Raw genomic sequence first — 57,671 nt, 5'->3', positions numbered from 1 at the left:
AAGTGGCGATTTACTTGCTCGGATTGTCGGTGATGTAGAGACATTACAAAACTTCTTTTTACGCGTTTTTTACCCACCAATTGTTTTACTATTGATCTTTTTTAGTACAATCTTTTTTACGTCATTCTTTTCATTTGAAGTTGCGCTCATTTTATTTGTTGGTTTCCTATTAACAACAGTGCTTGTCCCGTCATACTTTGCCTTAAGACAAAGTAAGTTTGACCGGAAAGTAAGAGAAAGCCGTGCAGCGTTGTCAACTGAGGTTACCGAATTTCTTTATGGTTTTCGAGACTTGAAAATTTATCAGCAACTAGAAGGAAAAGAAAAGCAGCTAAGTAAATCAACAGTAGCCTATTTGCAGGAGCAGGAACAGGAAAGCGTCCATAATTTATTCAGTCAAGCAATGAACACATTTTTATCGTTATTGGTTACCGTCTGTGTGCTGGCTGTTGGGTCCTATTTAGTTGTAAATGGGGAACTAGATGGTATTTATTTGGCCATGTTAGTGATGGTCTCCCTTACCGTCTTTGAAAATACAACATCAATGGCAATTTTCCCAAGTCACTGGCAGGATAGTAAACAGGCAGCATCACGACTTCACTCTGTTGTTCGTAACGAATCAATCGGAAAAACACAAATGAAGCAGGAAAATTTCCAAACGGATATTGCACCAAAAATAGAAGTAAGGAACATTCGATTTACGTATCCCAATGATTCACGACAAACACTAGATAGTGTTTCCTTGAATCTTGAAGCAGGTTCGAAAACAGCGATTGTTGGTCCAAGTGGTTCAGGGAAATCAACGCTATTACAGCTGTTACTTCATCTTTATTCTGTTGATGAAGGAGAGATTTTATTAAATGATATTCCTATTAACACTTTGACAGAGGAAAGCATTTGGGAAAATGCGAACGTAGTACTGCAAGCAAATCATTTCTTTTATGGAACCATACGTGATAATTTGCAGCTTGCAAAGGATGGACTCGGTGATGATGAAATGCAGGGAGCTTTGTCAAAAGTTGATTTAGACCATTTCACATTAGATGATTCTGTACTTGAAAAAGGTGAAAATTTATCTGGTGGGGAGAAGCAGCGTCTCGCAATTGCAAGAGCGATGCTGAAAAACGAATCTTTATGGCTGTTAGATGAACCAACTTCGTCAATAGATGCATTAACAGAAGCGAAAATTTATCAGCATATCTTTAGTGAAGCAAAGGCTGATACGGTTGTGCTCGTAAGTCATCGCCTAACTGGGCTAGAGAAGATGGATCAGATTATCGTAATGGATCATGGGAAAATTATGGAGAGTGGCACATTTGAATCATTAATGGAACGTAAAGGTTATTTCTATGAGATGAAAAAGATTGAACAGAGCGTATTTCTTGGGGGTTAAACGAATATTTGATAAAAACTGGAAAGCGTTGAATAGCGCTTTCCAGTTTTTTTTGTAGAACAAAACGAAGCGCACGCATTTACTTTTAATGCGTGCGCTCCTCTCACCGAAATAATTAATTTTCATCATCTGTAATCGTGTTATCATTCTTTACTACCCAAAATGAAACAATGATAGCAGCGACAATTACGATAAAGGGTGCAGCAAATATTAAAAAATCATTTAACAAACAGCTCACTCCTTTTTCTTCTTATTACCTTCGACATAATCCTTGTCGAAAAGAAATAGTTTTAACAATAAATAAATGGAAGGAACTAGCAAGATAAAACCTAGAATGAACACGACAACGAGCGAAATAGCCATCGCTTCATTCGTGAATCCGTCCTGTATCGTTAAGTGTGGATACAGAAGATATGGATAATGTGAAATTCCGTATGCATAAAAGGCTAGAGCAAATTGTCCAATTAATAGCCAAACAGAGACACCATAATTTTTTTGTTTCCATAATAACCAGACAGTGGCTAACCAAAGAATAGCTGAAAGTGCGAACATCCAGCCTAAATCTAGAATACGTTCAAAATGTTCTGGATTGTGATAGCTTAATTCGAATATGATCCCACCTGCAGCAATAATCAATGGAACAGCCCATGATAGGGCATATTTTCGCATTAATTTTGTTGCATCAACATCACCAGCTTTGTTTGCATACCAGGTGAGGAAAACGGCAGAGATATATAATACCGCTGCAAGCGCTAATACAACAATAGACCAGGATAAGGGACTTGTGAATAGTGCCCAATAATCGAGAACAGGGTTACCATCAACAATCGATACAAATCCACCTTCCGTAATTGCAAGTACCACCGATAAAGAGGCAGGGACGAGAAGTCCTGATATTCCATACATAAACGCATATCCTTTATGCCCCTTTGTTCCATATGTTTCAAAGGCATAATAGGAACCACGAATTGCCATCAAGATAATTGCTAGGCTTGCAGGTACAAGTAGAATCGTCCCAAAGTAAAAGGCAGTTTTTGGAAAGAACCCTACAATTCCAACAAAGAAGAATACGAAAAATACATTCGTTACTTCCCAAACAGGTGACAAATAGCGTTGAATAATTTTCGACAAAATATGCTGTTTGCCCGAGATAATACCGTAAGCATTGAAGAAACCAGCTCCAAAATCAATCGATCCAAGTATGACGTAACCGAATAGAAACGTCCAAAGTACGGAAATACCTAATATTTCTAGACTCATTTCTCTTCACCACCCTGTTTTGCTTCATAGCGCTTGAGCTCTAAATCTACAGGATTATTTTTAAATATCCTACGTAGTACAACAATCGTTCCTATTCCTAATACAAGGTACAGGGCTGCAAACAAGATAAACATCAATCCTACATAATCACTTGAGGTGGCAGCTTGATCAACCGTCATTATTCCGCGAAGAATCCATGGTTGTCTTCCAACCTCAGCCATCCACCAGCCAGCCTCAATTGCCAGGAAGGAAAGTGGTCCACCAAGAACAATAAGCCAGCGGAACCAATTTGCTTTTACAAATGACCATGAAAGCCTTGTCCCTAGCCAATAAACGAGAGCTAATACAATCATAAATACACCAATTGTAACCATTAAATCAAAGAAATAGTGGGTAACGAGTGGCGCGGTTTCTTCTTCTGGGAATTGATCCAAACCAATTACTTCAGAAGTAGGATTTCCATGTGCCAAAATACTTAATGCAAAAGGAATTTTAATGGCGTATTTCACTTCTTGATTTTCATCTAATATTCCATACATCAAGAGTGGTGCGGCTTCCTCTGTTTCAAAATGCCATTCAGCAACAGCTAATTTTTCTGGTTGATATTCTGCTAAATATTTACCAGAGAAGTCACCAATTAATGCTGTAGCAATAGAGAAAACAAGCCCAATCTTCATTGTCATATGAAGTGCTTTCTTATGGTACGCATGATTCGATCCTTTAATTAGTTTATATGCTGCAATCGCTGCAAGCATAAAGGCTGCTGTCATATATGCTGTTGCTAAAACGTGTGAGACCTTTGTCGGCATAGCTGCTGTGAACATTGCAAGTAATGGATTCGCATTCACAAGTTGTCCATCGACAAGGTCAAAGCCTTGTGGAGCATTCATAAACGAATTAACGATCGTAATAAATAGTGCTGAACATCCTGCGCCGATGGCCACTGGAATTAACAGCAAGAAATGTTTTCGTTGATCAAATCGGTCCCATGTATATGAATAAATACCTAAGAAGATTGCTTCAAAGAAGAATGCAAAAACTTCCATAAAAAGAGGTAATGCAATAATATTACCTGCAAGCTCCATAAAGTTTGGCCATAATAATGAGAGCTGTAACCCGATGATGGTACCAGTTACTACCCCGACTGCAACCGTAACAAGATATCCCCGTGCCCATCGTTTGGCCATCATAATGTAGTGGTAGTCATTTTTCTTAATTCCTAGCCAATGCGCAATCATAATAAAGAGTGGGACACCCACACCAATTGTTGCGTAAATAATGTGGAAGGATAGGGTCAGTAATGTTAATAATCTACTTGCAAACACTGGATCATCAAATAACAAGTATCTTCTACCTCCTTATTTTGCGATTTATTCAAGTTTATTACCTGATATACCCATTTTGTGAAAAAATAAACAATCATTATTATATTTTAACTCAAAATACAATAAAAAAACGATATTACATATGACAATATAGCAAACGTCTGATGAATGAATTGTGAACAAAAATACAAATGTTATTTTCAAAGAGATAAGCTTTCTTTTATTCTTCCTTTATTCTGTACTATTATTTAACGTTTTTATTTAGAAGGAAATAAAACTTTCAATAATTAGTGGAATTCCCAGAAATATAATTCATTACAGAAAATTAACACCCGATTAATATCGGCTTAATAATGAATGCGTACAATCGACACTGAACGACACTATAAAGAAAGAGGGGAATCGTTTTGCAGAAGAAAATCGTTTATGTTTTAGGTATAATCATGCTAGTTTTTTTACTAGCCGCATGTAGTGAAGAATCTAATGTAGATGCTGAAAATGAAGACACAGAAAGTACAGAAGAAAATACAGGAGAAAATAATGAATCCGAGGAAACTGCGGAAGCTGAAGAAAATAGACAAATTGATGAGCTATCGATCGGGTTTGTACCATCTAGAGAACCAGAAGAAATTATTACAGCTACAGAACCGTTAAAAGAATTATTAACAGAAGAATTAGCAAACTTAGGCTATGATGTAGGGAATGTGGACATTACCGTTGGAACGAATTATGAAGCAGTTGGGGAAGCTTTGTCAGCAGGTACAACTGATATTGGTTTGATTCCTGGTGGTACGTATGTATTATACGATGATGGTGCTGAGGTTATCTTAACTGCAACTCGAGCTGGTTTATCAAATGATTCCGATGATCCTGCAGATTGGAATGCAAATGAACCAACAGAGGATTCTGATATACAAGCAACTTCTTATCGCGCAATCCTTATTGCTGGTCCATCTGAAAAAGGACAGGAATTGGCAGAAAAAGTAAACAATGGGGAAGAATTAACATTTGAAGATGTAAACAGTGCAACTTGGAGCGTGATGTCCTCCTCTTCTCCTGCAGGATATATTTATCCTGCGCTGTGGTTACAAGAACGTTTCGATAAAACCATTACAGATTTAGACAATGTTGTCCAAGTTGATTCTTATGGTAATGCATTTGCTCGATTAGCCCAAGAACAAACCGACATCATGGTAACGTATGCCGATGGACGTCGTGACAATGAGGATGTATGGACTTCTGATCTGGAGCGATCTGCAACCATTTGGGAGGAAACAGATCTAATTGGGGTAACACCAGGCATTTACAATGATACAGTAAGTGTTAGTAAAAATTCTGATATCATGGACGAAGAATTAAAAGCAGCATTACAAGAAGCATTCATCAATATCGGTGAATCGGAAGCTGGAAAAGAAGTCATCTCCATTTACAATCATGAAGGCTATCAAGTAGCAGAAGACGCTGATTATGATAATGAACGTGCTGCTCAAGAGATTGTACAACAAATAGGTCAATAAAACTGGAAATCTTACGTAAAAAAGAGGACATTTCTAAATGCTCTTCTTTTTTACCCTATACATAATTTGGAAGAATATTAGAATGGAGTTTTAGCATGATAGAGTTTATCGAAGTGGATAAGAAATATCCCAATGGAACAATGGCACTTGAGAATATTAATCTAACCATTGAGGACGGAGAATTTGTCGCTGTTATTGGTTTATCTGGCGCAGGGAAATCCACATTGATTCGTTGTGTCAATCGTATGCATGAAATTAGCAATGGAAAACTGGTAGTCGATGGTGTTGAGGTAGCTGCTTTAAAAGGGAAAGAAGTTCGTAAGTTCCGCAGAAAAATTGGTATGATTTTTCAGTCGTTTAATTTAGTTACTAGAACAACGGTGATCAAAAATGTCCTTGTATCGTTTGTTCCTGAAATGCCGTTTTGGCGCAAGCTTCTAGGAGTATATACGCAGGAACAGAAAAGAGAAGCATTAATGGCGTTGGACCAAGTTGGAATTTTAGATAAAGCTTACGCACGAGTCGACCAGTTATCGGGTGGTCAGCAGCAACGTGTTGCTCTTGCTCGCACACTAGCACAAAACCCCGCGATTCTGTTAGCGGATGAACCAGTAGCTTCTTTAGACCCGGTAACCGCAAAACAAGTAATGGATGACTTTAAACACATCAATCAGGAAATGAAAATGACCGTGATTATGAATATTCACCATGTAGAATTAGCGTTGGAATACGCAAATCGAATTATCGGTATCAGTAAAGGCCAAGTAGTATATGACGGTGCAGCATCCGAAGTGAATCAGGATATATTGGATATGATTTATGGCAACAACCAGAAGGAACTAGAGGTGAGTAGAAAGGAAGAAGTAAGCTATGTATGATCGCATTTTTCTTCCTAAAAAAATCACATTAGAAAATGGAAAAACGGTATATGAAAAACGATCACGCCTGCCATTCATTGTGGCACTTCTTCTTCTAGCAGTGATTATTTCAATTAGAATAACTGGGTTTGAACTGGAATTACTTTTAGAGCGGTGGATGCAGTTTTTTGTTATTATCGGGCAAATGATTCCTCCAAATTGGGAGCATTTTTCTAATATTTGGGTGCCATTGTTGGATACGATAAAAATGTCGCTCCTAGGTTCGCTGTTAGGTGCTTTGGTTGCCTTGCCGATTGCAGTTCTAGCTTCGTCTAATATTGTAAAGAGCAAGGTCGTTGTTGCTTTGTTTACGTTTTTCCTAAGTATTCTTCGCACCTTGCCTACACTTATTTCCGCCTTGATTGCAACTTTTGTTTTTGGGCTTGGAACGGTTGCGGGAACAGTAGCTATTTTCTTATTTACACTTGCTTATGTTGGAAAGCTATTATATGAACAGATTGAAAATGTTGATATGGGTGCATTTGAAGCAATGGAGTCGATTGGATTAACAAAAGTTCAAGCATTTCGCTATGCCGTTTTTCCACAGATTCTTCCAAACTATCTTTCTACATCATTGTTCTGTTTTGAGGGGAATGTTCGATATGCAGCTATCCTAGGCTATGTTGGTGCAGGCGGAATTGGTTTACTGCTGAACGAAGGACTAGGCTGGAGAAATTATGCTAATGTAGGAATCATTCTACTGCTGCTTGTGATTACAGTATTTATCATTGAAAATGCCAGTGAATATTTTCGGAAGAAGTTAATGTAAGGGGGAGAATACGTGAATACAATTGAAAATCAACTTAAATGGGAACCGAAAAATAAAACCTACATGATCACAGTTTCTCTCATTTTGCTACTTCTTTTTGGGTGGTCTTTATCTGCGATTGATTTAAGTGAAATGGAAACGCAGGGATTTCAGGTTGCCATAAATATTATTACTGGCATCTTACAGCCAGATTTAGAGTTATTGTTGACCTTTAACCAGCAGGGAGTACTCTATTTATTAATAGAAACCGTGGCCATTGCTTTTCTAGGAACAATAATTGGTGCTATTTTAGCCATTCCATTTGCTTTTCTTTCTGCATCCAATGTTGTACCTGCACCAGTTGCCTATGTAACTCGTATTGTTTTAATTTTTGTTCGTACCGTTCCTGCAATCGTATATGGCTTAATGTTTATTCGGGTGACTGGACCTGGTGCATTTGCAGGGGTTTTGACGATGTCTTTAACATCGATTGGGATGTTGTCTAAACTATACGTGGATGCAATTGAAGATTTGGATACAAAGGTACTTGAATCAATGACATCGATTGGCTGCAACATATTTGAAAAAATTCGCTTCGGTATTATTCCACAGCTATTTGCTATGTTTTTATCGATTGTTATATACCGATTTGATATGAATTTGCGAGATGCTGCTGTTCTCGGTTTAGTAGGTGCTGGAGGGATTGGTGCTCCACTGATTTTTGCAATGAATGCGTATCGCTGGAATGAGGTAGGTTCGTTATTAATTGGTCTCGTGATATTGATTTTACTAGTAGAATGGCTATCAAATCGCTTGCGGGCCAAATTAGTTCGAGGGTAAGCCGGGATAGAAGTCTATTAATGAGTTCTCTTGCCTATCGCAAACATCAAAGATTTAAGTTAAAATGACCATCAATATAAATTTGGTGGTCATTTTTTGTTGAAATAAAAGGGTTTATAATCAATTCTACTTTTATAAATTTATGCTCGAAAGTCTCATTTTCTGTATTGATTTAAAGTTTAGATTATTTACTGCATCTAAATATTCGAAAGCCTAGTATATCCTTATATACGTTTGCTAGGTTTTCATGTTCTTTCAAAATAGTAAAGTATTCATAATCTATATCTTCTGAAAGAGAGAAATCAGCAGCATCGTCAGCATTATTTTCATTAAACTGTATTTCATGTTTTTCTATATTTATGTGGTTATACCCTCCTTTCTGAAAGGCGATTATCCATTCAAATTCGGTTAATAATTGCGGTACACCATAAAAACTTTTAATCTCTTCTAAGTGTTTCTTAGAATGGTGAACGTCGAGTGTCATTTCAATAGCCAAAAGTATACCATTTGGTTTTAATACCCGATGAGCTTCCTGAATGGTCTTGGAGACATCTGTAAATGAAAGAACAGATTCTGATAAAACGATATCGAATACATTTTCTTGATAGGGGATATTTTCCGCGTTTGCCTGCTGTAACTCTATAGGTAATTGTAGTGAAAAGAATCTTTCCTTTGCTTTTTCCAACATAGTCCGATTATTATCTATTGCACTAACTTGGCAATTATACTGCGTGGCAATGTGAGCAGCAGTTTGACCTGTTCCGCATCCAATATCAAGAACCGATGTTGTTTTATCTATCGTTTCTTTGGATAAGATGTCTTTCGTAAGGCCAAGCCCGCCAGGATGTGCCCCGCCAACTCCGAGTAATGCAAGACAATCAAGATATGTGTAATCCAAGTTAATTCACTCCCTTATCTTTTAATGAATTTAGAAACTAGAGGACTCACTTGGCTGTACACATCCATTATTTGTTTTCCAGTAATACTTATTTTTTCTATATCTATTTTTCCATCGGATGTCCGAAATGAAGATAATAAATTTGGTCTAGTGGATATTCTTGGATTTTGAGATAATCTGTGCCGTGGTCTCATTGCGTATGGCGGAATAGGGCGTCTAGGTTTTTGGTGAAACATATAGGAAACACCTCCATTTTTATGTTCTATTTTATATTATTGCTGAAGAGGGTTTATGGGAGGGTATGCGTACTAATGAAATAGCATTTATTTTTTATTAGGATGTTTCGCAATATTTACCAATTAAATTCATATTATATTAAAAATTGCTTTGTGTAGGGGTGTAGAAAATGAGTGTAATTCGGACGGATAAATGGTTGCTGAAGTTATATGATTACCCAATTGATATATGCGAAAAATTAAAAGTATATTTTGCTGATGCTTCGGCCTCGGAAGTCTATGAATATTTAAGTTTACACGGAATGTATCAACCAACTAAAAGAGGAACAGATCTCGTAAAAACTTTAAGAAATAATAACACGTGGGAAGTAATAGAAAAGGAGCATCAAATTCTAAAAGAAATGTGGGATGGGCCTGATATTCCAATTTTTATTTTCCCACTAAATAGTCATCAACTTCTTAAACGAGATGTAGTGGAAAAATCAGGTCTAGCTTTTAAGGATAAATTATTTTTATTTGTCTCCGAGGAAAATACTGAAAAAGATATAAGTGCCTTGTTTACACATGAATATAATCATGTTTGTCGATTAACAAAATTTAATAAGAAAGAAGAGGACTACGTGTTGTTAGACACAATTGTTTTGGAAGGGTTGGCAGAATATGCAGTATGTGAAAGATTTGGTGAAGAATGTACAGCTGACTGGACATCTTTTTATTCAGATGAAGAGCTTAAAATGATTTGGAATAAGCTAATCTATCCAAATAGAAATACTTCAAAGAACTCTGCTAAACATCATAAGCTTTTGTATGGTGCGGGTTTACATCCAAAAATGTCGGGATATTGTGTCGGGTACTATTTAGTAAATAAATATGTAGAAGCATTTCACCATACTAGTAAAAGTCTATTTATTATAGATACAGAAATGATAGCTAAGGTTACTTTAGAATAAAACGAAAACAGACGAATAATTTTACGTCTGTTTTTCGTTTGCTTTCGTAAAAATATGGCAAACTACTACCAAAAGAAAAATGGTAGGAGAGCCAGTGTGCCAATTGCCCCTAAAGCAATCCCTAATCCAAATCCACCATAGCCGTATCCGTAACCATAGCCAAACCCACCAAGATTTCTAGTAGGGCCAAATGGCTGTAAATAGACGCTTCTTTTGTCAACATGTCGAATAATTCCTCTATGAGTTCTCCCATCACGCGTTGTTATTCTTACTGCTCTACCTTTATATCGGCAGCACATATTGTAATATTCAGCTGACATTCCTTCACCCCCGTATCCCCGGAATCGAACACATGACATTATATGTTATGGTAGTCTTTTCAGGAAGGACATCTATATCAGGGTTTTCATTGATTTTCGCATTTATTTAGTATGGATTACGTAATGCTAGCGTTAATGTTTTTTATCCTTATCAGTAGAGAAAAGATAACCTTGAGCTACTTGGTTACTTAACTTTTTCGTTGATAGGTAGAAAGCATGACTCCTCCAACAATAATAATGGAACCTACTATCTCAAACACTGTAATTGCCTTGGAAAGTAAGATTACTCCCATAATCATCGCTACAAAAGGTTCCAAATTAGATAATATAGAAGCCTTTGAAGCAGCGACATGGCGAATGTTATTATTCCAAATAAGGTTGGCTATACCATGGACAACAACGGCTGTTACGATGAGAAAAGCCCAATCAGAAGCTTCAGTACTTATTCGTATAGGATTGTCCAAAAGAAAAGCAAACGGAATTGAAATAATAAATCCCACAATATTTGAATATAACGTGATTGTAAGTGGGTCAATTCTTTGGGAGATTACTCTCGTTATAATAATCATGATAGCGAAAGTTACCATCGTTATGACAATCCATATAAGACCTGTATCAATGTGTAATGAAGACAGGTTCCCTTTAGCTACAACAAAATAAATCCCAATGATTGCAACAATAGATCCTAATAGCGTTGGAAGGCTTAATTTTTCTTTTAAAAAAATAGCAGCCAGGAAGCCAGTTAATATTGGCGCTGTCGCTAGAATTAATGCAGATGTTGTAGAATCAGCTGTTTGTAATCCTACAAAGAAGGACCATTGATTAATGAATACACCAACAATTCCTAAAGAAAAAATTGCAAGTAAATCACTTTTGTTTAATCGTTTCAATTGTTTTTTGTAAGCTGATAATCCCAGTAATAATATCACAATAAAGAAAAGTCTTAGGGATGTTAACAGAGTTGGTGAGAAATCCTGAACCAATATCTTACCAAATACAAAGTTACTTCCCCAAACAACTACACAGAAAATTAGCCAAGCATAAGCTTTTAACATATTTGTTACTCTCCTAATAAATATAAATGATTAATGGTAATCCAATATAAAAGAAGCAGTATCTTAGGCGACTGCTTCTTAGAGTAAGCTCTAATATAATTGTGCTCCAGATTATCCACTTTATTTTAAAAGTTTTGCGTTTCATAACAAATGCCCTGTGATGCCACACTTGTCATCTTAATAAATATCCACATGCTCCCTAGAATGCATAGAGGGAAATGTGCTATGCTTTTTTTATGATAAGGAATATTGAATCTGATAATTATATATAGTCCTGTGGATAAATGCAAGGGATACTTCAGGTTTGATTGAAGAGATGCTGTGTTTTGTGAATGATAGTCATTATATTACGAAGGGAAGTATTGAACATAATTGTAGAAGTGATGTAGCAAATAGGGGGCAGGTCATACGAACGAAGCGGATACAACCTATTATTAAGGAATACAGAAAGAAGGAAAAGAGGCAAGATAATTTTGTGAAAAGAGATATCCTAGCATCAAATGGTGTTACCCATACAGTCGAAATGGAGACGAAATTTAGTGAAAAGGATTGTGTAAGTCGTTATGATAATAGAGAAGCTGGACATTAATAGACCATACGGTAAGATAAGATATTTGTGCTTTGCCCATATTGAGGAGGCTTTATCATGAAGGATGAATTAATGAAAATGCTTGAAGAACGGGAAGATGAGATGATTGAAATTCGTCGTTATCTCCATGAACATCCCGAACTTTCTTTTAAAGAAGAAAAAACTGCTGTCTATATTGCCGATTTTTACAATGGAAAAGATGTTGAAATCGAAACAAATGTAGGAAATGGCCATGGAATCATTGTCACGATTAAAGGGGCTTCGGAAGGTAAAACGGTTGGACTCCGTGCTGATTTCGATGCCTTACCAATTGAGGAAGAAGCTGATGTTCCGTTTAAATCCAAAAATAAAGGTGTAATGCATGCTTGTGGTCATGATGCCCATACAGCATATTTGTTAATTTTGGCTGACTGTCTTATCCAGTTAAAGGACAAAATGAAAGGTACGATTAAAATTATTCACCAACACGCAGAGGAGCAGCCCCCTGGTGGAGCAAAAAGTATTATGGATTCAGGAAAACTTGCTGATTTAGATGCGATTTTCGGTATTCACGTCCTACCAATGGCACCAGCAGGAACGGTTGGCTATCATAGCGGATATTCCTTTAACGGTCGAACCTATTTTAAATTGCGGATACAGGGTGTTGGCGGTCATGGATCATCACCACATAAAGCGAATGATGCTATTGTTGCAGGTGCTTATTTTGTTACAGCGGTGCAAACGGTTGTCAGTCGCAGGGTCAATCCACTGGATGCTGGTGTCGTTACTATTGGATCATTTGACGGAAAAGGTAGCTTTAACGTGATTAAGGATAGCATTGAAATTGAAGGGGATATTCGCTATTCAAATGAGGAAACGCAAGAAGTGATTGACAAGGAATTTCATCGGGTTGGAAGCATTATTCGGTGTGACTTGTGAACTTACGTATACACCTGACTATCCACCATTATATAACGATCCTGAATTAACCACATTTGTTGCAGATACTTTAAACGGAATTCAGGATAAAGATATTAAAGAAGTAAAAGAATTCCCTAAGATGTCACCATCAGATGACTTTGCATACTATTTGGAAAAAATTCCCGGTTCGTATTTCTTTATTGGTTGTACTCCAAAGGGTGTTAAAGAATCGTACTTTAATCATCATCCGAAATTCGATATGGATGAGGATTCAATTCTAGTTGCAGCCAAATCAGTGGGACATGTTGTTTGTGGCTATTTAGATCAGGAATAATGCGGAAGTATAAAGTTGTTGTAGGAATTGTGGAGGATTTACTTCTTATTAACTAGGGATTTAAAAAGCGGGATATTATCTTGCTTTTTTCCTTATGGGGAAGATAAAATTTGAGCGTAGATTTAAGAAAAAGCAGTCCATCGATGTATGAAGAGCAAATAATACTTCTGAAACTAGAGAAAAACCGACTCAAATATCGATAATAGAAGGTTATCAACGACGGAAGGATCGGAAAATTGAATCCAACCGTCGATGATGGAGGCTGTCAACGCCTGAAGGGAAGGAATCCATCCATCAAAAGTAGATGATGAAGGCTGTCAACGACGTAAGGAAAAGGAAACAGCGCTCAAAGGTAGATGATGGAGGCTGTCAACGACGTAAGGAAAAGGAAACAGCGATTAAAGGTAGATGATGAAGGCTGTCAACGCCTGAAGGGCAGGAATCCATCCATAAAAGGTCGATGATGGAGGCTGTCAACGACGTAAGGAAAAGGAAACAGCGCTCAAAGGTCGATGATGGAGGCTGTCAACGACGTAAGGAAAAGGAAACAGCGACCAACCGTCGATGATAAAGGCTGTCAACGACGTAAGAACAGTAAAACAGCCACCAACCGTCGATGATGAAGGCTGTCAACGACGTAAGGAAAAGGAAACAGCCACCAAAGGTAGATGATAAAGGCTGTCAACGACGTAAGGAAAAGGAAACAGCGCTCAAAGGTAGATGATGAAGGCTGTCAACGACGTAAGGAAAAGGAAACAGCGCTCAAAGGTAGATGATGGAGGCTGTCAACGACGTAAGGAAAAGGAAACAGCGCTCAAAGGTAGATGATGGAGGCTGTCAACTACCTAAGGAAAAGGAAACAGCGCTCAAAGGTAGATGATGAAGGCTGTCAACGCCTGAAGGACAGGGATCCATCCATCAAAGGTAGATGATAAAGGCTGTCAACGCCGGAAGAACAGTAAAACAGCCACCAACCGTCGATGATAAAGGCTGTCAACGCCTGAAGAGCAGGAACCCATCCGCCAACCGTCGATGATGAAGGTTATCAACACCAAAAGCAATTTATTCGTAGTAAGACCATCTGTGGTCTCCAATTTTTTTGTAGTTAGTTGATAAAACATGACTAATGCTTTTCTTAGATTCCACCACCTGACACCAATCATAAACAATATTTGACGTAATCTTCTCATTAGGAAATAAAATCTTAAATTCTTTAACACTTCTTAGGACAGCATTTGTAACGGGCTCGAAATGTCCACATTCTCCACAAATACATCTCCTTTTCACGACAGATACAGAATACGATTGGCATATTGGGCAAATAATCCCTTTTCGAAGTTGATGATAATCATAGGTGGGTATCTTACTGTATGGAGAGTCTGTTATATGCATCGATATTAACTGGTCAGCAAGTCTTCTATTTGTCGTGGTTAATTTAGAAGGGGTGGCATTTAAATTGCTTAAGTAACTTTTAACTTGTGTTGGAAAAATAATTGGTTTATCTAGAGGAGCTTGGTACAAGGTGAATTTGGAATTGATAAAAACAACGGAAGCATCAATAGGGAGTTTGTAACCGAGGCTTAGAAGTAGCTGACTTAATAAGGATTCGCTTCTACTTAATTGATGGAGTGGGTTGGTAACTTCTAATTTGGGTCTCTTGAATAACTTGTCCGATTCTAAATAATAATCACCTTCATGGTTTTTCACTTCATAAAAGAAGATCTTTCCCGCTGTAATAATTAGGGAATCAATTTGGAAAGTAGAATTATTTGCTTCGAGTAATAAGTCATTCAATATGAAGCATTCACATTGAAGTTTCTCGGTTAGGGAATCAAATAACAACTCACCTTCATATCCCTTTTTAAGATTATAGTAATGATGCTTGTCCTTTGTAGTTAGATTCATTCGAGGGGTTAATAATTCGAGAACGATTAAATCATGCGGCTTTGTACGAGCTTTATAAGACATGGTTCACTTCCTTTTATCTAAATATTCTAAGTTAAGTATATTACATATTTAAATAAATTCCAATTATTACCGACTTGAAAAATCTAATACTCCAAAAGTTAACATCACAAAATATAGTATAACGCTTCATTATCGCCGTTATTCACAAACAATATACTTAAAATAAAGAAAATCAGGTAAGAAAGAGCTCAAATAAGAAGATTTACCATTCATGCGTCCTGGTTTTTCCTATATACTAAAACTAAAAAGTAAATAGGAGATTGATTTTAATGGGGAATTTACAACGAAAGATTTTCATCTATATGGTAGTATTCTTATCGTGTTTGGCTCTCCCAATATTTAGTAAAGCAGAGGATATATATAATGCAAATGCACATACAGAAAGAAAAACAAACATCACCCTTTTCGATACAGAGAAGTTACTCGAGCGATTTTCTTTCCATTCGGGTTATACATTTGATTATCCTGATGCTGTAAGAGGAATATATGTGACGGGAACTTCAGCTGGATCTAACCGATTTAATGCCCTATTAGACCTTGTTGAAACAACCGATTTAAATGCCATGGTAATTGATGTAAAAGATGATCATGGAAATTTAACTTTTAAACCAGAAGAGGGCTCAAAATATGAAAGCATCGCAAAAAATCATATCACCGACCCAAAAGCGATGATGCAAACCCTTGAAGAAAAGGGAATTTATCCAATCGCAAGGGTAGTTGTCTTTAAAGACACACAATTGGCTAACAGGAGACCAGACCTATCGTATACTGAGAATGGCAAGGTTTGGGTAAATGGTAGGGGAGAGGCATTTGTTAATCCATTTTTGAAAGAAGTATGGGATTATAATGTAGAAATTGCAAAAATGGCAGCTGAGATGGGATTTCAGGAAATTCAATTTGATTATGTTCGTTTCCCAGAAGGGTTTGAGAAAAAAGACAAAACACTGAAGTATTCAATGGGTGATTACGAAAAGCTTGATATGAATAGTGTGAAAAAACGAGTGGAAGCAGTAACAGACTTTGTTGCATATGCAAAGCAGGAATTAGAGCATTATGATATTGATGTTGCAGTTGATATTTTCGGATATGCGGCAACGATTGAAGAGGCACCAGGTATTGGGCAAAACTTCGCTAAGATCTCTGAGAATGTAGACGTTATCTCTTCCATGATTTATCCAAGTCATTGGTCCAAAAATTATTTCGGTATTGATATACCAGACGAAGAGCCGTATCGCCTTGTATCTGAGTATGCCAAAGTGGAAAATGATGTCCTGGGTGCGTTAGATAATCCGCCAGTGTCAAGGCCATGGCTCCAAGATTTTGAAGCACCTTGGATTTATGAAGGTGGTCCAGTTAAACAATACGGCAAGGAAGAAGTAGAAGCACAGATAAAAGCACTGTATGAAAATGGAATCAATGAATATTTGCTATGGAACGCAGGGAATTATTACTCAGAAAATGTAGAATATCGGCTTGGAATGAAATAAATGAGAGCCATTTAAGCAGATTTTTCGTAAAAGGGAGGTCTGCTTTTCTATTTCTTTCCAATCCTTTCAAATGCCGTTATACCCCTGAATTTAAGGGAAACATCGATTTTTCAAATGATTTATAGTTGGCTATACTAAAGAAGGCAATCGATTTTTACGAAAAAACAAAAAAAGGGGTAAATGAATGAATTGGTATGATAAGTTGAAAGAATACTTTCCCATTGAGGAAATGAAATCAAAGGAACATATGGAAATGTTACTAAAGGAAAAAGCAGATGTTTATCATAAAGATGAAAGTCCGAAACATGTGTTGATGTATGCAGAGTTTGATACGTTTATATTCATTGATTATATATGGGTTTCGTCAACGACGAGAGGGCAAGGAATCGGGCATCAATTAATTGAGAAGTTAAAAGCAAAAAATAAACCAATTATATTAGAGGTTGAACCGGTTAATTATGAGGATTCTGACACAGAGAAAAGATTACATTTTTACCGGAGAGAAAGCTTCACACATGCCAGATCCATTGGCTATAGTCGGAGATCTCTAGCGACAAATGAAGAAACGCCAATGGAAATCCTTTATTGGTCACCAGCAGATGATTCTGAAGAAATGATTTATGAACAAATGAGAAAGATGTATGAGGATATTCATACGTATAAAGATGAAGAAATATATGGAAAAGCATATCAACCTTCAGAAGAAGTATTACATTATGACAAAAATCGTGAAACAGAAGATATTTTAGGGAATCTAGAAGTTGAAAAGTAGACATTATCGGCCACCTAGCGTGAAAAGCTAAGTGGCTACATTTGTTTTTTTCAATTAGAGCGTTTAATTGATAACGGATTAGGGTATGTTACATAGTAAATGAAAAGTTTATGTGAACGTTGGATAAAATACCTAATATTTCTTGAATAACCTCTACCTTTTACTTGACAATTGTAGTATACTGTACATAAAGGTTATTTACACTTATTTTAATTTAAGAATGAAATAAGTTATCCTATGTTTATTAGAAATTTATACTTATAGAATGAGGAGTGAAGGTACATGGTAACGCTTTATACCTCACCAAGTTGTACATCTTGCAGAAAAGCAAAAGCATGGTTAGAAGAACATAACATAGCATATAAAGAACGCAATATCTTTTCTGAAGCCTTAACACTTGATGAAATCAAAGAAATATTGCGCATGACTGAAGATGGAACGGATGAGATTATTTCAACACGTTCTAAAGTTTTCCAAAGTCTAGATCTTAATATCGAACAATTACCAATGAAACAATTATTTACATTGATTCAAAAAAATCCGGGGCTTTTAAGAAGACCGATTATACTTGACGAAAAACGTCTACAAGTGGGATATAATGAGGATGAAATTAGGAGATTCTTACCTAGAACTGTCCGGACCTTCCAATTAAAAGAAGCGCAAAGGATGGTAAACTAACCATCATTGTTGCCTATATAAAAATAAAAGCGCAGAATAGTCATATTCTGCGTTTTTTTTCTAATACGATAAGAATGTGCGCTTTTCTTAGTGAACGCACATGTGATGACAAATTGATGATAATGGTTTAGAATGTTGAATTAACTATTCATATGAAACTGCAATAAATAGTTGGCTTATATAGGCATATTAATTTCCAAGATGCAGTACACTATCATACAATAAGTAATAAGAAAAGGTGAATAGTTAGTAAATGCTATTATGGTATAGGCACACATTATGTCAATATATATAGATAATGGTGAAGGACTCTCTTCCACCTAACTGTTTATACTTTCAGGGTCTTAACAAGAAGGTAAACATTTTCTACAAGAAGGGAGAGAAAGAAAAATGGATATAGAAAGAATTAATGAGAATACCGTGAAATTCTACATTTCGTACCTAGATATTGAGAATTTAGGATTTGAACGTGAAGAAATATGGTATGACAGGGAACGAAGTGAACAGCTATTCTGGCAAATGATGGATGAAGTAAATTATAAAGAAGATTTTAATGTTGATGGACCTTTATGGATACAAGTTCAAGCATTAGAAAAAGGGCTAGAAGTAATTGTCACAAAAGCGAAAATCACGAAAAATGGTGATCTTAAAACCCAGGATGGAATGGCTGACATTCCATATGATGAAAAGATTGAGAATTTATTAGAAGATAAATTCGGGAAGCACGTAACACATTCTGTTGATGAAGATATGGATGGAGCGATGTGGCTTATCGTTGACTTTGACGACTTTGAAGATGTTATCCAGTTAAGTCATTATTTCCAAGATGATACGGATAGTGTGGAAGTAACGCTTTACTATTATAAGAGTAAGTACTATCTTTACATGGAATTTTCGGCTGATTTATTAGATGATCATCTTCAAGAAGATTTAATTAGTCAGGTATTAGAATTCTCCAATGATTCTGATATGACCATTCACGTTCTTGAAGAGTACGGGAAGAAAATCTTTGAATACGATGCTTTTTCACAAGTGAAAGCCTATTTTCCAGCACAAGCCTAAGGCACTCTGATAAAAAAGAGTGTCTATTTTTTTATCTTTTTGGAGGAAAATGCACTTCTTTGTCGAATATAGGAAGCAAGGAGGTGGCTACCCTAGTGTTACAAGCAAAAATGAGTAACGGAAAATTGATTACTTTAGCTAATTTGCCACGGAATAAAATAGAAGCATTACGTAACACCGCTTTTTACTGCCCTTCATGTCATAAACCAGTGATGATGAAAGTCGGTTCAAGGATGATTCCACACTTTTCACATTATGCAGACAGGGGGTGTTTGTTACAAGCAGGTGGAGAAGGAATCTACCATGAACAAGGGAAGCTTTTGATTTACAATTGGTTGAATAGCCAGCATTTAGATGTCGCATTGGAAGCATATCTACCAACAATTCATCAGCGACCAGACATTTTACTAACAATAAACAAAAAGAAAATTGCAATTGAATACCAATGTGCAAGAATCCCCATTGAAGAAATAAGAAATCGCAATCAAGGATATCTGTCAGCTGGTATTATCCCCCTTTGGATTCTTGGAGAAAAGCGTTTCTCTAGGAAAACATCAACCCACATTAACATCGATGCATTTACACTTCAATTTATCCATCAATTCTCCGTGAAACATCCAACGCAGATCTTTTACTTTTGTCCTCATACATTAACATTCATCATCGTTCAAGATATCGTATTTACTGGCCGTAGTAGTGCAGTCGGCAAGATTCGAGTATTGAATATGAAAGAGGCAACCCTTCCTCATTTATTCACAATGATTCGTTTTGCGCGGCAGGAATTATTTAACTTATGGGAAAAAGAAAAGAAAAGATTTCGAACGATGCCAAGCGGAAATGCTCGAGGAACTGAACTGGCATGGCGAAGATGGCTTTATCACAGAGGAACAAACAGTGCTTATCTGCCGTCCGTCATCTATTTGCCTACTACTTCACAATATAGAATTCAACTTTCCCCGTGGAACTGGCAAAGCAGAATTTACCTTGATGTTATCGAAAAAGTCCAGGTAGGTAACACTTTCTCTAGTAAAGCTTGTGAACAGCTACTGAAAAGGCAATTACAGCCTTCTTCGCTTTTTCCACTTATGCAATCGAATGATAACCCAATTCTATCGTATTTATCCATTTTAGAAAGTCTACAACTAATTAAACAAGTAGCACCATCCATTTATAAAAAACAAATCCAAATGATGCATTACAAACATGTGGAAGATGCTGTGCATGGTGATAAACAACTGCTAAAACAGTTAGGAGTGCAGCGGGGACAAAATGGGAGCATGATTTTTTGAACTTACGTTATACTAGTAAAGGAGGATTTTCATAAGAAATATAGAATTATAAAGAAAGAACCTAAGGAGGAGTATATTAATGGCAAATCAAACAAAAGAATTACCAAAGCGTACCGAGATTCCTGAAGAAAAAACATGGAGACTTGAAGATATCTTTGAAACCGATGAGGTTTGGAATGCTGAATTTAAAAAACTTCAGGAAGAGATACCAGCGATTTCCGAATATCAGGGGAAGTTATCTGAATCAGCTGATACATTATTTGAATTATTGACATTACAAGACAAGATTTCTGAACGTTTAGGTAAGCTCTATACATATGCGCATATGCGCTATGATCAAGATACAACGAATTCTTCCTACCAAGCAATGAATGCACAAGCTGAAAATGTGTTAACACAGGCAGGAAGTACAATGAGTTTTGTCGTTCCAGAAATTCTTGCAATGGATGAAGGGAAAATTGAAGCGTTTGTAGAAGAAAAAGAAGAATTAGAATTATATAAGAAGACATTGGATGAAATCACACGTCAGCGTCCACATGTTCTAAGTGAGAAAGAGGAAGTATTACTTGCAGAAGCATCAGAAGCCTTATCAACGGCATCGCAAACGTTTGGTATGCTAAACAATGCAGATTTAACTTTTCCTGCAGTTACAGATGAGAATGGGGAAGAGGTGGATCTAACACATGGTAGATATAGTAGGTTCTTGGAATCGAAGGATCGCCGTGTAAGAGAAGAAGCGTTTAAAGCAATGCATGATACGTATGGTAAGTTTAAGAACACATTTGCATCCACATTAGGTGGTAACGTAAAGACACACAATTTCTCTGCTAAGGTTCGTAATTACGAATCAGCTAGACAAGCAGCATTGGATAATAATAATATCCCAGAAGCAGTGTATGATAATTTAGTTGAAGCAGTAAATGAAAAGTTACCACTCCTTCATCGATATACTGAATTACGTAAGAAAGTTTTGAAATTAGATGAATTACACATGTATGATTTATATACGCCACTTGTAAAAGATGTCGAAATGAAAGTAACGTATGAAGAGGCGCAAGACTATGTTCTGAAAGGACTCACACCACTTGGTGAGGAATATACGAACATCGTGAAAGAAGGATTTGACAATCGTTGGATAGACGTGGAAGAAAATAAAGGAAAACGTAGTGGCGCATATTCTTCTGGTGCTTATGGTACAAATCCGTATATTTTGATGAATTGGCAGGATAATGTCAATAACACGTTTACATTGGCACATGAGTTTGGACATTCTGTTCATAGTTATTATACGAGGAAAAATCAACCGTTCCGCTATGGTAATTATTCCATCTTCGTTGCAGAAGTTGCATCAACCTGTAATGAAGCATTACTAAATGATTACTTATTAAATAATCTTGAGGATGAAAAAGAAAAGCTGTACATCTTAAATCATTTTCTAGAAGGATTCCGTGGTACCGTATTCCGCCAAACAATGTTTGCAGAATTTGAGCATGATATCCATGTAAGAGCACAGAACGGTGAAGCATTGACAGCCGATAAATTAACAGAAATCTATTATGATTTGAATAAGAAGTATTATGGGGAAGCGGTCGTATCCGATGAGGAAATTGGATTAGAATGGGCGAGAATCCCACATTTTTATTATAATTATTATGTTTATCAATATGCTACAGGATACTCAGCTGCAACTTCATTAGCGAACCAGATATTAACAGAAGGTGAAAGTGCTACGAAGCGCTATTTAGATTTCTTGAAGGCCGGTAGTAGTGATTATCCAATTGAAGTATTGAAAAAAGCTGGAGTAGACATGACTTCGAAAGAGCCAATCTTGGCAGCACTTGATGTATTTGAAGAAAAACTCAATGAAATGGAAAAACTATTATTAGGTTAATTCTTGTGAAGGGGTGTCTTAGCTACACCCCTTTTAAATTTGAACATTTTGTGAAAACATGAACATTGTTATTGTCATTTATTAATAGACCTGTTATTATTAATTTGTAAGTTAATTACAAACAAATACCCCTTTTGTTTGATCATAAAACTTTCTCCCATCCCCCTTTGTATTTATACAAAGAACGGAATTGAGGATATACGCTGCCCCGTATATCCTCTTTATTTTTGTGAAGTTTTTCGTATAGATTTTGCTAAAACGGTGAAGTGAGTGCACGCCCGATTCTGCAGCAGGTGGTACACGGACCTTAAGGCAAGGCTTCAGCCAATAGCATTGTCTTAGATTCGAACGAACTAGTAACAGGAACCTTATTTGAACATTTTGTGAAAGTATGATCATATTACTTGTTATTTAAACAATGACCTGATAATATAAGTATATAAGTTAATCACAAACAAATCCCCTTTTGTTTGATTTTGAAACTTTCTCCCATCCCCCTTTGTATTTATACAAAGAACGGAAAAAGGATATACACTGCCCTGTATATCCTTTTATTTTTTGTGTTTTTACATCACCGCATTCTTCTTCGATAGTTTTTGGGATTTCTGAAGGAATAGATTGTTAAGTAGATGGAGATAAATAATAATGGTAACGTAAAGAACAGGGGAATTAATTGCATCAAACCAAGAATGTTTAGAAAAAAAGCTGATATTAATAAGATTAGAAATAATATCGGGTAGATTTGTTGCAACACAGCTCACTCCTTTTTCTAAGCTTGCTCCTGTCTATGTAGGATTGGCTCAAGATACATTTGATGTTGTTGCTGTATTTTCAAGTTCGGTATTTAGTATATGTATCAAGAGAAGGAAATAGAATTGAACACTTTGTGAATAAACGAGCATAGACCTTGAAATTTTGGTATATAGTTGTTAAGCTATATTTGTAAGTTAATTACAAACAAATACCCCTTTTGTTTGATCATGAAACTTTCTCCCATTCCCCTTTGTATAACACAGAGAACATAAAAAGGATATACGCTGCCCCGTATATCCTTTTTTGTTTTGTAATTTAAGTTTAACTCCAGCGCTTTTGATTTAATAATTATATTTCCAAAATGTGCCGTATTTAACAGGGATTCTCTGGGCTTTCTGTTTGAATTGAAGCTTTTTCATTTCTTTCTCGGTTTTCGTTGGAGTCCAATCGTAAACAGTCGAAATCTCCTGGCTTGCCACCACATTGTACATCTGTAGAAAGGTTTCCAATGGTGGCTTTTCCGATGGGATTGGGTTCATCTGTAAAATTTCTTGCAAGATGCGCTCGTATACTTCATATGGGTAAAGCCCAGCAATTTTTATTCCTTGTTCATCTGTAGCTTGGTTGAAAAAGACGATAGTAGGGGTATGGCTGATTTCCATTTCTCGTGTTAATTGAATATCACATTGGAATGCTTTTCTTGCAGTAGAAGACAGTAAATCTTCAGCGAATTCCTCTGTATCTAAATTAGCCTCATCTGCAGCACGCATCAGAACATCTTCATTTGAAATATCTAGTTTATTAATGAAAAGCTTTTCTTGTAATTTCCGCAAAAAGGTTTTGCCAGCCCTGTTTCCTTGAATTTCCGCCGCTTTTACAGCTAGAGAGATCTTCCAAGGGCAAGTAATAGGTTTTTCCAGCCAAAGGTCTCCATCACAACTCATTCCCGTTCGTTTTGCAACGCGATCCCAATCCTCCTTTAATTTCTGCGGATTGCTGGTGTTGTGTACTTCGAATGATTTATTTAAATTACCTACTATTGCACGTACGGTGAAAAATCGACCATATTCAATGGATAACTTTTTTAATAATGGCTCAAGGGACCAACATTCTGGGCATAATGGATCAATAAAAACATACATTTCTATCGGTTTTGGTCCAAATTCAAGATAAACGTCCTTTTCCGATGTGTTTGTTCTATTTTCATCTCTCAGCCCAACTTGATTCCAACTCACATCGAATTCTCCTTTCCTTTATTATTCCGGTGTATTCATCATGTGATTTGCTGTTAAGGTCAACTTCTCAAATATTACTTCCCGGTATGGCTCTTTGATTTCTGCTTCTTCTAGTGCTTCTTTCATACAACTAAGCCAAGCATCCCTTCTTGTAGGAGTGATAGGAAAAGGTAGATGTCTTCGTCTCATCATTGGATGACCGCGTTCCTCTTCATAAAGTCTGGGACCGCCGAAGAATTGGGTTAGAAATAAATGTTGCTTTCTAGCTGTCTCTGTTAAATCATCTGGAAAAATAGGGATAAGGTCTGGATGCTTTCCTACTCGTTTATAAAAAGCTTGAACAAGAGTGCCTATTGTATCGAAGCCACCAATTGCTTCGTAAATGCTTCTATGTTTTATTTCATCCATTGTTTGTTCTCCTAAATTAAGTTTGTATATATTTTAGCGTGAACAGTAGGAAAGGGCAACAAATCTGATTTTTAGTATCGTTATAATTTCCTATTTTGATAATGATAGGAAGAATCTTTCAATTTTATTTGGTGTTTTCTTTATCGTTATGTTATGTTCGTTCATCAACGATTGGAATGTTTTTAGGCCATCCGCTTTCGTTTTAGCCTCTAGTTCAAATTCATAATCGTTTTTACCATTATAGGTACTATGGTCAAGAACTAAGAGTACATCTTTATATTCAACCTCACGCCTTTCAGTTATGAGGCTCCCATAATAATATAAATTAACAACTGAAATGTTTCGTGCTTCCAGTTGTTTGGTTGTATGTTCTTTGGGAGCAATATGGCCAGCTATCCACGCTCTTGCTTCCGCTTCCGTTAAGAAATCATGGGTTTCTAGTAGACCATCTCCTTGTGGTTCCTTTAATGTTAGCCTGTATTTTCCATTTTTTTCACGGATTCTTAGTGCACAACCTTGATCCTTTAATTGGAAATCAGTTGTCTCAAAATAATAATTGGTTTGTTTAACACTATATTCAGGAAATGGCAATTTATCCAATAAATGATCAAATTCGTTTTTAGTAAGTAAATTTTTAAATTCAATTTCTATTTCTTGTGTCATTTTCTTACTCCTTTGTTTGGGGTAGTTACTACTGATTATGGATGAATATTTATCATGGTGCAATTATTCTAATTCGTTACTGGTATGGTAAAATAATATGGGCTATAATTTTAGTATACATAGGGGTGGATGTGACATGAACTGGGAAACTTTACTTGCTCCTTATAAACAGGTTGTTGAGGAATTAAAAGTGAAATTAAGAGGGACACGTTCACAATTTGAACATGAGTCCAGCCATTCTCCAATCGAATTTGTAACTGGGAGAGTGAAACCTGTTCAAAGTATTTTAGAAAAAGCAAAGAATAGAAATATATCTTTAAATCATATTGAAAAAGAAATGTATGATATTGCGGGTGTTCGTGTCGTTTGCCAATTCGTTGATGATATTTATACGATTGTAAATATGCTGCGCAATCGCGATGATTTCAAAATATTGGAAGAGAAAGATTACATAAATCGAAAAAAAGAAAGTGGCTACCGTTCCTATCACATGATCATTGAGTATCCTGTAGAGATGATCAGGGGGAGAAAGATGGTTTTAGCTGAGATACAAATAAGAACACTCGCAATGAACTTCTGGGCGACAAATGAACATTCACTGAATTATAAATATAAGGGCAGAATACCAGTAGACGTGAAGCAAAGATTGCAACGGGCTGCGGAGGCAGCTTTTAAATTGGATGAAGAAATGTCTATGATTAAACATGAGATTCAAGAAGCACAGCGTATGTTTAACCGGAAATAAAAAATAACTTAGTGGCATATGAGGAGGACATGATGAAGTTTAAAATCGTATCCAAAGGGGATAAGCGATCAAATAAGATTAAAGCGACAATGAAACAGTATTTGATAGGATTTGATCTTGAATATGACAGAGAAGAACCAGATTTAGTCATTTCTGTAGGTGGGGATGGAACCTTTCTAGAGGCTTTTCACCGTTATGTACACCGATTAAGTAAGACAGCATTTATTGGTGTACATACAGGGCATTTAGGCTTTTATACGGACTACACACCAGATGAATTGGAAAAGTTAATCATAGAAATCGCGAAGACACCATTTCAGGTTGTTGAATATCCATTGCTGGAAGTGCTTATTCGTTCGAAAACGGGAGAAAAAGAGGACCGAGTGCTTGCGTTAAATGAGGCAATGATTAAGACAGCAGAAGGGTCCGTTGTTTTTGATGTGAAAATTAAGGGAGAGCATTTTGAAACATTCCGCGGAGATGGGATATGTATTTCAACACCGTCCGGAAGTACAGCCTACAATAAGGCGTTAGGTGGAGCAATTATTCATCCATCTCTTGAAGCAATTCAGTTAGCTGAAATGGCTTCCATCAATAATCGGGTTTTCCGAACAATTGGTTCACCGCTCATTTTACCAAAACATCACACATGTTTATTGGAGCCAATCAAGGATAAGAGTTTCTTAATCGCCATTGATCACTTTACCCGAACGTATAATAATGTGAAATCGATACAATGCCGTGTTGCAAAAGAAAGAATCCGTTTTGCGAGATTCCGCCAGTTCCCGTTCTGGGATAGAGTAAGGGATTCCTTTGTTGCAGAAGAGCAAGGTAATCTTTAGTAGGGGCATGAGAAAAAAATGAAAGTCATCATTACTAACCAACATCATGGAATGATTATTCGGGATTATTTAAGGGAAGTGCATCGTTTTTCAAGAAGAATATTAATAGCGGTTAAAGAAAGTGGAAAGATACATGTGAATGATTCTCCTCAAACAGTTCGTTATCCACTTGAGGAGGGGGATGTGCTGGAGATCGTTTTTCCTAAGGAAGAAATTGCCGCATATATGAACGGTGATGATACTTGCCTTTCTATTGTTTATGAGGATGATGCTGTTATCGTAGTGGATAAGCCTGCTGGTATGGCAACGATTCCTTCGTTAAACCATCCATCGGGAACAGTGGCAAATGGAATCCTTTCTTATTATGAAAAGAATAATATTCCTTACACTGTCCATGTTGTGACCAGGCTTGATAGGGATACTTCAGGTCTTCTACTGATTGCAAAACATCGGTATAGTCATTCACTGCTCGCAACAGCACAGAAGGAAGGAAGAGTGAAGCGAAGGTATAAAGCGATTGTAGAAGGTGTAATGGAATCTGAAAGTGGAACCCTTGATGCACCGATTGACAGGAAGGAAGGCTCGATCATTGAACGGACAGTTGCTGAAACAGGAAAAAGGGCTATCACCCATTATAAGGTTAGAAAGAATTGCGAACATCATACGTATGTAGAGGTTGAATTGGAGACAGGAAGAACCCATCAAATACGTGTTCACTTTTCCCATATAAATCATCCTTTAGCTGGTGATGATTTATATGGGGGAGCGCGAGAGGGAATCACCAGGCATGCACTTCACTGCTTCCAGCTATCTTTCGAACATCCATTTACAAAGGAAGAAATCAAGCTTGAATCTAAGCTTCCTTGGGACATGAAGGAATTACTTAATCAAATGTAGTAAATTTTTCTTCTACTAATGGCTGTTTTGATGGAACAGCCATTGTTTCTTCTTCAGGTAAACGGAAGGCTGTTAATCTATTTCCAAACACACATCCTGTATCTATGTTGATTGTTTTATTTTTGATTCTTGGTTCCCTTACTGGTGTATGGCCGTAAACAATCCACCTGTCTCCTTGATAATGCTTTGCCCAGTCACGTCGAACAGGTCTGCCGTCTGGATGGAATTCACCTGAAATGTCCCCATACAGAACAAATGTCTTTACTTTTTTGTCATTTCTTCCAATTAGGTCCTCACGAATCCCTGCATGTGCAACAATGGCGTTTGCTTCTGGTATTTCTATATACAAAGGTGCTTGTTCGTACAATGTAATAAATTTTTTCTGGATAAATTTTTGTTTCCTTGTAGGCAATGCTTCATACTCAGCTACCGTTGTTTCTAGTCCGTGTGTTTGCTGAACCTTGTTACCAAGAAAGAAGCGGTACAGCTTATTACAGTGGTTTCCTGGAACATATTTCGCTTTTTTATGTACAATAACCATATCATAAACAAGCTCCATTACAGCTAATGAATTCGGTCCTCTATCCGTTATATCTCCTACAAAAACGGGAATTCTTCTGTCTGGATGAATGTAGATACCCTCTTGTAACGTATAACCTAATGCTTCAAATAAATCTTTCAGTTCATCTAAGCAACCGTGTACATCACCTATAACGTCAATTTTCATATTTTTAACCCCTTTTGGTATTGCAAACTTTGGAGATTTACCTTATGATATTTCAGAAATTAAATTTATATAAGAAATAAGAAACGATTTATTTCTTATCATTGTATACGAAATAATTATTTTTATCCTTTGTTTCGGGTGAGGGGTAAAAGGGAAAAGTATAATAGTATGGTTTTTTCCGCTGAAGGGAAGTTATTTAAATGATTGAGTCACATGTGAAATACGAAGAACAATACGAGGAAAAATACAAAGAACATTGGGATAAGGTTTTAGCTACCTTAAATGAGGGTGATGTGGATAAATTTCGTCCAGTATATTTAGAATTACATCCACATGATCAAGCGGTGTTTTTTATTGAGCAATCAGAAGAAAATCGTTTGCATATTTATTCTTTTTTATCTCCAGATGAAATAGCTGAGGTTATGATTAATATTGAATTAGAGGATATACAACCTTATTTTACGGAGATGGATCCGAGGTATGCTTCGATGGTTCTGGGAGAAATGCCTGCAGATGATGCGGTAGATATATTGAATCAGATGGATAAAGAGCAGGTTGTTAGTTTCCTAACGATAATGGATAAGGAAGCTGCTGAAGAAATTAAACAATTGCTACACTATGAGGAAAAAACAGCTGGTAGTATTATGACCACAGAGTATGTTGCAATATTGAAATCGCAAACGGTCACCCAGGCGATGCAACATTTGAAAAAAGAAGCACCAGAAGCGGAGACAATTTATTATTTGTACGTGCTTGATGATGATAAACGCCTTGTTGGGGTAGCCTCACTCAGGGATTTAATTGTTGCAGACGATGATACACTAATTGGTGATATTATTAGTGAGAAAATTGTAGCTGTCTCGGTAGCGAAGGATCAAGAAGAAGTAGCACAAATGATTCGAAATTATGACTTTCTTGCATTACCAGTTGTCGACTTTCAAAATCACCTTTTGGGGATTATTACGGTCGATGATATTTTAGACGTTATGGAAGAAGAAGCAAGTGATGATTATTCCAAATTAGCTGGTATAACAGAAACAGATCGGCCAAATGACAATGCCTTCTCAGCAGCAAAAAAACGGTTGCCATGGCTCATTATTTTACTTTTTATGGGAATGTTTACAGCGAGTCTTATTGGTCAGTTTGAAGCAACATTGGATCAAGTGGCGATACTGGCTATCTTTATACCGCTTATTGCGGGTATGGCGGGGAATTCAGGAACACAGGCACTTGCTGTTGCTGTACGAGGGTTGGCAACAGGGGATTATGAACATATTGGAAAAACAAAGCTGATTTTACGTGAGGCTGCAACGGGGATTATTACTGGTACGACTTGTGGGATTGTGATTGCCGTCGTTATATTCCTCTGGAAGGGTGACCTTTATTTAGGACTATTAGTCGGTGCTTCGATTATGGGATCACTCATCGTTGCAACGATTGCAGGTTCATTGGTGCCAATCATTATGGATCGTTTCAAAATCGACCCAGCAATTGCCTCAGGTCCATTTATTACCACGATTAATGATATTATTTCCGTATTAATTTACTTTGGATTAGCAACCACTTTTATGGGGTATTTGGTGTAGAGGTGAGGTTGGTTTGTTCTTGGTGTCCGCGATAACATTTTGTCGCGGGCATTTTGTTTTGTTATCTACTCTCAAAAGTCCGAGAGAGCCTAATGCGAAATTTAGGCGTCTGCACACATTCAGGTAATGGGCTACATATACTAGGTTAGAATGTTAGAAGGGAGAGAATCTTATGGGAAATAAGCGTTTTGCGAAGGATCCAATGCTTTTTATTCAGCAACCAAAAATAACCATACCGAAAGCGCCGATGCAAGAACATTATGTTTCTCCGAGGAAAAGGAAAGAAAAAGAAGCTGAGGCTGTTAAGAGTGCTGATTCCAATAAAACAGAAGTTCCAAAGGTTAGAGGAAGAAAAAATACATTCGTGAATTCTAAACCAGAAGAAGCAATTGATGAACCGAAAGCTACCTTTAATAAAAATAGAGATGTCGATCAGGAAGAACAAAGTCAACAAAAAAAACGGAAACAATTTAAAGAAATGACGATAAAAGAGAGAATTGAGTATTTTCTTAAGTCTTCATCCGCCACACCAACATTAAAGTGTGAAATAAAAGTGAGTGGCAGATCACATCGTGGAATTATCTCAGACTTCAAAGATGAAATTGTATTTATGCATACCGGCAGAAAGGTTGTTCAAATTCAATTAAATGAGATAGAGAATGTGCGTTTATTAGGATTTTAAAAAGAAAAACCATGGAAGTGTTATCCTTCCATGGTTTTATTGATGTTAAGCTTACGTAGGAATGTTCGCGTTAGATCGAACCACCCACGATCTGCGTGGGTGTAGTCCATCCTTCTCTATATGGGTACTTTTACTTTAGATTAGTCGTTATTGAATACGCTGATTGCTGGTAAGCATGTTACGTGGCAGAAGCAATCTAAGTCTACAGTCATGCAGATTCCTGTTGCTTCTAATTTCTTCGTTGATTGCTCAGTTGGGTCTTTTAAGTGATCGTGTCCACAAGTCTCACCATCAGCAATTAATAGTTCAAGTACAGCACAGCCGTCGTCGTCTATTTTCTTTACACGGAAGATGAAGCTTGCAACGATATCAGTCATACCGAAGTGGCCATTATGAATCTTTCTTTCAGCACCGAACCCTTTAAATGGTTTGCAATCACCTTTACAATATAGAATTACTGGTACTGTATCTAAACCATTACTTGTATCTGTATCACCTAACAAGTCACTAATTGATTGTTCGCAACTGGTGTCACAGCAGTTCTCTACAATATCATTTTGGGCCTCGACTATATCTCTTAAAATATCCTCTACACAACTACCTGTGTCAAAGTTTTTTCCACAACCCATGAATAATAACTCCTTTCGTTAATTGGTTAACTTTCCTTAATAGAATATGTGGGACGATACGTATTGTGTGGGCATTCATTTATTTTTCTAGATAAAATAACTACATTTCAGTAGCGGCAACCATCTATCCGAGAAACATATGTTAATAATGTAGAAAAGAAGGGAATGGATAAACATGGAGGAATTTCCTGGACTTAAAAATGTCAAAGTGATTGAAAAACACCTAGAGAAGAATGAAAAATGGCTACAATACCCTGAAAATAAGATAAGAATATTCGAGAAAAATGCTGGAGAATGGAACAATGATTTTTTAAAGAATATATCTGAAATAGAAAAGGTAATCCATGAATTGGAAAAGAAGCTCGAGTAATAGATGAACTTTTCAGAATAAAGTGATATAATGAAAGGAGAAAGGGGAGGGAAGAGGATGGGATATATTTTACCGATTAATCATTATCAATTTAGCGATGAACGCAATCGAATAATTAAAAGTAAAAGAATGGCTGAATCTGTAGAAAGACCTTATAAGGCTGTGTTTGAGAAGCATCTCGAGGACCAGAAAGGTGAATATGACCGTTTGACTAGCAATCCTACCCCTGTCAACTTTGACTTTATAGACGCATTAAGTAATAAAGGAAAGTATATTAACGAGAAAATATAAGAAATGGGATGCTTTATTCAGCATCCCATTTCTTGTGATTTCTATTAATGAAAGGCATGATCAGTAAATCTTCTCCTTTAGCGTATTCTGCATAGAAAACATCTTCTACATTGCTATACCCTTGCTCGTGTAGCTGCTTGTTGAGCCAATCCTCTGTAAGATTTTTCTCCCGTAGATTGTCGTAGAGGATTTCTCCATCACTAATAAGCGTAGTCGGTAAAATAACTTCCTGCGGTGCTAACTTCATATCTTTCCGAGATGGAGTTTGATAGTCTGACTTTTTCAAAACGGACATTGTTCCATCTGATTCTAAAATTGCGAACTCAACTTCCTTCAAAGAAAACACGTCTTTAGCTCTCAAGAGATGTTGAAGTTGGTCGAGATCTAATTTATTTTTCTTCATTGTATCCCGAATTAATTTTCCACGAAATATTACAATTGCCGGACTACCTTCAATAAATGCGCGGGATCCTTTAAATTTTTGTGTGATAGCTTCTGATATATACATGATGGCTGTCCATACAGATACAACAAAACCAATTTCTAGAATACCTGCATTCGGATCGAACAATGCGTTTCCGACAAGCTCACCTAAAATCAAGGCAGATATAAAATCAAATGGGGTAATTTGTGACATTTGCGTTTTACCAAGTATTTTTGTTACTGCAAGCAAGGCGAAGAAACCAAATAATAATTCAAAGAACATCGTTATGTAGTTTTGCATTTTGTATACTATCCCCTTGTGTAAGCATTCAGCTATTAGCTTAACCATTTTGGGGGAAGTCATGCATTTTAGAGCGGGGAGGGCTTTCGCTGAAGTTCACTGTGATTTCGCCAAAGTTCACCGACATTTCGCTGAAGTTCACGAATAGTTCGCTGAAGTTCACAATTCATTCGCCAATGTTCAACATTATATCAATGAAAAAAGCACCTCGCAGGGAGGTACTTTAAGATTCCAGCTCTTTTACCATCGTTACATGTGGAATTCCTGCATCCATGAATTCACTAGAGATGGTTTTATAGCCTAGTTTTTTATAAAATTCTTCTGCATGGGTTTGCGCATTTAATTTCGATTTCTTATAACCTTTGCGAATCGCTGCCAGCTCCATTGCTTGAATAATATCTTTGCCGTATGATTTACCACGGTATTCTTTTAATACGCAAATACGCTCAAGCTTCCCGTATTCATCGACAAAGCGAAGACGACTTGCTACTACCGGATGTTCATCCTCTAATCCTAGGAAATGAATAGCAGTATCCTCCAATTCATCGAGCTCCAATTCTTCTGGTACTTTCTGTTCTTCAACAAATACCTTCATTCGAACCTGATAGGCTTGTTCGCGTTCTTCTTTTGTTTCGACAACTTTAATGTTCATATAATTAGATGTGTTCCTTTCCAAATACAAATGTTTCATATACCGTCCAAGAACCGTTATCTAATTGATATTGTAATTGGAAACGGTCAATTTTATCTTCAAATTGAAATGTACTCATGTTTAATGTACCAAATACATCGGAATACTCATCATCCAGTAAATTCTGTGCAATCGTAATATGTGGAACGAAAGGATGTGTCATGTTATTTTCAAATTTTCCTTCGTGCATTTTCTTCTGTAGCTCAGTAAGTTCAGGCGTTTGTTCCACTTTAAAATAGATTGTATTTGTTACAGGCGCAAATGTACTGACTTTATTAATATTGATTGAAAAAGGCTTTGTGGCATTAGCAATGTGTTTTAATTCTACTATCAAATCATTGATATGATCGTCATCTGCATCGAACGATTCTTTCAAGGTAATATGTGGTGGAATCAATGCATAGTGGGAATCGTACCGTTTTCTGTAAGCATTTGCTTCATCTTGGATAGGTTTTGATGGGAAAATTGCAATACCGTATTTCATCATAGTTCCTCCTCGTATTATTCGTACATTTAATGATTCGTAATCGATTTCATTATACCAAAAAATTTAGTCAAACATCGTCGTTAATGTGTGAGGCATGTCTTTTTGCCAGTATTTCCAAGTATGATTGCCATTTTCAATTTCTTGATACGTTATGCTTGCACCTTTTTCTGTTAAGATTTTATATAATTCTCTGCTTGGTGTCAGTAAATCCTCAACCTTACCATCTGATAGTACTGCCTCATTTTCTGCCTGCCCAATGGTGTGGTAAATATCAAGCCCGGAAAAATCAATTGTTGCTTCACTAACGAGTTGTAAGACGGTATCATCAATGAATGGGGAATGCATGATTACTTTTCCAAATGTATTTGGGTACTTAATTGCGGTAGTTAATGCGAATGTTCCTGCAAGTGAGTCACCCATTAATGCTCGTGACTGGCCTAAATGTGTTGTTGGAATAAGCTCATCCAGAAGTGGAACCACCTCATTCACGATGAATTTCGTATAAGAAGCATGTTCTGAGCCTGTTGGATGATATTTATTGCGGCGATCTTGTCTGTTTTTGTAATGAATGCCAACGAAAACGGTGTTGGAAATTTCGCCTTTGTCGTGTAATCGGTCACTAAACGTTGCGACCCTGCCCATCTGAAAATAATCATTGCCGTCTTGCATAATGCAAATATTGTATTTGTATAATGGTGAGAAGGTCTCTGGTTGGTATATCTTTACCGTTTTTGTTTCTTGTAAGTATTTGCTTTCTATTTCTTTTTCAATCATTGTTCCTTTTCTGCCCATGTGAATCCACCCCAAGTTATGTTAGATAGTATATTTCCTACGCTAAAGTAGTCCAGTGTTAGTATATAGAGAAATACACTATCGTTTTGTCCCAGCCTCGTATTTTTCATTCTGTGTCTAGTTCCAGCGCCCAGCAACAGCGAGACTTCCCTCACCTCCGTACGATAACAGTTCGACATAGTCGAACATCCTTTGTACTGACGTAAATCGTGTTTCCTTTATCTCCTACGTAGGAATGTTCGAATTTAATCGAACCACCCACGTTTGTGGGCGCAGTCCGTACGTTGCTAACCAGGCGCTTCCACTTTTCATTCTACCATGTATTGCCGCAATGTTCTAACGATTAATTTGCTGTGTCTAGTAATTGGCCTTTGTATAACCCGTAGTAATGGCCTTTTTTCTGGATAAGTTCGTCGTGATTGCCTTTTTCAATGATTTTCCCGTGTTCGAGCATGATAATTTTGTCTGCTTCTTGGATAGTATTTAATCGATGGGCGATGACAAAACTTGTTCTGCCTTTCATCAATCGTTTTAAAGCATCTTGAATTTTTAATTCGGTAATGGTGTCGATGTTACTTGTTGCTTCATCCAAAATAAGGATTTTGGGTTCTGCTAGTAATGCCCGTGCAATCGTAAGTAATTGCTTCTGCCCCTGACTGATGCCGCTACCGTCCTGGTCTAGTATCGTGTCATAACCGTCTGAGAATTTCACAATAAAATCATGCGCATTGGCATCGCGTGCTGCTTGAACGACTTCATCATCGGTTGCATCTAATCTTCCGTAACGGATGTTTTCACGAATCGTTCCTAGGAATAAGAAAGAATCCTGAAGCACGAATGCCATTTGTTTTCTAAGGCTAGAGCGTTTAATATCTTTTAAATCGGTGCCGTCTAATGTAATCTTTCCACTGTCATAATTATAAAAACGTGAAATTAAATTAATGATGGTCGTTTTCCCTGCGCCAGTATGCCCAACAAATGCCACTGTTTCACCAGGGACTGCTTCAAAGCTGATATGTGAAAGGATGGGGGATTCATCATAGCCAAAAGAAACATCATCAAATTTCACATGTCCTTTCGTTGATGAAATTTCTATTGCATCCTTTTCATCGATTTCCTCTTTCGTCTCATCCAAAACGTTAAAGACCCGTTCGGCACCAGCAATTGCCGATAGCAATAGGTTAAATTGGTTTGAAAGCTCATTAAGTGGCCTTGTAAATTGCCTTGCATATTCGGTGAAAATAACAATCACCCCAACGGTTACGAGATTCGTATTAATTGCAAGGGCCCCACCGATAAAAGCAATTAGTCCAAAACTTAAGAAGTTCAATGTGTTCATTACTTTCGGTGTAAATCCAGCAATCGCCTGTGCCCAGAATCCCGTATTCCTCATGCTTCTATTTCTTTGTTCAAATTCAGCTATCACCCGATCTTCCTGGGAATATGTTTTCACAACATGTTGCCCTGAAAGGATTTCCTCTACATAACCATTCACTTCACCAATGTCTTTTTGTTGCAATTTATATAATGGTCCAGTACGTCTTGTAATCCAGCGCACCGCGAGAAACATTGCTGGAATAATACTCATCGTTACAACTGTGAGTATTGGACTAAGCATGAGCATAATAGCTACCGTTCCAATAAGGGTTAAAATACTTGAAAAAACTTGAATAACCGATGTATTTAACACGTTATTTACATTATCAATGTCATTCGTTAATCGACTCATTAGTTCCCCGTGCTGCCGTTTATCGAAATAGGAAATGGGGAGACGGTGGAATTGTTTAAATAAATCTTTTCGCAAATCCTGCACAGTATTTTGGGCAATCCCAATCATCCAGAAGTTTTGTAGAAACATCGTTACCGAATGGAAAAGATAAATAAGGACTAACCCAACTAAAAGATACCCTAAACCTGCAAGTTCTCTGGATACGATATAATCATCAATTGCCATCCCAACTAAGTAGGGGCCGAGCAAACTCAAAGCCGATGTCGCTGCAACCATGAGAATAACAAGGATTAATTTGCCTTTTTCTCTTCCTAAATAAGCGCCAATTCTTTTTAGTGTCGCACCCATATTTTTTGCGCGCTTTTTATTATCTACCCCAACATCATCAATTGGAATCTTTTTATATTGAAAAGGTTCTTTTAGTTGTTTAATGGACATGTGCATGCTCCTTTCCAAACTGTGATTCCACGATTTGTTGATACAAATTAGAAGTAGAAAGCAGTTCATCGTGTGTTCCGTTTGCGATAATTTTCCCTTCATCTAATAAGATGATGCTATCTGCTGTGCTTGCAGTTGAAACCTTTTGTGTAATTATAATGATTGTGCAGTGATATTCCCTAATCGCATGTATTAGCCTTGATTCAGTTGTTAAATCAAGTGCACTTGTGCTGTCGTCAAGCATGAGGATCTTCGGCTTTCTGACGAGCCCCCGAGCAATGGAAATGCGTTGTTTTTGTCCACCAGAAAGGTTTACCCCTTTTTGCCCGACACGGGTATCATATTGATTCGGCAATTCCATAATCGTTTCATGAATTTGCGCATCCTTTGCTGCTTGAATAATTTCGTCTTCTGTTGCACCTTTTTTACCCCAAGCAATATTATCTTTGATGGTTCCAGTAAATAATAGTGGACTTTGCGGCACATATCCAATGCTTCCGCGTAACTGTTCTAATATATAGGAAGTAATCGGTTTGTCATTGATGAAAATCTCACCGCTTGTTGTATCGTATAACCTTGGGATTAACTGGAAAAGGGATGTTTTCCCTGCACCTGTTGCCCCGATAATGGCTAACGTCTCTCTATCCTTAAGGGTAAAAGAAATATCTTCTAAAATGGTTTCATCTGTTCCTGGATACGTGAAGGAGACGTTCTTGAAGTCGACTTTTCCACTCGTAACGGTAGAATCGGTATTAGCTTGTTGCCGATTGATTAAATCTACATCAACACGTAACACTTCATCAATCCGTTCGGCAGATGCCTTCGTGCGGGAAAGTGCCATAATAATGAAGGAAAACATCGAAATGGCCATCGATACACGTAAAGCATAGTTGATCATCGTTACAACTTCCCCAACATTCGTTGAACCAGCAGTAATTTGCGAATTACCAAACCAAATAATGAAGATCAAACTCATATTCATGACAAAAAATAAGACAGGTGTTGAGGCTTCCACAAAGCGAAAAGTAGTTTTCGTTGAATTAGCAAGGTCACTGTTTACTGTTTCGAAGCGACCTTCCTCAAACTCTCGTCTCGTAAATGCTTTAATCAAACGCATACCTGCAAGATTTTCCTGCATCACACGGTTTACTCCATCGACATTTCCCTGAACTTTCTTGAACATTTTACTCGCAAATTTCAGAACAACAAATAAGAACAGGATAAGTAGCGGGACTGTGACCAAGAAAATCATCGCTAGTCTTGCGTTTACGACAAATGCCATGATGACGCCGCCAACTACGGTAAGTGGGGCTTTTGCCATTATCCGTAATCCTATAAATAATGTGTTTTGCAGTTGTCTTGCATCATTCGTAAAGCGTGTAACAAGTGCAGATGTAGGATACTGATTTAAGTTTTTGAATGAGAATTCCTGGATTTTCTCAAATAACTTCTGGCGCAAATCATAGCCAAACGCATAACTCACATGGGAAGAGAAGAATGAATTCAGGATTCCTGCAATAAAGGCGAAGAGAGCGAGACCAATCATGATGCTTCCCCACATCACAATGTTGTTCATATCTTGATTCATGACACCTTCATTGATCATTTTCCCGAGGAAAAAGGGAAGAAGTAATTCGACCGCAAGTTCCGCGAGCATCAATAAAATAGCAACAACTGCGGAGAGTTTGTATGGCTTTATAAACGAAAAGATATTTCTCACGATGACCCTCCATTACAAAATAAACAATTTTTCTACTATTATAATAGTTATGGTGGATTTTATCCAGCCTTTTATTTCGAGTTACGAAGTATTTGGTTGGGGTCGAGTGTACATAAATAGTATTGCTTGCGGGGGATGATTTTATTGGCTATTATACAGACAAGATAAATGGAAGAAGGAGATCAAAATGAGCGAAAAAGAGGAGTTACTGTTACAAGCGGTTAAAACGCAACATGCTATATTGAAACTATTGGAAAATACAATGCATGAGACGTACAAATTTCAAAAAGGGCTACCAAGGGAAGAACAGAATAGTGAATTGATGAATGTGGCTGAACGGGCGAGGACGATTATTGCGAAGAAGCCGAGGTTGAAGGAAATGTACAGGGAGTTGGAAGAGGAGTATGGGGTGGAGTTGGATTGAGTGAATTGGAATAATGCCTGAGTTTGTAGAAGAGGGAAGGTTGATGAAAGTCTTCTCTATTCTTCGGTAAAATAATTGACAGATACTCGGAATGCTATTATAGTAAAATTATAAATTAATATTTTGATTCCGTAGCTCAGCTGGGAGAGCGCCACCTTGACAGGGTGGAGGTCGTTGGTTCGAGCCCAATCGGAATCATTACTTAAAAAGGCGTTAATTCTTTGTTTATCAGGGGATTGGCGCCTTTTTTGTTGTTTTTTGAGAGATTATTACACATTTTACTAATCAATAGTACGCATGACAGATTAAAAAAATCTACAAAAAAAGATAAAAAATGTTAAACATTATCAAAACATGCCGATATAAATAATGTAATAATCATCAAAGAGATGATTTGTTAAGTTAAGGCCTTAACGTAAATCTTGTTAATAACTCTAAAAAAGAGTTGTTATATATGCGGGACACAAGGATGTGACTCGTAAAAATAAAATACACTTACATGGAGGTAAGGGAAAATGATTATCAATCACAATATCGCAGCACTTAACACACATCGTCAGTTGGGTGCAGCAAATGCAGCGCAACAAAATTCAATGGAGAAATTGTCTTCAGGACTTCGTATTAACAGCGCAAAAGATGATGCAGCAGGTCTTGCAATCTCTGAAAAAATGCGTGGACAGATTCGTGGGTTAGATATGGCTGCTAAGAATGCACAGGATGCAACATCTTTGATTCAAACTGCTGAAGGTGGTTTAAATGAAACGCATTCTATTCTTCAACGTATGCGTGAATTAAGTGTTCAATCTGCCAATGATACTAACACTGCAGATGATAGAGCTGAAATTCAAAAAGAAGTTAACCAATTAAAAGAAGAAATTGATAGAATATCTACGCAAACTGAATTCAATACTAAGAAACTTTTAAATGGTGATTCTGGTGCTAAAGTTAACTTCTCTAGTAATGCCAATGTAGCTTCTGCACAAGCTTCAGAACAAACTTTAGCAGGAACTTATGCTGTTGAAGTAACTACTGCGGCAGAACAAGCTACAGCTACGGCATCAGATACTTTTGCTGATGCTGATTTAACAGAAGCAAGTGGCAATAAAACAGTTGAAATCAATGGTCATTCAATTTCATTTGAATTTGACAATGCAGACGCAGCAGCTACAGCTTCTAATTTTAAAAATGCAGTGAACAATGCTAATATTGGAGTTACTGTAACTGGAGATGGTACTACTTCTGCTTTGGAATTAAAGACTACAGAATATGGTGCTGACAGCTCTATTACTATTACAGCTAATGCAGTTACAGCTGAAATGAAATTAACTGCAGATGCATCAACTGATAAGACGGATGCAGGGGTTGATGTTGCAGGTACTATTGATGGTGTGGCTGCTAGCGGTAAGGGGTTAACATTAACTGGTTCTGGTGATACTGCTGGATTAAAAGTTAATTTGACTACTACAGCTGCAACATCCGAAGCTGCGGCTGGTTCTGTTGATGTTGTGCAAAACGCCCTAACAGCGCATATAGGTGCTAATAAAGGTCAGACCATGTCAATAAATATTAACAGTATGACAACAAGTGATTTGGGTGTTAATAGTTTAGATGTACAAAGTCAATCTGGTGCAGAAAATGCAATTGAAACTATTGACAAGGCAATTCAAAGTGTATCTTCAGAAAGGTCAAAATTAGGTGCTTATCAAAACCGTTTAGACCATACAATTAATAACTTGAATACTTCAAGTGAAAACCTAACAGCAGCGGAATCTCGTATCCGTGACGTAGATTATGCTTTAGCTGCTTAATAGCGGTGACAAGCACAGTCGTCCTAGCTGGTAACGGCTAGAGATAATTATCGGGTGAATTGCTGGAAACCCCTTAGAACTTTTCTTACCACAACGTAGTTGGAAACGACAAGCGTGATGGTTTGAAAAAAGAAAAGATTGGGCAATCAGCAGCCAAGCTCCTGTCTCGAAAGAGTGGAGAAGGCTCAACGACTAGGATAGACCATCTAAAGGCTCAGCTCAAGATGATGAAATCTATAGGTGAAACAATGACCATCAGCATTGTGAATCCGAAGTGCCCGACCCTTACTAGATTGCTAGAAGGTGAAGATATAGTCTAGTCATTTATGAAAATAAATGTTCGCACGATGGCGAAAGAAATGATGGAACAAACTAAGAATTCTATTCTTTCTCAAGCATCACAAGCAATGCTGGCTCAATCGAATCAGTTACCTCAAGGAGTTTTACAACTTTTACAGTAATGATTGAAAGGGCGTCTTATCTGGTAATGGATAAGAGGATAACTGGGTGAATTGCTGGAACTTCCTAAAGCTTCATTAACCACAACGTAACTGTAAACGGTCAGCGTGAAGGTTTAAAAATGATGAAGATGAAACAATGGATAATCAGCAGCCAAGCTCCTGTGAGGAAACTCTGGAGAAGGTTCAACGACTAGAGAACACGGTCTAAGGAAAAGCTATGACTATGAATCTCGTAGGGCAGCAAAAGCTGTTCGAAGTGCCCAGCTCCATGAAAAGATGGATGAAGATATAGTCTATTCTATGATTGAAAGACATAGCGGCAAAGCAAGCCAACCAATTACCACAAGGAGTTTTACAACTTCTTCGTTAATTTTATATTATTTGGAAGGGACTCTAGTTTTGCTAGGGTCTCTTTTATTTTTGGTAATTTGGGGTGGAGGTGAGTGAAAATGGAAATTGTGAAATTTAGCACATCCTTTGATGGCATAGGCATTCAAAGACCAGTAAAATGGCTATTAAATAATTTGGAAAGGGGCACAGCTGAGTTATTTGAGAACGAAAGAATTATAAGAATAAATAGCCCCTTTTCAAAGATGTACTCGGTTTGTAATGAAAAGGAGTGGAGGATTGTGATGGAAAGGTTAAATCAAAATGATTAGGATTGGCGAAACAACTAGAATAATAAGCATATATCATAATAATGAACATACATGTACATTATGTTCATCAAATCAGGGCTTCTCTCTTCGGAGGGAAGTCCTTTTTCTATTTTGGAGGAGGAATGTAATCATGAAAAATCAATCAGCAAAACGTGTGAAGATTATTAGCTTAAAGCTAGTGAAGGAGTCGAGCATGCTTTACAAGAATCGCAGTGTACGAAGTCCAGAAGATGGCTATCAATTGTTGAACCAGTTCTTAGGAGACGTGGATAGGGAATACTTTGTCGTTGTTGTTTGTTTAGACACCAAGAATCAGCCAACAGCCATTAACATTTGCCACATTGGAAGCCTAAATGCAAGCATAGTACATCCAAGGGAGTGCTTCAAGCCTGCTATTTTAAGTAATGCTCCTTCAATCCTTGTCGGACATAATCATCGTGCGACACGTTCGTAACTGAAAAGGTTACGCACGCTGTCCGAACGTCAATATTGACAAGTAAGAGAGTCGTGAACTCTTAACTCGATAGGTAGAATGATAGGGTAACGCCTTGAAATGCCTACTCTGATACTCCGACATGCGTTATTCGAATGTGTAAAAGAGTAGGGTATGAAGCTCGGTGAAGTCGGCTGAAAGTTGTCGTAGTGCTAGTTTACCTAGTAACCGAAACCTAACTAGTGGTAGTTAGTGCAACTGATAGGCCGGGAGTCGCTAAAAACTTAATATGGTGAGAATGTGGTAAAACACTGACGAACTAGCGAATGAAATGTCTGTAAGTGGCGAGCACTTAGAAATGAGTGGGCTTGATGAAAGAATCAAGTGCGTTCCGTGGGCGAGTACCTATGGTGGTTTCGAAAGCTCCATGCATCGTTACAGGCGATGGAGAGGACGCCAGGCAAGAGCTAGCACCTAAGTTAAGGTATAGATAGAGTTAAGGGAACGTGGAAAGCTATCAACATGGAGAGTTCACACTCGGGGTGAAGTGGTAGGAAGGAAAGGATTCGTCTATAACTTCCTTTTGTGATAGTGAAAGTAGAGGCATGAGCTTTGAAGTTTCTGTAATGGAAATGGAGCAATAGCCTCAAGTCGTTTAGTCAAACAATTTCAACTCAATTACCTCAAGGATTCTCGTATGACTAAAAAGGTCACGGGCCAAGTTTGGAGCGTGATAGACCTTGAAAGAAAATTATAAGAAAATCCCTAGAATGAAAAACACGAGGCTACGTCGCGCGGAGTATTACGGCATGACAGAAACCTTTGATATGCTTTTTGCAAAAAGTAAAGAAAACCAAAAATTTACGAATCTAATGTCCATCATTACTTTAGGCGATAATATCCTTCTCGCTTATCGCAATATCAAGCGAAATAACGGAAGTGCAACGGTGGAGTGGATAAAGTCACAATCAATGATATTGAAAAGTTGGGTCCAAATGACTTCATTGAGATTGTGAAGAAGAGGTTCGCATATTACAATCCTCGGAAAGTAAGACGTGTGGAAATACCAAAACCTAATGGGAAAACAAGACCTTTAGGGATTCCTTCTATGTGGGATCGTGTAGCACAACAATGCATTTTACAAGTTTTGGAACCTATATGTGAAGCGAAATTTTATAAGTACAGTTTTGGTTTTCGTCCAACAAAATCAGCAGAAAATGCAATCGCAGCATGTGCTGGTCGGATAAGTAGAAGTAAAATGCAGTACGTTGTGGATGTTGATATCAAAGGATTTTTTGATGAGGTGAAACATTCAAAACTAATGCAACAAATATGGACAATGGGCATTCAAGACAAGCAATTACTTGTCATCATTCGGAAAATGCTCAAAGCACCTATCGTTTTACCAAACGGAAAAACGGTTTATCCAACAAAAGGGACACCGCAAGGAGGAATACTTTCTCCTCTACTAGCTAATATCAATTTAAATGAATTTGATTGGTGGATAGCGAATCAGTGGGAAAGTAAGAAATGTCGTAATATCAACGACTACCTAAATAAGAAAACTGGATTGTATAGCCATCAGTATAGGTATAGAAAAATAAGGGAAACTTCTAAACTGAAAGAAATGTACATTGTTCGCTATGCAGACGATTTTAAAATCTTTACGACAACACGGCCAAATGCCGAAAAGATTTTCGTTGCAAGTAAAATGTGGTTAGAAGAACGGTTAAGCCTTCCTATTTCGGATGAGAAATCTCAAATTACAAATCTGAAAAAGAAAAGTAGCGAGTTTCTCGGCTTTGAACTGAGAATGGAACAAAAAGGAATTGACCGTCTTGGACGTAAAAACTTTGTCTGTCAATCGCGTGTAGCAGAAAAAGCACGCATGAGGATTAAGAAACAACTCAAAGACCAAATCAAGCTTATGCAAAAAGCACCTAACGTAACTGATTTAATCAAAAACATTCAAATCTACAATAGTATGGTCATCGGTATTCATAATTATTACCAAATTGCAACGCAAGTAAACGCAAGCTTGATGCCGATACAATACCAACTGACATTAGTGGAGCGTCAGCGATTAAAGCAGTTTTCACTGATGAAATCAACTAACTATGTAATCAAAGATAAAGGCTTAGAGCCTTATTTAAAATCGAAAATGACAAGATATATCAATGGATACCCTCTTATTCCTATTGGTTTCATAAAAACCAGAAACGCATTAATGCCGAAAAATGGTGTCAATAAATTCACCATTGAGGGACGAGAAATAATGCATAAAGAACAGAGAGCGGTTCCGAACTGGCAAGTTCAGTGGATTAGGGAACACCCAGTCATTAACGAAAGAGCAACGATAGAATTCAATGATAATCGAATTTCACTGTTCATTGCTCAAAAAGGAAAATGTGCGATTCTAGGGGAAGAGCTGATATTGACGGAGATGGACTGTCACCATAAACGTTTATGGAGCGAGACAAAGGACGATAGATATTCCAATTAGTATTGATTAATAGGGATGTTCATCGGCTAATCCATACGACCGAAAAAGACACAATCCGTATATATCTTGGACATTTGAATTTAAATGAGGAACAAATGAAAAAGCTGAACAATCTGCGATTATTAGTTGGCAACAAAGAACTTTAATACGACAAACTAGGGAAGTTTAATAATTAGAACACGATTGAGGAAAATGAAATAGATGACAAACGATGGAATGCCGTGTGCGATGAAAGTTGTATGCACGGTGTGGAGCAGGGGAAAAGGTGAAGATTACTTCAAAGCCTTACCTATTGCTATCCAGTGGGAAAAGTGCTGAAAGCAGAGAAGATGTGGGGGTTACTAAAAAATTAGTAGAAGCAGGTAAGATCATTGGGATTGACGTTCTTGACCACATTGTGCTAGGTGATGGGGAATACGTTTCCCTCAAAGAAAAAGAATACATTTGACAGGAGAAGGAAAGGATGCATTTAGATTGGTTTGTAGGAACAATAAAAAAATTTTAATATTGAAGTCAAGGGTGAGGACGTAGGTTATGAAGCCTATGAATTCTATCATAAAGAAATAGATGATTTACTCATCCCAGCTGAACACTTAGAAAAACTATCTAACCCATTACTGATTGAAACACTTTCATATGTAGATGATGAAGGGTATGAGTGGATTGCTGGTTATGTACTGGATATGGAAACAAGAAGGAAGCTGTACGAAGTATGGATTAAGAATGGGGAACAAGATTGCTTATGAGATTTATGTGTGACTAAGCGAGGACTCACGACATTACTTTCTGCAATCTTACGACAAAACTAAAAGGAATAAAAACATGTTTTGCGGAATTAATGAGAAGAAAGGGAACAATAATGATTTTCGTATGAAAAAACTGCCGACATTATTATATAACTTGGGGGCAGCCCTTCTTGTTTTAATGTTTCTGAGATTCGTCTAGATCCATAAAATGGTAGTTCTGTGTATATTTCATCAATTCGATTCTTGATGAATAGCTCTTCTGGTGAAGGTTCCACTGGTCTATAGTATAGACTTTAGCGATTGAGACTTAATAGCTCTGCTTGTGTCTTTATAGGCATTTCTGAACAATCCCAATCAAGCATGTCCAAGCGTTCAGCCCTAGTCTTTGATTCCAGATTTTTTTTAAGCCACGACAATTGCGTGGTAAGCCGACCTACTTCAGCATATAAGTTTTCGATTTGGTTTTCGTAATCCTCCTTCATTTGGTCGACTTTCTTGTTATCTTTCTCAAAAATTTGTGGCATTTGTTCAAGAGCTGCTTTGCGCCACTGACGCAATTGATTTGTGTGAATTCCATGTTCTGAGGAGATCTCAGAAATGGTTTTCTCTTCTTTTAAAATTTCTAGCACGATTTGTGATTTGAATTCTGATGTATATCTTTTTCTTCTACTCATAAATCTACTTTAACATCTCCTTATTTCGTGTCTAGATTTATGGGTCCATTATATTGACTTGAGTATCTATCCCTAAGGATAGATACGTATGAGGTTATTTTTCTTTACGGACGCCTTTGAATTTCCCGCCTGATGTTTTTTGATCCATAAATCTTCCAGTTTTAGTATCACGTTTAATATAATTTCCGTTTGGACCTTTAAACTGACTTCTACCTGTTACAGCTCCATCACGATGATTACCAGAATTTCCAGCCATTTTTATTCCTCCCTTCAGATTAGGATATTTATACTACGAAATTCATAGGTTAAAAGTTTCGTATATTAATTAACATTTAGGGATATGTCAATAGTATTAAAATACAAAATATAAGAACAGTGGTGAAATTAGGGAAGGGCTAGGGCAATAGGTATAGGCATTTTTTTATTTAATTTGAAAATTATGTCTGTATTGTGTAATGGATCACTACATTAAAATTCAGATAATTAATTATCAGTTCACAGAAGTCTAGCTTGCTTTTTTAGCTCAGTAGGTTTATTAAACAACAGATCCATATGATCTCATCACATCAGTTGTTGTGATGTTTTTGATCTAAACGTATTACTCTTAGGAGTGATATAAAATAATCCTTCCATAATCTGTGCTTTCCATTTCCTATACTTCATTTGTTCAATACCATAATGCTCACGGTAACTATTATTCTTTCTTCTACTATTTGGATATATTTTAGTAATTTCACCATCTCCAATGATACTTGCGGCTAGTGTATTGATTTGAACAGGAGTAAGTTTATCAAACATTTTATATTCAACACCTATAAGATCGTTTGTTCTAATTATAACATAAAGCACTATTAATTTCTATAAATATATTTAACGAAAAATTTAGGTAGTTTTGATGTAAAGTTCAAAAAGTACTTTTTATTCAAAGCAAGGCTGCTCTTTAATATTCCAATGAACCTCGCATCTGTAATCTAAACTACAGTCGATCTCCGCTACTGATAAATGAACCCCTTGCTGACTAACTTCTGGACCAGCAGCATACTCAAGGATGGATCACTTAATGAACCACTAAACAAACCACTTAACGAACCTATTATATAAATATAAAATAAACGAAAGGAAAATAATTAAAATAGAAACATTATCTTGAGAGACAGAAAATTTTGATAATAATATTTTCAAAAATATAACCCAATTCTCCCACCTAATATCAATTACATGAACTATTGCCAATATAAATTCTTCATCTTGCCATTTTATATTTTCCTTTAAATTCATTTCACTTTAGTTCCCTTGAAATCAACCCACTAAATCAGTAGATAATTTAAGGAATTTTGTTAATTTTAAAGGTGAGGCAAATGGTAGCAATTTGACTATTATTCAGCCCTGTTACAGATTTGATAGATTGAATAATATGCCAATGTTTTTCATCGATTTTAATTTGATATGATTTAGTGTCTGCAACATCTTTTAGTTGTAAGAAATACTTTTTATAATAGTATATATAGCTATCCCTATCACAAGCAATTGCATGAAGCAAAGGTAATGAATCTAGTATATTATTTATTTCTCTAGTTGGTTTGGATAAATTTATTTCTTTAGGAAGGTATATTGTCGTCCTTTTTGGTGGTGTGTTTGTTGTAGTTACTTGTGTATTAATCATTTTCCTGATCATTGATTGGTGCAAGAATGGTTTAACTAATTTATAAAAATAATAAATTTGAAGTTGGTCATATAATATTAATCGATTTTGACCGTCTATTGAGAAATATAAGGAAAATTTTTGCTGAAGTACATCTATTAGCACTCGATTCTCACTATTGCTAAAGTTGTCTGTGGAAAGAATAATTTTCTTTGGAGTATTATTGTTAATCTTTAGGTGACCGTCGTCTAAGTACCACCATGCTAACGCCCTTTCATCTAAATGTTTTTCTAAAAAGTCAAAAGGGATTATTTTTTTTCGTTGATCTGTATACCAAACAGATTCTAGATATGTAATAATTTCAGATGTTTTCGATTGAACCATATAGCTTTCGGTAAAACCTTTTGAAATTCTAATATCATTTGTTTTTCTATATGTAGGTGGATTAAGTGGCAAGTACGGACTTAATTGTTCATAACAATATTGGCACCATTCTAGGTCGCTGACAGTATGAATAAACTGAAATCTTGGCTTTCGACCAGGTTGAAGGATGATACATCCATCACCTAACAATTTTCCGCAAATATATGATAGGAAGTTATCCGGTACAGAGTGTTTCATTGTATCAACCTTTCAATACATTTTAATCTATTATAGAATAAAAATGTATACATAAGTAGACTAAAATTAAAAAACAACAGGATGGAAATATGAATCAAAAGGAGATATTTACATTTTCAGTACAACGCTAGGAGTTTGCCCATGGGACTGATGCCATACCTTAAACCACCTTTTCCATTTAAATATTTGGTGAACAGGAAGGAGTGGTAACTCATAATAAAAAGTTGAGATAGAGGGACGAAAAACGAGTGGTGAATCGTTTGGTAATATTGAAGGGTAGAGAAAAAGAGAATCAGGTGAGCAATTAATAGACCAAACTATAGACCACCCCACGGACCACCTGACGAACTAACCTGTTGACCATCCTCTGAACCAAAAGCTCACCCAAGGTACAGACCATTCTGCGGGCACATTATATAAACATAAATAAAAAGAAATAAAACAAAATAGAAACATAATCTTGTGCAGTAGACTCTTTTAAGAATAACTTTGAAATAATAAACACACTTATGTTGAAAATAATTGATGAATTGGGTACAAGATGGTGGAGATCCAATTGAAATAGCCCTAAGTTACCCATTTGGAAATTCTCTGTCGAGTGAGTGGTAAATCAGTGACAGTTGCTGATATTAAAAATGACAACAGTAGTCCATTTTTACGACGTAATCATAGGCAATGAAAGAATAATTTTAATCACGAAAATACATTACACATTATTATTGTAATGAATCACAATATAGAAAAGTATTATTATATAAGGAGGAGAACTATGTCGGCTGTTAAAAAATAATACAAGAAATTGAAAGTTTATCGAAAGAAGAGAAGAAAGAAGTTTTAAAGGAGTTACAGGTTAAATATATTGACATAGCAAATGATTCTTTTGTTGTGGGCGATAATTATAAATTCTGGTTAAATGAAAAGAACAAAGATTATGAATCAGAAGTTTAAACTAGGTGATGATTGGATTGCCATAGTATATTTCAAGAATGAAGCTCAATTTAAACATAGGCCTGTAGTTGTTGTTGGTCGTGATATAACTGTTGATATTGATGTAATTATCGAGTATTGGAAAGAAGCAGGTTTAAAGCACCTTTCTATTGCAAGAACAACCAAAATTTAAAAAGCTGGTAAACCTCTATTCACATGATTTGGAAAAAGTCCTTATGGTGTGTAGATCCTTATTTTAACTCCTTATCTTTCAATTTCTTCCAGTGAGGCGAAGATATATTGTCTAGAATTCCCTTTTTCCCCTCAAGGAAATGTCCTTCTAAAAATTTACAAAAAAACAAATTGACTAATAACCCATTATCTATTAATATTAATTTCAGCATAAATAAAGTCTATCTTATTAATAGCCGCTGAGACGAGGGGTCGAAGATGCGGTGGCCGACCAGTTTGATTCACGGGAATCAAATATGGGGGCCCAACCTGAGCGCAAAACTTTTCCTAGTTTTGTGAACAATAAGAGGATAAGCAGCTGATAATAATCGAAGCTTTCCTTAGGTGGTTGTAGGAGAGCTTTTTCTTATGCCCAAAATTAATTTTTTTGAAAGGGATGATTACGATTGGCTGAAAAGGTTTTATTTACATCAGAGTCTGTATCGGAAGGACATCCAGATAAAATTGCTGATTTAATCTCGGATGCGGTACTAGATGCGGCACTTGAACAGGATGCCTATTCGAGGGTAGCCTGCGAAGTATTTACAACTACAAATACGGTAATTGTCGGTGGTGAAATCACTACGAAAGCCGACTTAAATATTGAAAAAATTGCGCGTGAAACATTAATTGAGATTGGTTATACGGATGAACGATTTGGAATTGATGGACGTACATGTGATGTTCAGGTCCTTGTCCACACACAATCTCCGGATATTGCAATGGGTGTTGATGCGTCAAGTGATACAAAGGAGATTGGAGCCGGTGATCAGGGGATTATGTTTGGATTCGCAACAGATGAGACAGATTCCTTAATGCCGCTTGCGATTGAAATGGCACATTCGCTTGTGAAGAGAGCGTCACAATTACGTAAAAGGAATGCATTTAAATGGGCACGCCCAGATATGAAATCTCAAGTAACAATTGATTATACAGTACCGAATCAGCCTAGAATTGACACGGTTTTAATGTCGATTCAGCATGATGAATATTTTGATAAAGAGGCTTTTGAAGCTTTTGTCTCAGAAGAAATTATCAAGCAAACTGCACGTGATTTTAAGTTAAATGATTCATTTAGAATTCTAATCAACCCGACAGGACGATTTGTTGTTGGGGGTCCACATGGTGATGCTGGATTAACCGGACGTAAAATTATTGTGGATACGTATGGTGGTGCTGCTAAACATGGTGGTGGAGCATTTTCCGGAAAGGATTGTACAAAAGTTGATCGCTCAGCTGCGTATGCAGCACGGTATGTAGCGAAAAATATCGTTGTAGCTGGTTTTGCGAAGAAATGCGAACTTCAACTATCCTATGCAATTGGTGTGAGTGAACCGATTAGTATCGCCTTAGATACATTTGGAACGGAAACCGTACCTGTAGAGCAGCTACTACATGCGATTCGTCAGGTTTTTGATTTAACACCATCTGGAATTATTAAGATGCTTGATTTAAGAAAGCCGCAATACAAACAAGTTGCAGCATATGGACATTTTGGCAGAAACGATTTGAATGTGCCTTGGGAACGAACAGATCAAGTAGAAAGATTAAAAGAAGCACTAGCAATCTATGAAGTTGCTGGAGTTGGTCAATGATGAGCAACACGAAGGAACTTGTCGCGACAAGTGTGCACGCGATTAACCAAGATAAAATGCCTTTATTTGAAGCTTTGGTTCACTATGCCAAACAAGATGTCACCCCATTTGATGTGCCTGGACATAAAATGGGTGCTAGGATGAATCCATTGAAAGCGGCGCTAGGGGAAATGGCATTAAGAATGGACGTTAACTCGATGAAGGAATTAGATTTGCTAAGCCATCCCCAGTCTGTTATTAAGGAAGCACAGGAAATCGCTGCGGCGGCATTTGGAGCTGACCATGCCTACTTTTTAGTAAATGGCACGACAGTTGGTATTCAAACGATGATTATGGCAGTGTGTAAACCGAATGATACGTTACTTGTTCCGAGAAACGCACATAAATCTGTCATGGATGGTATTATTTTAAGTGGGGCAAAGCCGGTGTTTATTCAACCTGAGGTAGACTATCATTTTGGTATTTCCCATGGAGTGTCGGTAAGCAACATTGAGAAGGTAATCAAGGAGCACCCAGAAGCAAAGGCTTTGTTGATCACGTATCCGACTTATTTTGGTTCAATGAATGATTTGAAGGAAATATGCCGTATTGCACATGAAAGAGATATCGCAGTAATTGTGGATAGTGCACATGGGGCGCATTTAGGATTTGTTCCAGGAGAAATGATGGACCCTATTGCATGTGGTGCAGATGCAATAACGATCAGCATGCATAAGACAGGTGGTTCTTTAACCCAAAGCTCTATATTGCTTTTAAAGAATGAAAGAGTTTCACCAGAAGCGGTTCAAAAGATATTAAGTATGTTACAGTCGACAAGTGCAAATTACTTGTTAATGAGTTCTTTGGATGTTGCGAGAAGAGAATTGGCTTTATATGGATGTGAACGTTACGAAAGTCTAATGCCGATTGTCGAAAAAGCAATCGCCCGTATTGAAGCGGGCTCTCGATATGAAATATTAAAAAATGATTATGTTTCAAAGCATTTTAATCAATCACATGATTGGACAAAGCTCGTTATTCGGGTGAATGGAATTGGGCTTACTGGTTTTGAAGTATATAGCCTTCTAAAAGAAAAATACGGGATACAGATGGAACTTGCGGAAGGATATGTCGTGATGGCTGTCATTACAAGTGCTGATACGGCTCATTCAATTGGAAAGCTTGTTCAAGCATTGAAGGATATAGAGATTAATTTTGGTGAAAGTACGGTTGTCATGTCCACGAATGTCACAGCTGACCAAGCAAATGAACTGGCATTAAGTCCGAGGGAAGCGTTTTATTCTGTGCATGAATCAGTGCCTATAGATGATGCGATTGGTAGGATTAGTGCGGATACGTTAATGATTTATCCACCAGGTATCCCACTTGTTATACCTGGAGAATTGATTTCTCATGATGTTGTCAAGCAGTATCATTATTATCGTCAAATAGTAGGAGAAGTATTAACAGAAGCAAAGGAAGCGAATCATATTACAGTAGTAAAGGAGATGGTATAAATGGGTTTTGCATTACCAACATTAGGAAGACATGTGTTGATTGAGTTTTACGGTTGTCCAAGTGATATTATTGAGAACAATAGATTGATAGAAAAGTATATGAACGAAGCAGCAGATTACGCGGGGGCAACCATTGTTGAGTCCGTTTTCCACCATTTTAACCCATATGGGGTTTCGGGTGCGGTCATTATAGCAGAATCGCATTTAACAATCCATACTTGGCCTGAATATGGTTATGCTTCTGTGGACGTATATACTTGTGGAGATTCGGTTAGTCCGTGGAAAGCAGCAGATTATTTAGGTGAGAAGTTACAAGCAAAGAAAACAGAGTCATTTGAGGTACCACGTGGCATGGTAGATAAGATAAAACAATATGCGGAACAGGATATCCATGAAGTACAAGTAAAACCAACGTTAAAGGGTGTGAAGTAATGAATTGGTATACCGAACAGTGGAGCAAGGATTGTAAATTCTCTATTGCTTATGATAAGGCATTATACAGTGAAAAGAGTGCCTTTCAACAAATCGACTTTTACCGGGGAGAAGAATTTGGTACATTTTTCACATTAGATGGCTTGATGATGGTGAATGAAAAGGATGAATTTATTTATCATGATATGATCGTACATCCAGCATTTGCGACCAATCCTTCTATCAAAAAGGTGTTAATCATCGGTGGTGGTGATGGAGGGACAGCACGTGAAGTATTACGTTATTCCACGGTTGCAGAAGTAGTAATGGTAGAAATTGATGAGCGTGTCTTTCGTTTATGTCAGGAGTTTCTGCCAATAACTGCAAGTGGAGTTGAAGAGGATAGCCGTATGAACCTTCGATTTGAGGACGGCTTGGCTTATGTAAAGAATGCACCGGATGCGTATTTTGACCTAATTCTCGTTGATTCTACAGATCCTATTTCCGTTGGTGAAGGTTTGTTTACAACCGCTTTTTACCAGGAGTGTTATCGTGTATTAAATAAAGATGGAATTTTAATTAATCAGCATGAATCTCCGTATTTTGCAGAATATGCTACCAATATGAGAAAGGCTCGTAACAAGATAAAAGCAATTTTCCCAATCACAAATGTTTATCAATACCATATACCAACCTATCCATCTGGACATTGGCTATTCGGTTTTGCATCGAAAACGTTTGACCCAATGAAGGATTTGAATGCTGAAGCTTGGAAAAAATTCGGGTTAGAGACAAAGTATTACAATACGGAATTGCATGTTGGTGCATTTGGTCTTCCAAACTACGTGAAGAAGGAGCTCGAACATGGTGAATAAACCATTACATTTAAGTACCTTTATTGGCTGTGAGAAACCGTATATGGAAGCGGAGGTTGTTTTATTCGGTGTCCCATTTGACGGAACAACGACTTTTCGGCCAGGAACACGTTTTGCGATGCAAGCAATCAGGACGGATTCCTTTGGATTAGAAACCTATTCACCGTACTTGGATAAGGATTTAGAAGATGTTTCTATTTATGATGGGGGCGACTTAGATTTGCCTTTTGGAAACACAGAGAAAGTGCTGGGCCAAATTCTTGCGTATAGTCAAGAGGTTTTAGAGGATGGGAAAAAGTTCTTGATGGTTGGTGGCGAACATTTAGTAAGCCTACCAACGATTCAAGCTGCTTATCAAAAGTATCCCAACCTACATGTAATTCATATTGATGCACATACCGATTTACGTGAAGCATATTTAGGAGAAAAGTTATCGCATGCTTCTGTTATTCGCCGTTGTCATGATTTCCTCGGGGACGGGCGGATTTTCCAGTTTGGAATTCGTTCCGGTATGAAGGAAGAGTTTGAATGGGCAAAAGAACATACGTATTTGGAACGTTTTACACTTGATACGCTGAAGGAGAAAGTCCAAGAGCTCCAGGATGTTCCAGTATACGTAACGATAGACTTGGATGTGCTTGATCCAGGTACTTTCCCTGGTACAGGAACACCAGAGCCGGGTGGTATTACGTATCGTGAGTTACTTGAAGCAATCAAACACTTACAATCCCTTAATCAAATTGTGGCAGCTGATGTTGTGGAACTTTCACCACAATATGACCCATCAGGAGCTTCAACTGCAATGGCTTGTAAGACTGTGAGAGAAATGTTATTGACACTTGTGGAATAGTAAGTTAGTAAGCTTGATTTTACTTGGGTTGATTATAAAAGAAAAGTCTGTTCCTTTCGTTTGTTAAGGGTGCAGACTTTTGTTTTTTATCTACTATTGCGTAAATTGACTGATATGCTATATGCTGTTCGTTGATCAAATTTGTCAGACCACTCTTTGAATAATTCAACTAGGTATAAATCGTATGTTTCTGGGTGGGATAAGCATAAAGTAAAGTATATTTTAAAAGATACCTTAGAGAAAGTAATCATACAAATTTTCTGCAAAGTAAAAGTAGTGTATAATATTATTATAGATAATTCAGAAAAGTAAAGGGGTGACACATTAATGTTGAAAAAGTTTATAAAGTTTAACCTTTCTGTTATTACGCTTCCTATCGTATTCTTATTTTCTGTTTTTTTTGAACCTCAAGGAAACCTGGTTAGATTAACTGCGGATACGATTAAAGATTTGTAAGACTTCTTCAATTAGACATATTGAACGAATGTTTCATAAAACCCTGTCAAAAAAGAGCACGGAAGAACAGGAAGTGCTAAAATAGTGCTGATAAACTGATTATAGAAAGGAGAGTTTGAGATGGAGGGACTTCAAAAAATGTTAGAAGCAATCGAGTATGTGGAGAGTAATTTAGACAACGATCTTGATATTGAAGATATCGCTGGAATCGCTTGTATGTCTAAATTTCACTTCGGGCGGATGTTCAGTATGCTAACTGGTTATACAGTGAGTGAATATATCCGGAATCGTCGCATTACAGTTGCCGCACAGGAACTTGTTCATTCCAAGGCTAAAGTGATTGATGTTGCAATGAAGTATGGATACGTGAGTCCAGAAGCTTTTACAAAAGCATTCCGGAAAATTCATGGTGTAAGTCCGTCAGTAGCAAAGAAAAATAGTCGCTTTTTGAAGGCTTATCCAAAACTCTCCTTTCAAATTCAGTTAAAGGGTGATGTGGAAATGGATTATAAGATTGTTGAAAAAGAGGCTTTTACGATTGTAGGGAAGAGTATTCGTACAGGTACCATTGGAGGGGAGAACAACCGAAAGATAGCTGCTTTCTGGGATGAATCGAATCAGAATGGTTTTGTTGGAGAGCTTGCAAAGAACTGTGGCTCACTAGGAATAATAGGAGTATGCACGGACTTTGACAAACAACAAGAACATTTAACCTATTTCATTTGTGCGGAGAAGAAGATTGAAAAAGTCCCGTTTGATTGGGAAGAAAGACAGATTCCTTCTGCAAGTTGGGCAGTATTTCCAGTACACGGTGCAATGCCTAATGCAATGCCAAGGGTTTGGGAGAGAATCTTCTCCGAATGGTTCCCAGCAACCGGTTATGAGCATAGTGGTGGACCAGAAATGGAAGTATATCTAAGTGATGCGGACCCTTCTTCAGAGGATTATTATAGCGAGATCTGGATACCGATAAAAAAATAAGTCGCTAAACTCTTTGTAGTCTAGAATTCCAAAAGAGGGATGGTCAGAGTTGGTGACCCCTGTTCTTTAGAGTAGATTGATTATGGGAGAACATATATCCCAAAGATGACGCTAGTAAGTGGAGCTTTAAAGTTTAAAGAGCGATCTTTCAAAGTCTGACATGGTAATTAATGCCTTAATGGACCTGAAAACAATTTTCTAGTTTTTATAGGTCGTCGACAAAGATAGTTATGTATACGTTAAAAGTAGAAATCCCTGTATGAAGGGATTTCTACGGGTTCAAGTCGAAAGTCAGACTAACAAATATTTCATCCGTACATTACTTAACCAGTCTTCCAATTTTCCCCGGTGCAACCGTCCGTAAGACTCCCACATAAGGAACGAGAAGTAGTACTGAGAAGTCTAGGTGGGAGATAAAGGACGCTAACACCCCGATTGGGCGGGCTAACAATCAGTGGGGGAGGTAAGGAATCCCCGCTGATTGAAGTTTCACTTTATAATAATGAGCTAAAAAACATACTAATGCTCATCTTCCAATCAATCTTTCTATATTTTTCATTAAAGCTTCGTTTTCCGTAAGTTTTGTTTTTCAATACTTCCATCCGGTCATTCGTAATACTTTTAAAAACGGCAATATCCATGTGCACGATTGCATCCTCCCTTTAGGTTGTTTATAGTGTTGAACATACAACTGGGAAGACTTATGGTCGTCGGATTACGGCCTGAAATTCGGTAACAACTTTTCCCTCTTTCGATATAGAACATCTGTTACTTAGGTTTTGTATTGCCTGACTTAGGCGAGAGCCACCTCAATTAATTTAATCATCTTCCAGTTACCTCCTTTCATAAAAGTAATACTACATATCTATTAATGCATAATACGTGTTATGGAAACAAGTGAAGGAATGATTATAGTTGTTGTATATGGTAACTTAAAAGTGAGCCACCATAGCAATTGAAAACTGAGCCACTTTTGATAGAAAATAACCCTAATGACATGTTAGGGGGAAACATCAGGAGTGATTATATTGAGTGAGAAA

At 37.1% G+C, this 57,671-nt stretch carries 55 protein-coding genes, 1 tRNA gene and 4 pseudogenes (1 of these 60 running past the window's edge); 36 read left to right on the top strand and 24 right to left on the bottom strand.

Annotated features, from left to right (window positions below; genetic code table 11):
- A protein-coding gene (gene cydC, locus D8M05_RS14120) for a thiol reductant ABC exporter subunit CydC (RefSeq protein ID WP_121132888.1) crosses the window boundary here: on the top strand, nt 1-1,393 show its 3' portion. Its footprint begins 332 nt before the window's first position; 1,393 of the gene's 1,725 nt are visible here — the last part of the coding sequence; its start codon lies off the left edge, out of view; it ends in the stop codon at nt 1,391-1,393.
- 115 nt (nt 1,394-1,508) lie between these two features.
- Here cydC and cydS read toward each other — a convergent pair whose 3' ends face one another.
- From cydS to D8M05_RS14110, 3 genes are read right to left on the bottom strand one after another with little or no spacing between them, the layout of a single operon-like run.
- A complete protein-coding gene (cydS, locus tag D8M05_RS20930; protein WP_379542982.1) occupies nt 1,509-1,622 on the bottom strand; it encodes a cytochrome bd oxidase small subunit CydS family protein in 114 nt (37 codons plus the stop codon).
- Between the two features lie 5 nt (nt 1,623-1,627).
- On the bottom strand, nt 1,628-2,653 hold the full coding sequence (locus tag D8M05_RS14115; protein ID WP_121132886.1) for a cytochrome d ubiquinol oxidase subunit II: 1,026 nt from the start codon (nt 2,651-2,653) through the stop codon (nt 1,628-1,630).
- Complete coding sequence (locus D8M05_RS14110) at nt 2,650-3,996, bottom strand: cytochrome ubiquinol oxidase subunit I (protein ID WP_121132885.1); 1,347 nt, start codon at nt 3,994-3,996, stop codon at nt 2,650-2,652. The genes D8M05_RS14115 and D8M05_RS14110 overlap by 4 nt, the downstream gene beginning before the upstream one ends.
- Nucleotides 3,997-4,385: 389 nt before the next feature.
- Between D8M05_RS14110 and D8M05_RS14105 the strand changes: the two genes are divergently transcribed.
- From D8M05_RS14105 to phnE (D8M05_RS14090), 4 genes are all read left to right on the top strand, one after another.
- Nucleotides 4,386-5,495: a phosphate/phosphite/phosphonate ABC transporter substrate-binding protein gene (locus D8M05_RS14105; RefSeq protein ID WP_245985380.1), complete on the top strand. Its 1,110-nt coding sequence runs from the start codon at nt 4,386-4,388 to the stop codon at nt 5,493-5,495.
- Between the two features lie 95 nt (nt 5,496-5,590).
- On the top strand, nt 5,591-6,373 hold the full coding sequence (gene phnC, locus D8M05_RS14100) for a phosphonate ABC transporter ATP-binding protein (RefSeq protein WP_121132883.1): 783 nt from the start codon (nt 5,591-5,593) through the stop codon (nt 6,371-6,373).
- Nucleotides 6,366-7,181 carry a phosphonate ABC transporter, permease protein PhnE gene (gene phnE, locus D8M05_RS14095; protein ID WP_121132882.1) on the top strand — a complete coding sequence of 272 codons (816 nt, stop codon included), beginning with the start codon at nt 6,366-6,368 and terminating at the stop codon, nt 7,179-7,181. Before phnC ends, phnE (D8M05_RS14095) begins: the two co-directional genes overlap by 8 nt.
- 12 nt (nt 7,182-7,193) lie before the next feature.
- The gene (gene phnE / locus D8M05_RS14090) at nt 7,194-8,000 is read left to right on the top strand and encodes a phosphonate ABC transporter, permease protein PhnE (protein WP_183072805.1); all 807 of its coding nucleotides are present in this window, start codon (nt 7,194-7,196) and stop codon (nt 7,998-8,000) included.
- Nucleotides 8,001-8,184: 184 nt separating this feature from the next.
- On the opposite strand, the gene D8M05_RS14085 is transcribed toward phnE (D8M05_RS14090), so the two are convergent.
- Both D8M05_RS14085 and D8M05_RS20925 read right to left on the bottom strand, forming a co-directional pair.
- On the bottom strand, nt 8,185-8,898 hold the full coding sequence (locus D8M05_RS14085; RefSeq protein WP_342772264.1) for a class I SAM-dependent methyltransferase: 714 nt from the start codon (nt 8,896-8,898) through the stop codon (nt 8,185-8,187).
- Nucleotides 8,899-8,912: 14 nt separating this feature from the next.
- The gene (locus tag D8M05_RS20925; protein ID WP_121132878.1) at nt 8,913-9,134 is read right to left on the bottom strand and encodes a YppG family protein; all 222 of its coding nucleotides are present in this window, start codon (nt 9,132-9,134) and stop codon (nt 8,913-8,915) included.
- A 170-nt stretch (nt 9,135-9,304) separates the two neighbouring features.
- On the opposite strand from D8M05_RS20925, the gene D8M05_RS14075 reads away from it, so the two are divergent.
- Complete coding sequence (locus D8M05_RS14075) at nt 9,305-10,084, top strand: DUF2268 domain-containing putative Zn-dependent protease (RefSeq protein WP_121132876.1); 780 nt, start codon at nt 9,305-9,307, stop codon at nt 10,082-10,084.
- A 65-nt stretch (nt 10,085-10,149) separates the two neighbouring features.
- Here D8M05_RS14075 and D8M05_RS14070 read toward each other — a convergent pair whose 3' ends face one another.
- Entirely contained in the window at nt 10,150-10,404 is a 255-nt protein-coding gene (locus D8M05_RS14070; RefSeq protein ID WP_121132874.1) for a hypothetical protein, read from the bottom strand.
- Between the two features lie 188 nt (nt 10,405-10,592).
- Complete coding sequence (locus D8M05_RS14065; protein ID WP_121132872.1) at nt 10,593-11,459, bottom strand: DMT family transporter; 867 nt, start codon at nt 11,457-11,459, stop codon at nt 10,593-10,595.
- 328 nt (nt 11,460-11,787) lie between these two features.
- On the opposite strand from D8M05_RS14065, the gene D8M05_RS14060 reads away from it, so the two are divergent.
- Nucleotides 11,788-12,048, top strand: a complete 261-nt coding sequence (locus tag D8M05_RS14060) for a hypothetical protein (protein ID WP_147405184.1) — start codon at nt 11,788-11,790, stop codon at nt 12,046-12,048.
- A gap of 57 nt (nt 12,049-12,105) precedes the next feature.
- A pseudogene (locus D8M05_RS14055) lies at nt 12,106-13,282 on the top strand (amidohydrolase).
- Between the two features lie 1,062 nt (nt 13,283-14,344).
- On the opposite strand, the gene D8M05_RS14050 reads toward D8M05_RS14055, so the two are convergent.
- On the bottom strand, nt 14,345-15,250 hold the full coding sequence (locus D8M05_RS14050; protein ID WP_121132868.1) for a nuclease-related domain-containing protein: 906 nt from the start codon (nt 15,248-15,250) through the stop codon (nt 14,345-14,347).
- A 269-nt stretch (nt 15,251-15,519) separates the two neighbouring features.
- Here D8M05_RS14050 and D8M05_RS14045 point away from each other — a divergent pair, with 269 nt between their 5' ends.
- From D8M05_RS14045 to pepF, 6 genes are all read left to right on the top strand, one after another.
- Nucleotides 15,520-16,737: a putative glycoside hydrolase gene (locus D8M05_RS14045; protein ID WP_121132866.1), complete on the top strand. Its 1,218-nt coding sequence runs from the start codon at nt 15,520-15,522 to the stop codon at nt 16,735-16,737.
- Nucleotides 16,738-16,921: 184 nt separating this feature from the next.
- A complete protein-coding gene (locus D8M05_RS14040; RefSeq protein WP_121132864.1) occupies nt 16,922-17,509 on the top strand; it encodes a GNAT family N-acetyltransferase in 588 nt (195 codons plus the stop codon).
- A gap of 282 nt (nt 17,510-17,791) precedes the next feature.
- Entirely contained in the window at nt 17,792-18,187 is a 396-nt protein-coding gene (gene spxA / locus D8M05_RS14035) for a transcriptional regulator SpxA (protein ID WP_121132862.1), read from the top strand.
- 390 nt (nt 18,188-18,577) lie between these two features.
- On the top strand, nt 18,578-19,249 hold the full coding sequence (gene mecA / locus D8M05_RS14030; protein ID WP_121132860.1) for an adaptor protein MecA: 672 nt from the start codon (nt 18,578-18,580) through the stop codon (nt 19,247-19,249).
- A 95-nt stretch (nt 19,250-19,344) separates the two neighbouring features.
- On the top strand, nt 19,345-20,538 hold the full coding sequence (locus D8M05_RS14025; RefSeq protein WP_121132858.1) for a competence protein CoiA: 1,194 nt from the start codon (nt 19,345-19,347) through the stop codon (nt 20,536-20,538).
- Nucleotides 20,539-20,617: 79 nt separating this feature from the next.
- A complete protein-coding gene (gene pepF, locus D8M05_RS14020; protein ID WP_121132856.1) occupies nt 20,618-22,429 on the top strand; it encodes an oligoendopeptidase F in 1,812 nt (603 codons plus the stop codon).
- Nucleotides 22,430-23,523: 1,094 nt separating this feature from the next.
- On the opposite strand, the gene D8M05_RS14010 is transcribed toward pepF, so the two are convergent.
- From D8M05_RS14010 to D8M05_RS14000, 3 genes are all read right to left on the bottom strand, one after another.
- Nucleotides 23,524-24,417 (bottom strand): ClpXP adapter SpxH family protein, encoded by an 894-nt coding sequence (locus tag D8M05_RS14010; protein ID WP_121132852.1) that lies wholly within the window; start codon nt 24,415-24,417, stop codon nt 23,524-23,526.
- A gap of 21 nt (nt 24,418-24,438) precedes the next feature.
- The gene (locus tag D8M05_RS14005; protein WP_121132851.1) at nt 24,439-24,825 is read right to left on the bottom strand and encodes a globin domain-containing protein; all 387 of its coding nucleotides are present in this window, start codon (nt 24,823-24,825) and stop codon (nt 24,439-24,441) included.
- A 90-nt stretch (nt 24,826-24,915) separates the two neighbouring features.
- Nucleotides 24,916-25,488 (bottom strand): CYTH domain-containing protein, encoded by a 573-nt coding sequence (locus tag D8M05_RS14000; protein ID WP_121132849.1) that lies wholly within the window; start codon nt 25,486-25,488, stop codon nt 24,916-24,918.
- Between the two features lie 136 nt (nt 25,489-25,624).
- Here D8M05_RS14000 and yjbM point away from each other — a divergent pair, with 136 nt between their 5' ends.
- Genes yjbM through D8M05_RS13985 form a run of 3 tightly spaced genes read left to right on the top strand, consistent with a single transcriptional unit; the run spans nt 25,625 to nt 27,972 of the window.
- Complete coding sequence (gene yjbM / locus D8M05_RS13995) at nt 25,625-26,233, top strand: GTP diphosphokinase (RefSeq protein WP_121132847.1); 609 nt, start codon at nt 25,625-25,627, stop codon at nt 26,231-26,233.
- Nucleotides 26,234-26,265: 32 nt separating this feature from the next.
- The gene (locus tag D8M05_RS13990; RefSeq protein ID WP_121132845.1) at nt 26,266-27,075 is read left to right on the top strand and encodes an NAD kinase; all 810 of its coding nucleotides are present in this window, start codon (nt 26,266-26,268) and stop codon (nt 27,073-27,075) included.
- 18 nt (nt 27,076-27,093) lie between these two features.
- The gene (locus tag D8M05_RS13985; RefSeq protein WP_121132843.1) at nt 27,094-27,972 is read left to right on the top strand and encodes an RluA family pseudouridine synthase; all 879 of its coding nucleotides are present in this window, start codon (nt 27,094-27,096) and stop codon (nt 27,970-27,972) included.
- On the opposite strand, the gene prpE is transcribed toward D8M05_RS13985, so the two are convergent.
- Nucleotides 27,959-28,699 carry a bis(5'-nucleosyl)-tetraphosphatase PrpE gene (gene prpE, locus D8M05_RS13980; RefSeq protein WP_121132841.1) on the bottom strand — a complete coding sequence of 247 codons (741 nt, stop codon included), beginning with the start codon at nt 28,697-28,699 and terminating at the stop codon, nt 27,959-27,961. The two genes, D8M05_RS13985 and prpE, sit on opposite strands and share 14 nt — an antisense overlap.
- Nucleotides 28,700-28,899: 200 nt before the next feature.
- On the opposite strand from prpE, the gene mgtE reads away from it, so the two are divergent.
- Nucleotides 28,900-30,285: a magnesium transporter gene (gene mgtE, locus D8M05_RS13975; RefSeq protein WP_121132839.1), complete on the top strand. Its 1,386-nt coding sequence runs from the start codon at nt 28,900-28,902 to the stop codon at nt 30,283-30,285.
- A gap of 172 nt (nt 30,286-30,457) precedes the next feature.
- Complete coding sequence (locus tag D8M05_RS13970; protein WP_121132837.1) at nt 30,458-30,967, top strand: CotO family spore coat protein; 510 nt, start codon at nt 30,458-30,460, stop codon at nt 30,965-30,967.
- A gap of 140 nt (nt 30,968-31,107) precedes the next feature.
- Here D8M05_RS13970 and D8M05_RS13965 read toward each other — a convergent pair whose 3' ends face one another.
- A complete protein-coding gene (locus tag D8M05_RS13965; protein WP_121132835.1) occupies nt 31,108-31,596 on the bottom strand; it encodes a CotY/CotZ family spore coat protein in 489 nt (162 codons plus the stop codon).
- A gap of 175 nt (nt 31,597-31,771) precedes the next feature.
- Between D8M05_RS13965 and D8M05_RS13960 the strand changes: the two genes are divergently transcribed.
- Together D8M05_RS13960 and D8M05_RS13955 are read left to right on the top strand one after the other, a co-directional pair.
- On the top strand, nt 31,772-31,966 hold the full coding sequence (locus D8M05_RS13960) for a hypothetical protein (RefSeq protein WP_121132833.1): 195 nt from the start codon (nt 31,772-31,774) through the stop codon (nt 31,964-31,966).
- A 57-nt stretch (nt 31,967-32,023) separates the two neighbouring features.
- Nucleotides 32,024-32,257 carry a hypothetical protein gene (locus tag D8M05_RS13955; protein ID WP_121132831.1) on the top strand — a complete coding sequence of 78 codons (234 nt, stop codon included), beginning with the start codon at nt 32,024-32,026 and terminating at the stop codon, nt 32,255-32,257.
- A 13-nt stretch (nt 32,258-32,270) separates the two neighbouring features.
- Here the strand turns inward: D8M05_RS13955 and D8M05_RS13950 are convergent, their stop codons facing one another.
- From D8M05_RS13950 to D8M05_RS13920, 6 genes are all read right to left on the bottom strand, one after another.
- Nucleotides 32,271-32,981, bottom strand: a complete 711-nt coding sequence (locus D8M05_RS13950; RefSeq protein WP_121132829.1) for a DUF421 domain-containing protein — start codon at nt 32,979-32,981, stop codon at nt 32,271-32,273.
- Between the two features lie 223 nt (nt 32,982-33,204).
- On the bottom strand, nt 33,205-33,633 hold the full coding sequence (locus tag D8M05_RS13945) for a GNAT family N-acetyltransferase (RefSeq protein WP_121132827.1): 429 nt from the start codon (nt 33,631-33,633) through the stop codon (nt 33,205-33,207).
- Between the two features lie 4 nt (nt 33,634-33,637).
- The gene (locus D8M05_RS13940; RefSeq protein ID WP_121132825.1) at nt 33,638-34,156 is read right to left on the bottom strand and encodes a YjcG family protein; all 519 of its coding nucleotides are present in this window, start codon (nt 34,154-34,156) and stop codon (nt 33,638-33,640) included.
- Between the two features lie 66 nt (nt 34,157-34,222).
- Complete coding sequence (locus D8M05_RS13935) at nt 34,223-34,951, bottom strand: alpha/beta hydrolase (protein ID WP_121132823.1); 729 nt, start codon at nt 34,949-34,951, stop codon at nt 34,223-34,225.
- A 343-nt stretch (nt 34,952-35,294) separates the two neighbouring features.
- Nucleotides 35,295-37,118 (bottom strand): ABC transporter ATP-binding protein, encoded by a 1,824-nt coding sequence (locus D8M05_RS13925; protein ID WP_121132819.1) that lies wholly within the window; start codon nt 37,116-37,118, stop codon nt 35,295-35,297.
- Nucleotides 37,108-38,838, bottom strand: a complete 1,731-nt coding sequence (locus tag D8M05_RS13920; protein ID WP_121132817.1) for an ABC transporter ATP-binding protein — start codon at nt 38,836-38,838, stop codon at nt 37,108-37,110. Before D8M05_RS13920 ends, D8M05_RS13925 begins: the two co-directional genes overlap by 11 nt.
- A 187-nt stretch (nt 38,839-39,025) precedes the next feature.
- Between D8M05_RS13920 and D8M05_RS13915 the strand changes: the two genes are divergently transcribed.
- From D8M05_RS13915 to D8M05_RS13875, 8 genes and pseudogenes are all read left to right on the top strand, one after another.
- The gene (locus D8M05_RS13915) at nt 39,026-39,262 is read left to right on the top strand and encodes a hypothetical protein (RefSeq protein ID WP_121132815.1); all 237 of its coding nucleotides are present in this window, start codon (nt 39,026-39,028) and stop codon (nt 39,260-39,262) included.
- Between the two features lie 125 nt (nt 39,263-39,387).
- Nucleotides 39,388-39,460 (top strand) — tRNA-Val (locus tag D8M05_RS13910).
- A gap of 317 nt (nt 39,461-39,777) precedes the next feature.
- Nucleotides 39,778-41,070: a flagellin N-terminal helical domain-containing protein gene (locus D8M05_RS20765; protein WP_121132813.1), complete on the top strand. Its 1,293-nt coding sequence runs from the start codon at nt 39,778-39,780 to the stop codon at nt 41,068-41,070.
- Between the two features lie 326 nt (nt 41,071-41,396).
- Nucleotides 41,397-41,531 carry a flagellin gene (locus tag D8M05_RS13895; protein ID WP_425454166.1) on the top strand — a complete coding sequence of 45 codons (135 nt, stop codon included), beginning with the start codon at nt 41,397-41,399 and terminating at the stop codon, nt 41,529-41,531.
- 449 nt (nt 41,532-41,980) lie between these two features.
- Complete coding sequence (locus D8M05_RS13890; protein WP_121132809.1) at nt 41,981-42,190, top strand: hypothetical protein; 210 nt, start codon at nt 41,981-41,983, stop codon at nt 42,188-42,190.
- A 130-nt stretch (nt 42,191-42,320) separates the two neighbouring features.
- Nucleotides 42,321-42,626: pseudogene (locus D8M05_RS13885) on the top strand (JAB domain-containing protein); the annotation flags it as partial.
- Between the two features lie 737 nt (nt 42,627-43,363).
- Nucleotides 43,364-45,272, top strand: a pseudogene (gene ltrA, locus D8M05_RS13880) (group II intron reverse transcriptase/maturase).
- A 119-nt stretch (nt 45,273-45,391) separates the two neighbouring features.
- A complete protein-coding gene (locus D8M05_RS13875) occupies nt 45,392-45,574 on the top strand; it encodes a JAB domain-containing protein (protein ID WP_121132807.1) in 183 nt (60 codons plus the stop codon).
- A gap of 465 nt (nt 45,575-46,039) precedes the next feature.
- Here the strand turns inward: D8M05_RS13875 and D8M05_RS13865 are convergent.
- The 4 genes and pseudogenes from D8M05_RS13865 to D8M05_RS13850 all read right to left on the bottom strand — a co-directional run.
- Nucleotides 46,040-46,546, bottom strand: a pseudogene (locus D8M05_RS13865) (transposase); the annotation flags it as partial.
- Between the two features lie 94 nt (nt 46,547-46,640).
- A complete protein-coding gene (locus D8M05_RS20255) occupies nt 46,641-46,802 on the bottom strand; it encodes a hypothetical protein (protein WP_183072804.1) in 162 nt (53 codons plus the stop codon).
- Between the two features lie 305 nt (nt 46,803-47,107).
- Complete coding sequence (locus D8M05_RS13860; RefSeq protein WP_245985378.1) at nt 47,108-47,344, bottom strand: hypothetical protein; 237 nt, start codon at nt 47,342-47,344, stop codon at nt 47,108-47,110.
- A gap of 526 nt (nt 47,345-47,870) precedes the next feature.
- Nucleotides 47,871-48,809, bottom strand: a complete 939-nt coding sequence (locus D8M05_RS13850) for an endonuclease (protein ID WP_121132801.1) — start codon at nt 48,807-48,809, stop codon at nt 47,871-47,873.
- A gap of 931 nt (nt 48,810-49,740) precedes the next feature.
- On the opposite strand from D8M05_RS13850, the gene D8M05_RS13845 reads away from it, so the two are divergent.
- From D8M05_RS13845 to D8M05_RS13815, 7 genes are all read left to right on the top strand, one after another.
- Nucleotides 49,741-49,929: a hypothetical protein gene (locus D8M05_RS13845; RefSeq protein WP_121132799.1), complete on the top strand. Its 189-nt coding sequence runs from the start codon at nt 49,741-49,743 to the stop codon at nt 49,927-49,929.
- Nucleotides 49,930-50,374: 445 nt separating this feature from the next.
- Nucleotides 50,375-51,562, top strand: coding sequence for a methionine adenosyltransferase (metK, locus tag D8M05_RS13840; protein WP_121132797.1), 1,188 nt, complete (start codon nt 50,375-50,377; stop codon nt 51,560-51,562).
- The gene (locus D8M05_RS13835) at nt 51,559-53,058 is read left to right on the top strand and encodes an aminotransferase class I/II-fold pyridoxal phosphate-dependent enzyme (RefSeq protein ID WP_245985376.1); all 1,500 of its coding nucleotides are present in this window, start codon (nt 51,559-51,561) and stop codon (nt 53,056-53,058) included. The genes metK and D8M05_RS13835 overlap by 4 nt, the downstream gene beginning before the upstream one ends.
- Complete coding sequence (gene speD / locus D8M05_RS13830) at nt 53,059-53,490, top strand: adenosylmethionine decarboxylase (RefSeq protein WP_121132795.1); 432 nt, start codon at nt 53,059-53,061, stop codon at nt 53,488-53,490.
- Nucleotides 53,490-54,344, top strand: coding sequence for a polyamine aminopropyltransferase (gene speE / locus D8M05_RS13825; protein ID WP_121132793.1), 855 nt, complete (start codon nt 53,490-53,492; stop codon nt 54,342-54,344). Before speD ends, speE begins: the two co-directional genes overlap by 1 nt.
- A complete protein-coding gene (speB, locus tag D8M05_RS13820) occupies nt 54,334-55,194 on the top strand; it encodes an agmatinase (protein ID WP_183072803.1) in 861 nt (286 codons plus the stop codon). The genes speE and speB overlap by 11 nt, the downstream gene beginning before the upstream one ends.
- Nucleotides 55,195-55,770: 576 nt before the next feature.
- Nucleotides 55,771-56,631: an AraC family transcriptional regulator gene (locus D8M05_RS13815; RefSeq protein ID WP_121132791.1), complete on the top strand. Its 861-nt coding sequence runs from the start codon at nt 55,771-55,773 to the stop codon at nt 56,629-56,631.
- 494 nt (nt 56,632-57,125) lie between these two features.
- On the opposite strand, the gene D8M05_RS20250 is transcribed toward D8M05_RS13815, so the two are convergent.
- A complete protein-coding gene (locus D8M05_RS20250) occupies nt 57,126-57,278 on the bottom strand; it encodes a hypothetical protein (RefSeq protein WP_183072802.1) in 153 nt (50 codons plus the stop codon).
- Nucleotides 57,279-57,671 lie beyond the last annotated feature (393 nt).

It is taken from the genome of Oceanobacillus bengalensis (assembly GCF_003628445.1).
Classification (GTDB): Bacteria; Bacillota; Bacilli; order Bacillales; family Amphibacillaceae; genus Oceanobacillus; species Oceanobacillus bengalensis.
The sequence above is the reverse complement of the archived record's forward strand: the minus strand, read 5'-3'. Positions and strand labels throughout refer to the sequence as shown.

Excerpts from the sequence above, each read along its gene's own strand:
- D8M05_RS14115 (WP_121132886.1), bottom strand. The coding sequence starts at position 2,653 with ATGAGTCTAGAAATATTAGGTATTTCCGTACTTTGGACGTTTCTATTC.
- phnC (WP_121132883.1), top strand. The coding sequence starts at position 5,591 with ATGATAGAGTTTATCGAAGTGGATAAGAAATATCCCAATGGAACAATG.
- phnE (WP_121132882.1), top strand. The coding sequence starts at position 6,366 with ATGTATGATCGCATTTTTCTTCCTAAAAAAATCACATTAGAAAATGGA.
- D8M05_RS20925 (WP_121132878.1), bottom strand. The coding sequence starts at position 9,134 with ATGTTTCACCAAAAACCTAGACGCCCTATTCCGCCATACGCAATGAGA.
- D8M05_RS14075 (WP_121132876.1), top strand. The coding sequence starts at position 9,305 with ATGAGTGTAATTCGGACGGATAAATGGTTGCTGAAGTTATATGATTAC.
- D8M05_RS14070 (WP_121132874.1), bottom strand. The coding sequence starts at position 10,404 with ATGTCAGCTGAATATTACAATATGTGCTGCCGATATAAAGGTAGAGCA.
- D8M05_RS14065 (WP_121132872.1), bottom strand. The coding sequence starts at position 11,459 with ATGTTAAAAGCTTATGCTTGGCTAATTTTCTGTGTAGTTGTTTGGGGA.
- D8M05_RS14050 (WP_121132868.1), bottom strand. The coding sequence starts at position 15,250 with ATGTCTTATAAAGCTCGTACAAAGCCGCATGATTTAATCGTTCTCGAA.
- D8M05_RS14045 (WP_121132866.1), top strand. The coding sequence starts at position 15,520 with ATGGGGAATTTACAACGAAAGATTTTCATCTATATGGTAGTATTCTTA.
- D8M05_RS14040 (WP_121132864.1), top strand. The coding sequence starts at position 16,922 with ATGAATTGGTATGATAAGTTGAAAGAATACTTTCCCATTGAGGAAATG.
- spxA (WP_121132862.1), top strand. The coding sequence starts at position 17,792 with ATGGTAACGCTTTATACCTCACCAAGTTGTACATCTTGCAGAAAAGCA.
- mecA (WP_121132860.1), top strand. The coding sequence starts at position 18,578 with ATGGATATAGAAAGAATTAATGAGAATACCGTGAAATTCTACATTTCG.
- pepF (WP_121132856.1), top strand. The coding sequence starts at position 20,618 with ATGGCAAATCAAACAAAAGAATTACCAAAGCGTACCGAGATTCCTGAA.
- D8M05_RS14005 (WP_121132851.1), bottom strand. The coding sequence starts at position 24,825 with ATGGATGAAATAAAACATAGAAGCATTTACGAAGCAATTGGTGGCTTC.
- D8M05_RS14000 (WP_121132849.1), bottom strand. The coding sequence starts at position 25,488 with ATGACACAAGAAATAGAAATTGAATTTAAAAATTTACTTACTAAAAAC.
- yjbM (WP_121132847.1), top strand. The coding sequence starts at position 25,625 with ATGAACTGGGAAACTTTACTTGCTCCTTATAAACAGGTTGTTGAGGAA.
- D8M05_RS13990 (WP_121132845.1), top strand. The coding sequence starts at position 26,266 with ATGAAGTTTAAAATCGTATCCAAAGGGGATAAGCGATCAAATAAGATT.
- D8M05_RS13985 (WP_121132843.1), top strand. The coding sequence starts at position 27,094 with ATGAAAGTCATCATTACTAACCAACATCATGGAATGATTATTCGGGAT.
- prpE (WP_121132841.1), bottom strand. The coding sequence starts at position 28,699 with ATGAAAATTGACGTTATAGGTGATGTACACGGTTGCTTAGATGAACTG.
- mgtE (WP_121132839.1), top strand. The coding sequence starts at position 28,900 with ATGATTGAGTCACATGTGAAATACGAAGAACAATACGAGGAAAAATAC.
- D8M05_RS13970 (WP_121132837.1), top strand. The coding sequence starts at position 30,458 with ATGGGAAATAAGCGTTTTGCGAAGGATCCAATGCTTTTTATTCAGCAA.
- D8M05_RS13965 (WP_121132835.1), bottom strand. The coding sequence starts at position 31,596 with ATGGGTTGTGGAAAAAACTTTGACACAGGTAGTTGTGTAGAGGATATT.
- D8M05_RS13960 (WP_121132833.1), top strand. The coding sequence starts at position 31,772 with ATGGAGGAATTTCCTGGACTTAAAAATGTCAAAGTGATTGAAAAACAC.
- D8M05_RS13955 (WP_121132831.1), top strand. The coding sequence starts at position 32,024 with ATGGGATATATTTTACCGATTAATCATTATCAATTTAGCGATGAACGC.
- D8M05_RS13950 (WP_121132829.1), bottom strand. The coding sequence starts at position 32,981 with ATGCAAAACTACATAACGATGTTCTTTGAATTATTATTTGGTTTCTTC.
- D8M05_RS13945 (WP_121132827.1), bottom strand. The coding sequence starts at position 33,633 with ATGAACATTAAAGTTGTCGAAACAAAAGAAGAACGCGAACAAGCCTAT.
- D8M05_RS13940 (WP_121132825.1), bottom strand. The coding sequence starts at position 34,156 with ATGAAATACGGTATTGCAATTTTCCCATCAAAACCTATCCAAGATGAA.
- D8M05_RS13935 (WP_121132823.1), bottom strand. The coding sequence starts at position 34,951 with ATGGGCAGAAAAGGAACAATGATTGAAAAAGAAATAGAAAGCAAATAC.
- D8M05_RS13925 (WP_121132819.1), bottom strand. The coding sequence starts at position 37,118 with ATGTCCATTAAACAACTAAAAGAACCTTTTCAATATAAAAAGATTCCA.
- D8M05_RS13915 (WP_121132815.1), top strand. The coding sequence starts at position 39,026 with ATGAGCGAAAAAGAGGAGTTACTGTTACAAGCGGTTAAAACGCAACAT.
- D8M05_RS20765 (WP_121132813.1), top strand. The coding sequence starts at position 39,778 with ATGATTATCAATCACAATATCGCAGCACTTAACACACATCGTCAGTTG.
- D8M05_RS13895 (WP_425454166.1), top strand. The coding sequence starts at position 41,397 with ATGAAAATAAATGTTCGCACGATGGCGAAAGAAATGATGGAACAAACT.
- D8M05_RS13890 (WP_121132809.1), top strand. The coding sequence starts at position 41,981 with ATGGAAATTGTGAAATTTAGCACATCCTTTGATGGCATAGGCATTCAA.
- D8M05_RS20255 (WP_183072804.1), bottom strand. The coding sequence starts at position 46,802 with ATGGCTGGAAATTCTGGTAATCATCGTGATGGAGCTGTAACAGGTAGA.
- D8M05_RS13860 (WP_245985378.1), bottom strand. The coding sequence starts at position 47,344 with ATGTTTGATAAACTTACTCCTGTTCAAATCAATACACTAGCCGCAAGT.
- D8M05_RS13850 (WP_121132801.1), bottom strand. The coding sequence starts at position 48,809 with ATGAAACACTCTGTACCGGATAACTTCCTATCATATATTTGCGGAAAA.
- D8M05_RS13845 (WP_121132799.1), top strand. The coding sequence starts at position 49,741 with ATGAATCAGAAGTTTAAACTAGGTGATGATTGGATTGCCATAGTATAT.
- D8M05_RS13835 (WP_245985376.1), top strand. The coding sequence starts at position 51,559 with ATGATGAGCAACACGAAGGAACTTGTCGCGACAAGTGTGCACGCGATT.
- speD (WP_121132795.1), top strand. The coding sequence starts at position 53,059 with ATGGGTTTTGCATTACCAACATTAGGAAGACATGTGTTGATTGAGTTT.
- speE (WP_121132793.1), top strand. The coding sequence starts at position 53,490 with ATGAATTGGTATACCGAACAGTGGAGCAAGGATTGTAAATTCTCTATT.
- speB (WP_183072803.1), top strand. The coding sequence starts at position 54,334 with ATGGTGAATAAACCATTACATTTAAGTACCTTTATTGGCTGTGAGAAA.
- D8M05_RS13815 (WP_121132791.1), top strand. The coding sequence starts at position 55,771 with ATGGAGGGACTTCAAAAAATGTTAGAAGCAATCGAGTATGTGGAGAGT.